General features: G+C 63.9%; 54 protein-coding genes (2 of these 54 cut by a window edge). 32 read left to right on the top strand and 22 right to left on the bottom strand.

Annotation, left to right across the window (positions count from 1 at the left end; translation table 11 throughout):
* From AC0L15_RS04765 to coaA, 4 genes are all read left to right on the top strand, one after another.
* On the top strand, window positions 1-364 hold the 3' portion of the coding sequence (locus tag AC0L15_RS04765) for an arginase family protein (protein ID WP_287246753.1). Its footprint begins 473 nt before the window's first position; only the last 364 of its 837 coding nucleotides appear in the window; the start codon falls outside the window, past its left edge; it ends in the stop codon at window positions 362-364.
* Window positions 361-1155 (top strand): imidazole glycerol phosphate synthase subunit HisF, encoded by a 795-nt coding sequence (gene hisF, locus AC0L15_RS04760; protein WP_287246961.1) that lies wholly within the window; start codon window positions 361-363, stop codon window positions 1153-1155. The genes AC0L15_RS04765 and hisF overlap by 4 nt, the downstream gene beginning before the upstream one ends.
* A gap of 92 nt (window positions 1156-1247) precedes the next feature.
* Entirely contained in the window at window positions 1248-1574 is a 327-nt protein-coding gene (locus tag AC0L15_RS04755; RefSeq protein WP_128244589.1) for a phosphoribosyl-ATP diphosphatase, read from the top strand.
* Between the two features lie 24 nt (window positions 1575-1598).
* Window positions 1599-2558 (top strand): type I pantothenate kinase, encoded by a 960-nt coding sequence (coaA, locus tag AC0L15_RS04750; protein WP_128244588.1) that lies wholly within the window; start codon window positions 1599-1601, stop codon window positions 2556-2558.
* Window positions 2559-2655: 97 nt separating this feature from the next.
* Here coaA and AC0L15_RS04745 read toward each other — a convergent pair whose 3' ends face one another.
* The 4 genes from AC0L15_RS04745 to AC0L15_RS04730 all read right to left on the bottom strand — a co-directional run bounded on the left by AC0L15_RS04745 (window position 2656) and on the right by AC0L15_RS04730 (window position 6356).
* Window positions 2656-3273, bottom strand: a complete 618-nt coding sequence (locus tag AC0L15_RS04745) for an alpha-ketoglutarate-dependent dioxygenase AlkB (protein WP_473495955.1) — start codon at window positions 3271-3273, stop codon at window positions 2656-2658.
* A gap of 246 nt (window positions 3274-3519) precedes the next feature.
* Entirely contained in the window at window positions 3520-3993 is a 474-nt protein-coding gene (lysM, locus tag AC0L15_RS04740) for a peptidoglycan-binding protein LysM (RefSeq protein ID WP_023796912.1), read from the bottom strand.
* Between the two features lie 180 nt (window positions 3994-4173).
* On the bottom strand, window positions 4174-4611 hold the full coding sequence (arfB, locus tag AC0L15_RS04735) for an alternative ribosome rescue aminoacyl-tRNA hydrolase ArfB (protein ID WP_091592566.1): 438 nt from the start codon (window positions 4609-4611) through the stop codon (window positions 4174-4176).
* Window positions 4612-4745: 134 nt separating this feature from the next.
* On the bottom strand, window positions 4746-6356 hold the full coding sequence (locus AC0L15_RS04730; RefSeq protein WP_287246750.1) for a phosphoenolpyruvate carboxykinase: 1611 nt from the start codon (window positions 6354-6356) through the stop codon (window positions 4746-4748).
* Between the two features lie 344 nt (window positions 6357-6700).
* Here AC0L15_RS04730 and AC0L15_RS04725 point away from each other — a divergent pair, with 344 nt between their 5' ends.
* The 13 genes from AC0L15_RS04725 (at window position 6701) to AC0L15_RS04665 (ending at window position 24899) form a co-directional block, all read left to right on the top strand.
* Window positions 6701-7402 (top strand): response regulator transcription factor, encoded by a 702-nt coding sequence (locus AC0L15_RS04725; protein ID WP_023796909.1) that lies wholly within the window; start codon window positions 6701-6703, stop codon window positions 7400-7402.
* A gap of 141 nt (window positions 7403-7543) precedes the next feature.
* Window positions 7544-9325 carry a sensor histidine kinase gene (locus tag AC0L15_RS04720; RefSeq protein ID WP_023796908.1) on the top strand — a complete coding sequence of 594 codons (1782 nt, stop codon included), beginning with the start codon at window positions 7544-7546 and terminating at the stop codon, window positions 9323-9325.
* An 81-nt stretch (window positions 9326-9406) separates the two neighbouring features.
* Window positions 9407-9868: an HPr kinase/phosphorylase gene (locus AC0L15_RS04715; protein ID WP_027152038.1), complete on the top strand. Its 462-nt coding sequence runs from the start codon at window positions 9407-9409 to the stop codon at window positions 9866-9868.
* Window positions 9869-10030: 162 nt separating this feature from the next.
* Window positions 10031-10432 carry a PTS sugar transporter subunit IIA gene (locus AC0L15_RS04710; RefSeq protein ID WP_027152037.1) on the top strand — a complete coding sequence of 134 codons (402 nt, stop codon included), beginning with the start codon at window positions 10031-10033 and terminating at the stop codon, window positions 10430-10432.
* Window positions 10429-10725, top strand: a complete 297-nt coding sequence (locus AC0L15_RS04705; protein ID WP_128244583.1) for an HPr family phosphocarrier protein — start codon at window positions 10429-10431, stop codon at window positions 10723-10725. Before AC0L15_RS04710 ends, AC0L15_RS04705 begins: the two co-directional genes overlap by 4 nt.
* 190 nt (window positions 10726-10915) lie before the next feature.
* Window positions 10916-12316 carry an adenosylhomocysteinase gene (gene ahcY / locus AC0L15_RS04700; RefSeq protein ID WP_287246749.1) on the top strand — a complete coding sequence of 467 codons (1401 nt, stop codon included), beginning with the start codon at window positions 10916-10918 and terminating at the stop codon, window positions 12314-12316.
* A gap of 188 nt (window positions 12317-12504) precedes the next feature.
* Window positions 12505-15084, top strand: a complete 2580-nt coding sequence (locus tag AC0L15_RS04695) for a sensor histidine kinase (RefSeq protein WP_287246748.1) — start codon at window positions 12505-12507, stop codon at window positions 15082-15084.
* 8 nt (window positions 15085-15092) lie between these two features.
* Window positions 15093-16604 carry a tRNA (adenosine(37)-N6)-threonylcarbamoyltransferase complex ATPase subunit type 1 TsaE gene (tsaE, locus tag AC0L15_RS04690; RefSeq protein ID WP_473495954.1) on the top strand — a complete coding sequence of 504 codons (1512 nt, stop codon included), beginning with the start codon at window positions 15093-15095 and terminating at the stop codon, window positions 16602-16604.
* Window positions 16601-17371: a nucleotidyltransferase family protein gene (locus AC0L15_RS04685; protein ID WP_473495953.1), complete on the top strand. Its 771-nt coding sequence runs from the start codon at window positions 16601-16603 to the stop codon at window positions 17369-17371. The genes tsaE and AC0L15_RS04685 overlap by 4 nt, the downstream gene beginning before the upstream one ends.
* On the top strand, window positions 17368-20496 hold the full coding sequence (addB, locus tag AC0L15_RS04680) for a double-strand break repair protein AddB (RefSeq protein ID WP_473495952.1): 3129 nt from the start codon (window positions 17368-17370) through the stop codon (window positions 20494-20496). Before AC0L15_RS04685 ends, addB begins: the two co-directional genes overlap by 4 nt.
* Window positions 20493-24002: a double-strand break repair helicase AddA gene (addA, locus tag AC0L15_RS04675; RefSeq protein WP_287246744.1), complete on the top strand. Its 3510-nt coding sequence runs from the start codon at window positions 20493-20495 to the stop codon at window positions 24000-24002. Before addB ends, addA begins: the two co-directional genes overlap by 4 nt.
* A 74-nt stretch (window positions 24003-24076) precedes the next feature.
* Window positions 24077-24400 (top strand): thioredoxin, encoded by a 324-nt coding sequence (trxA, locus tag AC0L15_RS04670; protein ID WP_091592579.1) that lies wholly within the window; start codon window positions 24077-24079, stop codon window positions 24398-24400.
* Window positions 24401-24617: 217 nt separating this feature from the next.
* Window positions 24618-24899, top strand: coding sequence for a cupin domain-containing protein (locus AC0L15_RS04665; protein WP_287246743.1), 282 nt, complete (start codon window positions 24618-24620; stop codon window positions 24897-24899).
* Between the two features lie 38 nt (window positions 24900-24937).
* Here AC0L15_RS04665 and AC0L15_RS04660 read toward each other — a convergent pair whose 3' ends face one another.
* From AC0L15_RS04660 to AC0L15_RS04635, 6 genes are all read right to left on the bottom strand, one after another.
* Window positions 24938-25357 (bottom strand): VOC family protein, encoded by a 420-nt coding sequence (locus tag AC0L15_RS04660; protein ID WP_287246742.1) that lies wholly within the window; start codon window positions 25355-25357, stop codon window positions 24938-24940.
* A gap of 59 nt (window positions 25358-25416) precedes the next feature.
* The gene (locus AC0L15_RS04655; RefSeq protein ID WP_287246741.1) at window positions 25417-26742 is read right to left on the bottom strand and encodes a bifunctional folylpolyglutamate synthase/dihydrofolate synthase; all 1326 of its coding nucleotides are present in this window, start codon (window positions 26740-26742) and stop codon (window positions 25417-25419) included.
* 126 nt (window positions 26743-26868) lie between these two features.
* Complete coding sequence (accD, locus tag AC0L15_RS04650) at window positions 26869-27795, bottom strand: acetyl-CoA carboxylase, carboxyltransferase subunit beta (protein WP_287246740.1); 927 nt, start codon at window positions 27793-27795, stop codon at window positions 26869-26871.
* A 95-nt stretch (window positions 27796-27890) separates the two neighbouring features.
* Window positions 27891-28730, bottom strand: a complete 840-nt coding sequence (gene trpA / locus AC0L15_RS04645) for a tryptophan synthase subunit alpha (protein ID WP_287246739.1) — start codon at window positions 28728-28730, stop codon at window positions 27891-27893.
* 2 nt (window positions 28731-28732) lie between these two features.
* A complete protein-coding gene (trpB, locus tag AC0L15_RS04640) occupies window positions 28733-29983 on the bottom strand; it encodes a tryptophan synthase subunit beta (protein WP_287246738.1) in 1251 nt (416 codons plus the stop codon).
* 33 nt (window positions 29984-30016) lie between these two features.
* Complete coding sequence (locus AC0L15_RS04635) at window positions 30017-30676, bottom strand: phosphoribosylanthranilate isomerase (RefSeq protein ID WP_287246960.1); 660 nt, start codon at window positions 30674-30676, stop codon at window positions 30017-30019.
* 140 nt (window positions 30677-30816) lie between these two features.
* On the opposite strand from AC0L15_RS04635, the gene AC0L15_RS04630 reads away from it, so the two are divergent.
* Window positions 30817-31035 carry a hypothetical protein gene (locus tag AC0L15_RS04630; protein WP_023796889.1) on the top strand — a complete coding sequence of 73 codons (219 nt, stop codon included), beginning with the start codon at window positions 30817-30819 and terminating at the stop codon, window positions 31033-31035.
* Window positions 31036-31044: 9 nt separating this feature from the next.
* Here the strand turns inward: AC0L15_RS04630 and AC0L15_RS04625 are convergent, their stop codons facing one another.
* The 4 genes from AC0L15_RS04625 to AC0L15_RS04610 form a co-directional block, all read right to left on the bottom strand.
* Complete coding sequence (locus AC0L15_RS04625; protein WP_027152023.1) at window positions 31045-31803, bottom strand: M48 family metallopeptidase; 759 nt, start codon at window positions 31801-31803, stop codon at window positions 31045-31047.
* Window positions 31804-31907: 104 nt separating this feature from the next.
* Window positions 31908-32378, bottom strand: a complete 471-nt coding sequence (locus AC0L15_RS04620; protein WP_287246737.1) for a DUF2852 domain-containing protein — start codon at window positions 32376-32378, stop codon at window positions 31908-31910.
* A gap of 117 nt (window positions 32379-32495) precedes the next feature.
* Window positions 32496-33638 (bottom strand): benzoate/H(+) symporter BenE family transporter, encoded by a 1143-nt coding sequence (locus AC0L15_RS04615; protein WP_287246736.1) that lies wholly within the window; start codon window positions 33636-33638, stop codon window positions 32496-32498.
* Window positions 33639-33641: 3 nt separating this feature from the next.
* Window positions 33642-34418, bottom strand: a complete 777-nt coding sequence (locus AC0L15_RS04610) for an alpha/beta hydrolase (RefSeq protein WP_287246735.1) — start codon at window positions 34416-34418, stop codon at window positions 33642-33644.
* Between the two features lie 212 nt (window positions 34419-34630).
* Here AC0L15_RS04610 and infC point away from each other — a divergent pair, with 212 nt between their 5' ends.
* The 8 genes from infC to pheT all read left to right on the top strand — a co-directional run bounded on the left by infC (window position 34631) and on the right by pheT (window position 41481).
* Window positions 34631-35167, top strand: coding sequence for a translation initiation factor IF-3 (infC, locus tag AC0L15_RS04605; RefSeq protein ID WP_077374810.1), 537 nt, complete (start codon window positions 34631-34633; stop codon window positions 35165-35167).
* A gap of 139 nt (window positions 35168-35306) precedes the next feature.
* Window positions 35307-35951: a methyltransferase family protein gene (locus tag AC0L15_RS04600; RefSeq protein WP_023796884.1), complete on the top strand. Its 645-nt coding sequence runs from the start codon at window positions 35307-35309 to the stop codon at window positions 35949-35951.
* Window positions 35952-36001: 50 nt separating this feature from the next.
* Window positions 36002-36658, top strand: coding sequence for a methyltransferase family protein (locus AC0L15_RS04595; protein WP_287246734.1), 657 nt, complete (start codon window positions 36002-36004; stop codon window positions 36656-36658).
* 175 nt (window positions 36659-36833) lie between these two features.
* A complete protein-coding gene (gene rpmI / locus AC0L15_RS04590) occupies window positions 36834-37037 on the top strand; it encodes a 50S ribosomal protein L35 (RefSeq protein WP_006201248.1) in 204 nt (67 codons plus the stop codon).
* Between the two features lie 37 nt (window positions 37038-37074).
* On the top strand, window positions 37075-37476 hold the full coding sequence (gene rplT, locus AC0L15_RS04585) for a 50S ribosomal protein L20 (protein WP_023796882.1): 402 nt from the start codon (window positions 37075-37077) through the stop codon (window positions 37474-37476).
* A 95-nt stretch (window positions 37477-37571) separates the two neighbouring features.
* Window positions 37572-38657, top strand: coding sequence for a phenylalanine--tRNA ligase subunit alpha (gene pheS / locus AC0L15_RS04580; protein ID WP_287070983.1), 1086 nt, complete (start codon window positions 37572-37574; stop codon window positions 38655-38657).
* Entirely contained in the window at window positions 38654-39076 is a 423-nt protein-coding gene (locus tag AC0L15_RS04575) for a GFA family protein (RefSeq protein WP_027152017.1), read from the top strand. The genes pheS and AC0L15_RS04575 overlap by 4 nt, the downstream gene beginning before the upstream one ends.
* Window positions 39073-41481: a phenylalanine--tRNA ligase subunit beta gene (gene pheT / locus AC0L15_RS04570; protein ID WP_473495951.1), complete on the top strand. Its 2409-nt coding sequence runs from the start codon at window positions 39073-39075 to the stop codon at window positions 41479-41481. The genes AC0L15_RS04575 and pheT overlap by 4 nt, the downstream gene beginning before the upstream one ends.
* Before the next feature lie 248 nt (window positions 41482-41729).
* Here pheT and AC0L15_RS04565 read toward each other — a convergent pair whose 3' ends face one another.
* Window positions 41730-42725, bottom strand: a complete 996-nt coding sequence (locus tag AC0L15_RS04565) for an aldo/keto reductase (RefSeq protein ID WP_287246732.1) — start codon at window positions 42723-42725, stop codon at window positions 41730-41732.
* Window positions 42726-42819: 94 nt separating this feature from the next.
* Here AC0L15_RS04565 and AC0L15_RS04560 point away from each other — a divergent pair, with 94 nt between their 5' ends.
* From AC0L15_RS04560 to AC0L15_RS04540, 5 genes are all read left to right on the top strand, one after another.
* Window positions 42820-43710: a LysR family transcriptional regulator gene (locus tag AC0L15_RS04560; RefSeq protein ID WP_287246731.1), complete on the top strand. Its 891-nt coding sequence runs from the start codon at window positions 42820-42822 to the stop codon at window positions 43708-43710.
* A gap of 187 nt (window positions 43711-43897) precedes the next feature.
* Window positions 43898-44476, top strand: coding sequence for a cytochrome b (locus AC0L15_RS04555; protein ID WP_287246730.1), 579 nt, complete (start codon window positions 43898-43900; stop codon window positions 44474-44476).
* Window positions 44477-44546: 70 nt separating this feature from the next.
* Complete coding sequence (locus AC0L15_RS04550) at window positions 44547-45122, top strand: YceI family protein (RefSeq protein WP_473495950.1); 576 nt, start codon at window positions 44547-44549, stop codon at window positions 45120-45122.
* Between the two features lie 198 nt (window positions 45123-45320).
* Entirely contained in the window at window positions 45321-46307 is a 987-nt protein-coding gene (locus AC0L15_RS04545) for a Gfo/Idh/MocA family protein (protein ID WP_287246728.1), read from the top strand.
* Window positions 46308-46341: 34 nt separating this feature from the next.
* Window positions 46342-48000: an FAD-binding dehydrogenase gene (locus AC0L15_RS04540; protein ID WP_287246727.1), complete on the top strand. Its 1659-nt coding sequence runs from the start codon at window positions 46342-46344 to the stop codon at window positions 47998-48000.
* A gap of 5 nt (window positions 48001-48005) precedes the next feature.
* Here AC0L15_RS04540 and AC0L15_RS04535 read toward each other — a convergent pair whose 3' ends face one another.
* From AC0L15_RS04535 to bcoG, 7 genes are all read right to left on the bottom strand, one after another.
* Window positions 48006-48947: an alpha/beta hydrolase gene (locus AC0L15_RS04535; RefSeq protein ID WP_287246726.1), complete on the bottom strand. Its 942-nt coding sequence runs from the start codon at window positions 48945-48947 to the stop codon at window positions 48006-48008.
* A 222-nt stretch (window positions 48948-49169) separates the two neighbouring features.
* Window positions 49170-49952, bottom strand: a complete 783-nt coding sequence (locus tag AC0L15_RS04530) for a carnitinyl-CoA dehydratase (RefSeq protein WP_091592612.1) — start codon at window positions 49950-49952, stop codon at window positions 49170-49172.
* A 1-nt stretch (window position 49953) separates the two neighbouring features.
* A complete protein-coding gene (locus tag AC0L15_RS04525) occupies window positions 49954-52023 on the bottom strand; it encodes an acetate--CoA ligase family protein (RefSeq protein WP_287246725.1) in 2070 nt (689 codons plus the stop codon).
* 3 nt (window positions 52024-52026) lie between these two features.
* Window positions 52027-53190, bottom strand: coding sequence for an acyl-CoA dehydrogenase family protein (locus AC0L15_RS04520; RefSeq protein ID WP_287246724.1), 1164 nt, complete (start codon window positions 53188-53190; stop codon window positions 52027-52029).
* Between the two features lie 4 nt (window positions 53191-53194).
* Window positions 53195-54268 carry a 3-hydroxyacyl-CoA dehydrogenase NAD-binding domain-containing protein gene (locus AC0L15_RS04515; RefSeq protein ID WP_287246723.1) on the bottom strand — a complete coding sequence of 358 codons (1074 nt, stop codon included), beginning with the start codon at window positions 54266-54268 and terminating at the stop codon, window positions 53195-53197.
* Entirely contained in the window at window positions 54265-54894 is a 630-nt protein-coding gene (locus AC0L15_RS04510; protein WP_287246722.1) for an HD domain-containing protein, read from the bottom strand. Before AC0L15_RS04510 ends, AC0L15_RS04515 begins: the two co-directional genes overlap by 4 nt.
* A 28-nt stretch (window positions 54895-54922) precedes the next feature.
* Window positions 54923-55834 carry a 3-dehydrocarnitine:acetyl-CoA trimethylamine transferase BcoG gene (gene bcoG / locus AC0L15_RS04505; protein WP_287051513.1) on the bottom strand — a complete coding sequence of 304 codons (912 nt, stop codon included), beginning with the start codon at window positions 55832-55834 and terminating at the stop codon, window positions 54923-54925.
* 111 nt (window positions 55835-55945) lie between these two features.
* Between bcoG and AC0L15_RS04500 the strand changes: the two genes are divergently transcribed.
* Window positions 55946-56797, top strand: the 5' portion of a protein-coding gene (locus AC0L15_RS04500; protein ID WP_473495949.1) for a GlxA family transcriptional regulator. Its footprint extends 129 nt past the window's final position; only the first 852 of its 981 coding nucleotides appear in the window; it begins with the start codon at window positions 55946-55948; the stop codon falls past the right edge of the window.

Raw genomic sequence — 56797 nt, 5'->3', positions numbered from 1 at the left:
CGACGCGCGCGACCTCGATCCAGATGAAAGGCGGCTTCTCGAAACATTGCCGATCATTCGCGCCCAGTGGACCGATGCACTCGACAATGTCGGAAAGCTCAAGGCGGCCGGCGCGGCCCAAGCGCATTTGCATCTTGATCTGGATGTTCACGATCCGGATGTGCTGCAAGTGAACCGCTATGCGCTGCCGGGAGGTCCAAATCCGGAGCAGCTGCGGCAACTGGTTTGCGGGCTGGCCAAGTCGATCCCGATCGTCGGCATTACCCTGTCCGCCTACGATCCTGCCTTTGACGCCAAAGGCGAGGTTCCGCCTGTCGTTGGGCAATTGCTTGGCGATTTTCTTGCCGCGCATGCGAGGATCTGATGCTGAAAGCCCGCGTCATCCCCTGTCTCGACGTCAAGAACGGCCGCGTCGTCAAAGGCGTCAATTTCGTCGATCTGATCGATGCCGGCGATCCGGTCGAGGCGGCCAAGGCCTATGATGCCGCCGGCGCCGACGAGCTCTGCTTCCTCGACATCACCGCCTCGTTCGAAAATCGCGAAACCATCTTCGACATCGTCGCCCGCACAGCCGAGCAATGCTTCATGCCGCTGACCGTCGGCGGCGGCGTGCGCCAGGTCGCCGACATAAGAAAGCTGCTTTTGGCCGGCGCCGACAAAGTGTCGATCAACACGGCGGCGGTGAGGAATCCCGATTTCATCGCCGAGGCGGCCGACAAGTTCGGCAACCAATGCATCGTCGTCGCCATCGACGCCAAGATAGTGTCGGGCGAAGGCGAGGCCGACCGCTGGGAGATTTTCACCCATGGCGGCCGCGAGAAGACCGGCATCGACGCGGTCGAATTCGCTCAGCAGATGGTCGATCGCGGCGCCGGCGAGATCCTGCTGACGTCGATGGACCGCGACGGCACCAAGGCCGGCTACGACATCGCGCTCACCCGCGCGGTCGCCGACGCGGTGCGTGCGCCGGTCATTGCCTCCGGCGGCGTCGGCACGCTCGATCACCTGGTCGAGGGCATTCGCGACGGCCATGCCGGCGCGGTGCTGGCGGCATCGATCTTCCATTTCGGCACGTACAGCATTGCTGAAGCCAAGTCGCACATGGCCCGCGCCGGCCTGCCGATGCGACTGGACTCGTCAGGGGATCGGCTCTAAAGCATGATCCCGAACCGAAGGTCCGCGCCAGCCAAAAAAGGGGGAACCGGTTTCGGAAAAGATCATGCTTAAACAAGCAGATAGATGGCGCCATGGCTGAGTTTTCGCTCTCCGATCTGGAGACAATCATCAGGGAACGCGCGCATTCCGGCGATCCGGATTCGTGGACGGCAAAGCTGTTCGCGCGCGGCATCGACAAGGCGGCGCAGAAGCTCGGCGAAGAGGCGGTCGAAACGGTGATCGCGGCCGTTGGCGGTGACAGGCAAGCCCTCGTTTCGGAAAGCGCCGATCTCATCTATCATTGGCTCGTCGTTCTGGGCGTCGCCGGCGTTCCGCTTGCCGATGTCCTGACCGAACTCGAGCGCCGCACCGGTCGTTCGGGCGTCGCCGAAAAGGCGTCTCGGCAGGACCGGGGCTGATCGCTGCGGAGGGCAGGAAACTCGATGGACCAGCTCGCCCCCACCGAGAAATATTCGCCCTTCCGTTTTTTCTCGGCGGAAGAATGGTCGCAGTTCCGCGCCGACACGCCAATGACGCTCGGCGAGGACGAGATCCGTCGCCTGCGTTCGCTCAACGATCCGGTCGACCTCGAAGAGGTCAAGCGCATCTATCTTTCGCTATCTCGGCTGTTGTCGGCCCATGTCGAGGCCAGCCAACTGCTGTTCAGGCAGCGCCAGGCCTTCTTCAACGCGGGGGATGTCGTCAAGACGCCCTTCATCATCGGGATTGCCGGCTCCGTCGCGGTCGGTAAATCGACCACGGCGCGCGTCCTCAAGGAATTGCTGGCGCGCTGGCCGTCGAGCCCCAAGGTCGATCTGATCACCACCGACGGCTTCCTGCTTCCCAACGAAATCCTGCGCCGCAACAATTTGATGGAGCGCAAGGGCTTTCCCGACAGCTACGATGTCGGCGCCCTGCTGCGTTTCCTGTCGGGCATCAAATCGGGGCAGCGCAATGTCCGCGCGCCAGTCTATTCGCACCTGACCTACGACGTCGTTCCCGGCGCGTTCCAGACCATCGACCGGCCGGACATATTGATCTTCGAAGGCATCAACGTCCTGCAGCCGGGCAAGCTGCCAAAGGACGGCAAGATCGTGCCTTTCCTGTCGGATTTCTTCGACTTCGCCATCTATATCGATGCCGAAGAGGAGCTGATCCATCAATGGTACATCGCCCGCTTCATGCGGCTGCGCGAGACGGCCTTCCGCGATCCGGACTCCTTCTTCCACCGCTATTCGCAACTTTCGCAAGCAGCGGCCCGCGCCATCGCCGAAGGCCTGTGGGCCAACATCAACCTGAAGAATCTGCGCGAGAACATCCTGCCGACTAGAGCCCGCGCCGATCTCATCCTGCGCAAGGGCGCCAATCATCTGGTCGAGGAAGTGGCGCTCAGGAAGCTGTAACGAAGCGGTTAACAGCGCTTTAGGCAATGCCCCGCTACCGTTCGATTGCAGCGGCGATACGACTCGACTTGAAAGTCCGCGCTTTTGCGCGACAGCATTAGCCAGGATAGGTCACCCGCCGCAGCGTCAGATTGATCCGCCCGCCATTCCTGAGCAGTGCCGAGGTCGACGGATAGATACGGTCGACGCCGTGGAAACAGAGGCGGCCTTCGCCGCCAAGCACGACGACGTCGCCGCTTTTCAGCCTAAACGATTTGGTGCCGCCTTCGCGCCTGCTCTGGCCGACCCTGAACAGGCAATCGTCGCCCAGTGAAACGGAGACGACCGGCGCGGAGAAATCGATCTCGTCGCGGTCCTGATGAAGGCCCATCTTCGCGTCGGGCGAATAGAAATTGACCAGGCAGGCCTCCGGCGGATGGGGATAGGCAGACACCTCGCGCCACAGCTCCAGCAGCACGTCCGGGATCGGCGGCCAGGGCGTCCCGGTCACCGGGTGCGTCGGCTGGTAGCGATAGCCGTGCTGCTTGTCGGTGACCCAGCCAAGCGAACCGCAATTGGTCATGCGCACGCTCATCTCCTTGCCGGTGCGCGGCATCGCCGGCACGAACAGAGGCGCTTCCTGCACGACCTGCCTCACATCCTCGACCAGCGCTTCCTGCACCGCGCGGGATAGGTAGCCGGGCATGTGGCGGACGCCTCTGGGCAGAACGAGCATCAGCTTGGTCGCTTCATCGGGTTCATCTGGCGGACAATGCCACCAACAAACAAGAACGGCGACCCGAAAGCCGCCGTTCTTGTCCTTGGATGGCAATCGCCAGCTTAAGGTGTGGTGAGATTCGGGTCAGGCCGAGCCGAAAATGGTGGTTTCAGAGAACCGGAGCGGAGCGTACTTAAGTACGTGAGCACCGGAAGCGCAGGAAACCGCCGTTTGCAGGCGGCATCACCTGAATATCAACATACCTTAGTCGAGATCCGGGATGCGCAGAACCTGCCCCGGATAGATCCTGTCCGGGTCGGTCAGCATCGGCTTGTTGGCCTCGAAAATGATCGTGTTCTTCGCACCCTTGCCCTTGCCATAGCTCTTTTCAGCGATCTTCCAGAGATTGTCGCCTTTCTTGACCGTGTAGAAGGTCGGTTGCTTGGCCGGGGCTGCGGGCGTGCCGGCCTCGGGTGCGGCGACCTGCAATTCATCCGCCTGCACCTTGGACACGCCGAGCGTGTTGCCGACGGCGATGATGGCTTTTTCGAAGATCGACTGATCCTTGACCACGCCTTTCAGCACAGCCGTGTCGCCCTTGACGTCGACTTCCACATTGTCGGTGCCGAGCGCGTGCGAATCGAGTTCCTTCTTCAGCGTATCGGCGGTCGGCTCCGGCTCATCGTCGCCGAAGCCGAGCTTCTTGCCGACGTCCTTGACGAAATCAAACATGCCCATCTGCGGTCTCCTTCCTGTGACGAATGCCGAACTTGCAACCTGCAACCTCGAATTGGAAGCGGTCTCGACCGCGATCGATGTCGTGCCCGCCGCATCGGCCCAAAACTCGGAATCGATTTTTGGAAAAGCACCGTGCGTGACTGCCCGAGCGCGCACCCTTTGCGTCCGGGTCGACGCGTGTCAATCGTCGTCCACGCGACCGCGCAGCTTCTTGATCGTGCCGCGCCCAGCCTTGGTCTTCAGCCGCCTTTCGACCGCGCCTTTCGAAGGCCTCGTCTTCTTGCGCGGCGGCGGCGGCGGTTCGGCGGCCCTGGCGACCAGTTCCGCAAGCCGCGCCCGGGCGTCCGCCCGGTTCTGCTCTTGCGTGCGGAAGCGACCGGCCTCGATGACGATGACGCCGTCCTTGGTGGCGCGCTGGCCGGCCAGCCTTATGGTTCGCTCGCGGACGCGCTCCGACAGGCCCGGCGCATTCGCTGCATCGAAGCGCAATTGCACCGCCGTCGCCACCTTGTTGACGTTCTGGCCGCCGGGGCCGGACGAGCGGATGAAGTCCTCGTGCAGGTCATCCGGATGGATCACCGCATCGTCGGCAATGATGATCTTGTCGTCGGCGTTCATGCCGCAGTCATGGCGCGGCCAACGAAAAAAGAAAAGGCCCAGGTCGGGCCTTCCCCCCGGGTCGGGCCTTCCCGATCCCGGTCCCGGGTCGGGCGTTCCCGACCCCGGTCCGGCGCCTCGAGATGCAGCGGCGACTATTCCGCGGCTTCGCGCATGCGCGGCGCGGCGCCGAGCACGATGGCGTCGACATGCGGTTCGAATTTTTCGAAATTGACGGCGAACATGCCGACCAGCCTCGCCGCCTGCAGGTCATAGGCTGAGGTATCGGCCCATGTCGATCTTGGATCGAGAATGGCACGGTCGACGCCCGCGACCGCCACCGGCACCTCGAAACCAAAATTGGCGTCGGTCCGGTAATCGGCCCCTTTCAGCGAGCCGTCGAGCGCCGCGGCGAGCAGCGCCCGCGTTGCCTTGATCGGCATCCGCTTGCCGGTGCCGTAGGCACCGCCGGTCCAGCCGGTGTTGACCAGCCAGCAATCGACACTGTGATGGGCGATCAGCTCGCGCAGCAGATTGCCGTATTCCGACGGATGGCGCGGCATGAACGGTGCGCCGAAACAGGTCGAAAACGTCGCTTCGGGTTCGGTGACGCCCTTTTCGGTCCCTGCCACCTTGGCGGTGTAGCCGGAGAGGAAATGATACATCGCCTGCGCCGGGGTCAGCCGGGCGATCGGCGGCATCACGCCGAATGCGTCGGCGGTCAGCATGATGATGTTTTTCGGGTGACCGGCGCGGCCGGTCTTGCTGGCGTTGGGGATGAAGTGGAGCGGATAGGCGCAGCGCGTGTTTTCAGTGAGATTGCCGTCGTTGAAATCCGGCACGCGGCCGGCGTCGAGCACCACATTCTCCAGCACCGTGCCGAAGCGCTGGGTGGTGGCGAAGATCTCCGGCTCGGCTTCGGCCGAGAGCTTTATCGTCTTGGCATAGCAGCCGCCTTCGAAGTTGAAGATGCCATGCGGACCCCAGCCGTGCTCGTCGTCGCCGACCAGCGTGCGCGACGGATCGGCCGACAGCGTCGTCTTGCCGGTTCCCGAGAGGCCGAAGAAGATGGCCGCGTCTCCGCCGGCGCCTTCATTGGCCGAGCAGTGCATCGGCATCACGCCCTTCGCCGGCAACTGATAGTTGAGCACCGTGAACACCGATTTTTTCATTTCGCCGGCATAGGAGGTGCCGCCGATCAGCACGATCATGCGCGTCAGATCGACGGCGATCACCGTTCCGGTTCGGGTGCCGTGGCGGACGGGATCGGCGCGGAACGACGGCAGGTCGATGATCGTCAACTCGGGCACGAAATGCTCGAGCTCGGCGGCTTGCGGGCGAATGAGCAGATTGCGGATGAACAAGGAGTGCCAGGCAAGCTCCGTGACGACCCGGGTCGTCAGCTTCAAGTCCTCATCAGCGCCGCCGACCAGGTCCTGCACATAAAGATCCTTGTCCGCCGCGTGGGCGCGAAAATCGGCGAGCAGCGTGTCGAACTGGGCCGGCGAAATCGACTTGTTGTTGTCCCACCAGACATGCGGCCCGGTGGTCTCGTCGCGCACGACGAATTTGTCCTTGGGCGAGCGGCCGGTGTGCTGCCCGGTCTCGGCGACCAGCGCGCCATGCGCGGTAAGCCGGGCCTCGCCGCGGCGGATCGCCTCCTCGTAAAGGACGGCCTCGCCGAAATTATAGCGCACCGCGCCGGTGGTTTTCAGGCCGATCCGGTCGATCGCCCATGCGGGATTGCGTTTGCCGGCTTCCGACATGAGGGGTTCCTTCTTCGATTGCAGCATCCTGGCCGGCGAACTTCCGGAGCCTCCAACGATGGAGACTGTAACGGTCAGAACCAGAAAAGCCAAATGATATCAAATATTTAATCGATTTAAATAATTTGAAAGTTGTTTAAATCGTTTATATGTGCGAAAAATCAGGCGGGTGCCCAAAGGATTGGCGGTCTGTATCGGTCCAATCCATGTTGAGGTGAGATTGTGGCCGCCGGCATGCCGCTCGTGACAGCGGACGAAGCCTGTGCCACATTTTGTACCTAATTTGTCCTGCAAAAGCCCCTTCTCGACCAAAGAAGGGACAGCTCATGAGGGAGCCACTTGAAATGGCAACAATCGCGCTTGTCGACGACGACCGCAACATTCTGACTTCGGTGTCGATCGCCCTCGAATCGGAGGGGTATCGCGTCGAAACCTATACGGATGGGGCGTCGGCGCTGGAAGGTCTGGCGGCGCGCCCGCCGAATCTCGCCATTCTCGACATCAAGATGCCGCGTATGGACGGCATGGAGCTTCTGCGCCGGATGCGCCAGAAATCCGACCTGCCGGTGATCTTCCTGACGTCCAAGGACGACGAGATCGATGAGCTTTTCGGCCTCAAGATGGGCGCCGACGACTTTATCCGCAAACCCTTCTCGCAGCGTCTTCTGGTCGAGCGGGTTCGCGCCGTGCTGCGCCGTGCCAGCGCCCGCGAGGCGTCGGCCAAGACGCCCAACCAGCAGGCCCGTTCGCTTGAGCGCGGCCAACTTGTCATGGACCAGGAGCGCCACACCTGCACCTGGAAAGGCGAGCCGGTGACGCTTACCGTCACCGAATTCCTGATCCTGCATTCTCTGGCCCAACGCCCCGGTGTGGTAAAAAGCCGTGATGCGCTGATGGATTCGGCCTATGATGAGCAGGTCTATGTCGATGACCGCACCATCGACAGTCACATCAAGCGGCTTCGCAAGAAGTTCAAGGCCGTCGATGATGACTTCGAGATGATCGAAACCCTTTACGGAGTCGGATATCGGTTCCGCGAAGCGTAAATAGGCAATAGGCAGTAGGGAATAGTCGGTAGTCAGTTTTGAATGGTGCGAACGGCCACTCAGCATCGCCGCGACCTCAGCCAACCATTTCTCTATTCCCTACTGCCTACTCACTAATTACTAAGCGGGGGCTGCTATTCGATGGCAGTGGACGTAGAGCGAGTGAGACGGACGGGCGCCCGGCGCCCGTCGCGGATTCTGCCCGCATTCCTGTCGAGGATCACGGTGCCGATGCGCCGCTTCCTCGGCCACCATATCTTTTCCAGCCTGACGCGGCGCATTCTCTTCCTCAACCTCGCAGGCTTGGCCGTCCTGGTCACCGGCATCCTCTACCTCAACACGTTTCGCGACGGGCTGATCGATGCCCGCGTCGAGAGCCTGATGACCCAGGGCGAGATCATCGCCGGCGCGATCGCCGCATCGGCGACGGTCGAGACCGATTCGATCAGCATCGATCCGGAAAAGCTGCTTGAACTGCAGGCCGGCGAAAGCCTGGGCCCCGGCTCCGATCAGCTCGACAATCTGGACTTTCCGATCAATCCGGAGCGCGTCGCGCCGGTGCTCAGGCGCTTGATTTCGCCGACGCGGACGCGCGCCCGGATCTATGACCGCGACGCCAATCTGCTGCTCGATTCGCGCCACCTCTATTCGCGCGGCCAGATCCTTCGCTACGATCTGCCGCCGACCGACAAGGAAGAGCCCGATCTTCTCGAGCGAATCCAGAAATTCGTCTTCGACTTCTTCCGCAACACCGCGCTGCCGGTCTATCATGAGCAGCCGGGTGGCAACGGCGCTGCATTTCCGGAGGTGGTCAAGGCGCTTACCGGCAGCCCGTCGACCATCGTGCGGATCTCCGAACAGGGCGAGCAGATTGTTTCGGTCGCCGTGCCGATCCAGCGCTTCCGCGCCGTCCTCGGCGTGCTGATGCTGTCGACGGAAGGCGGCGACATCGACAAGATCGTCGCGGCCGAGCGCAAGGCGATCCTGCGCGTCTTCGGCATTGCCGCACTTGTCACTGCCATCCTGTCGATGCTGCTTGCCTCGACCATCGCCAACCCGCTGCGCCGGCTGTCGGCGGCGGCGGTCAGGGTGCGGCGCGGCGTCAAGAATCGCGAGGAAATCCCGGACTTCTCCGATCGGCAGGACGAGATCGGCAATCTGTCGATCGCCGTGCGCGACATGACCAATGCGCTCTACGCCCGCATCGAGGCGATCGAAAGTTTCGCGGCCGACGTCTCGCACGAATTGAAGAACCCGCTGACCTCGCTGCGCAGCGCGGTAGAGACCCTGCCTCTGGCCAAGAACGAGGCGTCGCGCGCCCGGCTGATGGAGATCATCCAGCACGACGTCCGGCGGCTGGACCGTCTCATCACCGACATTTCCGATGCCTCCCGTCTTGACGCCGAGCTCGCGCGCGAAGACGCAGGAACCGTGGATCTCAAGAAATTCATCACCGATCTGGTCGACGTTTCGCGCACGGCCACGCGCAACAAGAAAACGGTCGACATCGAGTTCAAGGTCGCCAAACTGCCGCAGGGCGTCAAAGGCTATTTCGTCGCCGGCCATGATCTGAGGATCGGCCAGGTCATCACCAACCTGATCGAGAATGCCCGCTCCTTCGTTCCTGAGGAGCGCGGCCACATCGCCATATCGCTGGCGCGCGCCGGCAAGGTCAACATCATCACCGTCGACGACAATGGTCCCGGCATAAGGGCCGACAACATCGACCGCATCTTCGAGCGCTTCTACACCGACCGGCCGGCCGGCGAGGCGTTCGGCCAGAACTCGGGTCTTGGCCTGTCGATCAGCAGGCAGATCGTCGAAGCCCATGGCGGCACGCTGACCGCCGAGAACATCCCGGGCACCAAACCCGGCGAGATCAAGGGCGCGCGTTTCGTCGTGACACTGCCGGCGGAAGGCTGACGCATGATCCGAAAAGTGGGAACCGGTTTTCGGACAAGAGCATGATCCCGAAAAGTGGCGACCGGTTTCCGGACAAGAATCATGCCTGAGCCGACTGTGAAGGCTGAGAACATTCACGGCACGGCGATCCTGATCGGCGAGCGTGGTGTCCTCATCACGGGACCGTCCGGCTCGGGCAAGACGACGCTGGCGTTCGCCCTCATCGATCATTGCCGCCAACGTGGATTGTTTTCGCGGCTGATCGGTGACGACAGGCTCCTCGCGGCCGATCACGCGGGGCGGCTGGTCTGCCGGGTGCCCGCTCCCATCGCCGGCCTCGCCGAGGTGCCCGGATTCGGCCCGCGGCCATTGTCGTTCGAGCCCGGCGGCGTCATCGACCTTTGCGTCCGGCTGGTCCCGGCAAGCGAAATGGACCGCTTCCAGGAAGATGCCAGCGAGCCCATCGCGGGCTGTCCGCTGCCGCGTATTGATCTTGCCGAACGCAATGTTCCAGCGGCCTTGCCGGCCGTGATGGCGCGGCTGCCAATTGCGCCTTTCGTATGATGCGATTTCGAATTGTTGCTGCAATGCGTCAAAATGGCCTGTGCCTGTGCAATTTTGGACTTGTCAACGCGCCTCGCGTCGACAAGATAGCGCTCCCGCCGCCTGAAAAGGCCGGCGAGCATGAAACGCCTGTGAAGCGGCGATGACGGGAGCCACCAAAGAATGATCGGACTCGTGCTTGTAACGCACGGTCAACTGGCCGCCGAATTCCGCCATGCCGTGGAACATGTCGTCGGGCCACAAGACAGTTTCGAGACCGTCGCGATCGGCGCCGATGACGATATGGAGCAGCGCCGCAGCGACATCATCGACGCCGTTGCCCGTGTCGACACGGGAGCGGGCGTCATCGTTTTGACAGACATGTTCGGCGGCACGCCTTCCAATCTTGCAATTTCGGTGATGGAATCCGGTCGTACCGAGGTCATTGCCGGCATGAACCTGCCGATGCTGATCAAGCTGTCCAGCATTCGCAAGGGCGACAATATGAGCGCAGCGCTGGACGAGGCGCAGGCGGCCGGCCGCAAATACATCAATGTCGCCAGCCAGCTTCTGAGCAGCAAATGAGCGCGCTGTCGGCCAACAAGGGTGACATCGTCCGGGAATTTCCAATCGTCAACCAGCGTGGCCTGCATGCCCGCGCCTCGGCAAAGTTCGTTCAGGTCGCCAGCGGCTTCAACGCCTCCGTCCAGGTCGAGAAGGACGGCGTCACGGTTGGTGGCACCTCGATCATGGGCCTCATGATGCTGGCGGCAAGCCCCGGCTATTCGATCCGCGTCACCGCCAGCGGCCCGGAGGCCGAGCAGGTGATCGACGCGCTGGAGCAGCTGGTCGCCTCCCGCTTCGGCGAAGAGTCCTGACGCCTGGAGCGCGTCGCGGCTGAACCCGATCTCGCGCCGGTGCGCCTGCGAAGACATGCACGGATAAGGATTTCTTTATATCCCATTGTCGTCCGACCGACGATCTGCTAGTCAGGCCGGCAACTCGCGCCCTTCGACCGCCTTCCGGCGCGGGCGCATCCCGAAGACAATTCTTGATCGGAGCACTGCCATGACGGGTAGCAATGACTATGTGGTCGCCGACATCTCGCTTGCCGGCTGGGGCCGCAAGGAGATCGAGATCGCCGAAACCGAAATGCCGGGCCTGATGGCCTGCCGCGAAGAATTTGGCAAGGCGCAGCCGCTCAAGGGCGCGCGCATCACCGGCTCGCTGCACATGACCATCCAGACGGCGGTGCTGATCGAAACGCTGAAGGCGCTCGGCGCCGAGATCCGCTGGGCCTCCTGCAACATCTTCTCGACCCAGGACCATGCGGCCGCGGCCATCGCCGTGGCCGGCATTCCGGTCTTCGCGGTCAAGGGCGAGTCGCTCGAGGACTACTGGGTCTACACCGACAAGATATTCCAGTGGGCCGATGGCGGCACCTCCAACATGATCCTCGACGATGGCGGCGATGCAACCATGTACATCCTGATCGGCGCGCGCGCCGAAGCCGGCGAGGATGTGCTCTCCAATCCAGGCAGCGAGGAGGAAGAAATCCTGTTTGCCCAGATCAAAAAGCGTATGGCGGCATCGCCCGGTTTCTTCGCCAAGCAGAAGGAAGCGATCCGCGGCGTCACCGAAGAGACCACCACCGGCGTCAACCGGCTCTATCAGTTGCAGAAGAAGGGCCTGCTGCCGTTCCCGGCGATCAACGTCAACGATAGCGTGACCAAGTCGAAATTCGACAATAAATATGGCTGCAAGGAATCGCTGGTCGACGGCATTCGCCGCGGCACCGACACGATGATGGCCGGCAAGGTTGCGGTCGTCTGCGGCTATGGCGACGTCGGCAAGGGCTCTTCGGCGTCGCTCAAGGGCGCCGGCGCCCGCGTCAAGGTCACCGAGGTCGATCCGATCTGCGCATTGCAGGCGGCAATGGATGGCTTCGAAGTCGTCACCCTCGAAGATGCCGCCCCGACCGCCGACATCATCATCACCACCACCGGCAACAAGGATGTCGTCACCATCGACCATATGCGGGCGATGAAGGACATGGTGATCGTCGGCAATATCGGCCACTTCGACAACGAGATCCAGGTGGCGTCGCTGCGCAATCTGAAGTGGACCAACATCAAGCCGCAGGTCGACATGATCACCTTCCCGGACGGCAAGCGGATGATCCTTTTGTCGGAAGGCCGCCTGCTCAATCTCGGCAACGCCACCGGCCACCCGAGCTTTGTCATGTCGGCGTCCTTCACCAACCAGGTGCTGGCCCAGATCGAGTTGTACAGCAAGCCTGGCCAGTATCAGAACCAGGTCTATGTCCTGCCGAAGCATCTCGATGAAAAGGTCGCGCGCCTGCATCTCGACAAGCTCGGCGCCCGGCTTACCGAACTGTCCGGCGAACAGGCCGCCTATATCGGCGTGACTCCGCAGGGACCGTTCAAGCCGGAACACTACCGCTATTAACCACAGCGGAAATTACCACTAGATATTGAGGCCGGGCGATTGACTTTTCGCCCGGCTTTATTTTTGCGCTGATTGATTCTTCACGCCGATTCGCGCAAGCGCTATGGTGCTGATTCGCGGGCCCGGGGACGAGGGCCGAGGCCCGCATCAGGGCGGTCTTGCATTCAGGCGGCGAAGAGGACCAGGACATGCCGGGGGATTACCCGCCTTGCGCGGGACAGGCCGTTTCCGGCGGCCACAACGATATGGTGACCACGGGTTCCGCTGCCAGAGGCGGAAGCCTCTTATGGCGCGCTGGCGCCCGCGTCGGAAAATTGCTTGCTTCTTCCGCGCTCGCCGGCCCGCTGCTTGGCCTTTCGGCACATGCTGGACCGGCTGCTGCGTCCCCCGCGGCTGCATCCAAAGCCGGGCTGTCGGTCAGCACGGTCGAGGTCATGCAACTCGCCATGTTTGTCGGCGTCATGGGCGCGGCACTTGTCTCGGCCATTTTCCTGATCCGCGAACGGGCGCGCACCTCGGCCCAGAATGGCGAACTCAGAGCCCGCCTGGCCGACGTCAACGCTGCGCTGCAGCGCTCCGAGGCGCTGCTCAACCTGCGCGACCAGCGTGTCGTCGTATGGGCATCGGAAAACAAAAAGCCCGAGCTCGTCGGGACATTGCCGGTTGAAAGCGGGGCTCCGGAAGACCGTGCCGCCTTCCTCGCCTTTGGCCGTTGGCTGATGCCGCGCTCGGCGGCGGCGCTCGAGAATGCCGTGGCGGGACTGCGGGAAAAGGCGAAGCCGTTCGATCTCGTCATCGAATCGCAGGCCGGGGCGCCGCTCGAAGTGCACGGCCGCAAGAGCGCAGCACACGTGCTCGTCCGCTTCGTCTCGCTTTCTGAAACGCAGCGAAGCGAGGCCAGGCTAAGAATCGAGAACCAGCGCCTTGCCGCCGACTACGACACCATGCTCGGTCTTTTCAACGCACTCAGCATGCCAGCCTGGCTGCGCTCGGCGGACGGGCGGCTGAAATGGGTCAACCGCGCCTATGCCAGGGCGGTCGAGGCGGAAAACGCCGAAGCTGCGGTTCGCGACGCGAAGGAGTTCCTCGGCGGCCAAGCGCGCGATGCGATCGCTGCGCAGCACAAGTCGCATCCCGTCTTCGAGCAGGCCCTTTCCACCGTGATCGAAGGCGACCGCCGCATGTTCGCCGTGACCGACTTCGCCGGCGCGGACGGCTCAGCGGGTCTCGCCTGCGACACCAGCGCCATCGAAACGATCCGTAGCGAATATGAGCGGACCGTGCGCAGCCATGCCGACACGCTCGACCAGCTCAACACCGCTGTGGCGATTTTCGATACCGACGAAAAACTGCGGTTTTTCAACCAGGCGTTTCAGAAACTATGGGGTCTCGACAGCGGCTTCCTGCACAGCGCTCCGGACAACGCCTTGTTGCTCGACCGGCTGCGCAGCGAAGGCAAGATCGCCGAGCAGCCCGAATGGCGGCGCTGGAAGGAAAGCCTGCTTGGCGCCTATCGCGCGGTCGAGTCGCAGGAACATTGGTGGCATTTGCCGGACGGCAAGACCATCCGCGTCGTCGCCAATCCGCAGCCCAAAGGTGGCGTCACCTGGGTGTTCGAGAACCTGACCGAGAAGATGGACCTTGAAAGCCGCTACCAGACCGCGGTGCGGGTCCAGGGCGAGACGCTCGACAATCTTGCCGAAGGCGTGGCCGTGTTCGGCCCCGACGGCAGGCTCAGATTGTCGAACCCTGCATTCGCAGCACTTTGGGGGCTCGACGCCGATGCCGCCAAGCCCAACGTTCACGTCTCCACGATCCGCGATCTGTGCGACCGGCGCGCCGCCGACAGCCCCTGGCGCGGGTTCGTTGCCGCCGTCACCGGTTTTGACGACGAGCGCCGCGACCGCCACGGCCAGACCGAGCTGAACAACGGCACCGTGCTGCGCTACGCGATGATCCCGCTGCCCAACGGGCAGGTGATGATGACCTTCGTCGACGTCACCGACAGCGTCAATGTCGAGCGGGCGCTGAAGGACAAGAATGAGGCACTGGAAAAATCCGACCAGCTCAAGAACGAGTTTGTGCAGCACGTCTCCTACGAGCTGCGCTCGCCGCTGACCAACATCATCGGCTTCACCGAGCTGCTTTCGCTGCCCTCGACAGGGCCATTGAACCAGAAGCAGAGCGAATATGTCGAGCATGTCAGCTCGTCTTCCTCGGTCCTGCTCACCATCGTCAACGACATCCTCGACCTGGCGACCGTGGATGCCGGCATCATGGAACTCGATATCTCCGAAGTTCACGTCGACCGGACCATCGCTGCCGCTGCCGAGCTTGTTGCCGACCGGCTGGAGGAGCATGCGATCAGGCTCAAGATCGATGCGGCCACTGCGCCAAAGACGTTCCACGGCGACGAAATCCGCATCCGCCAGATCCTCTACAACCTGCTGAGCAATGCCGCGAACTACGCACCGGAGGCAAGCACCATCACGCTCGCCTGCCGCTCGCTTGCCGAAGGCGTGGAATTCTCCGTTCACGACGATGGTCCCGGCATGCCGCCGGACCTGCTCGATTCGGTGTTCCGCCGTTTCGAACCGCGCACCAATGGCGGCCGCCGGCGCGGCCCCGGCCTCGGCCTGTCGATCGTCAAGAGCTTTGTCGAACTGCATGGCGGCAGTGTCCGCATCGAAACCGGCAAGGACATGGGCACCACCGTCATTTGTGCCTTTCCCGACACGCCGTCCGGCATCCGCGCGGCGGCCGAGTAGCGCGTTCGATGGCAGGCATGGTGCTGGAGCGTTTTCTCGCCAACGAGGCTGCGACCGCAAGGCTGGGCGAGGATCTGGCCATGTCGCTGCGCCCCGGCGACGTGCTGGCACTCAGAGGCGATCTCGGCGCCGGCAAGTCGAGTTTGGCGCGGGCGCTGATCAGGGCAATGACCGACGATGCCGGTCTCGACGTGCCGAGCCCGACCTTCACGCTCGTCCAGAGCTATGAGGCGCGCGTCCCCGTCCATCATTTCGACCTCTATCGCCTGTCCGCGGCGTCCGAACTGGACGAACTGGGTTTCGACGAGGCGCTGGCGCAAGGCGCTGCCCTGGTCGAATGGCCGGAGCGGGCAGAGGCCTATCTGCCAAAGACTTCGGTGCTGATCGACCTCGTCCACCAGGACGACGGACGCCTGGCGAGATTGTCGGGACAAGGCGCTGCCTTCGAGCGCGCGGCGCGCTCGCTGGCCATGCGCAATTTTCTCGAAACAGCCGGCTGGGGTGAAGCGCAGAGACGCTATTTTATCGGCGACGCCTCGGCACGCTCCTATGAGGTCGTCTCGTTGGCCGGCCTGCCGCGGCGCGTGTTGATGAACTCGCCGCGGCTGGTGCTCGGGCCGCCGGTCCGCGACGGCAAGCCCTATGCGGTGATCGCCCACACCGCACAATCCGTCGCGGCCTTCGTCGCCATCGATCGGGCATTGCGGGCCGGCGGCGTCAGCGCCCCGGAAATCCACGCGCAGGACCTGGACCAGGGCTTTCTTCTCATGGAGCATCTCGGCTCGGAGGGATTTCTCGGCCAGCACGGTCAGCCGCTGGCGGAGCGCTACGCGGCGGCGGCCGAACTGCTTGCCATGATGCACGGCAAGACGTGGCCCGATCGCATCGAGGCCGCGTCCGGCGTCTTTCACGATGTGCCGCCTTTCGACCGCGACGCCATGATGATCGAAGCCGAATTGCTGCTCGACTGGTATGTGCCGGCGATATCAGGCGGCCCGGCAAGCGATGCCTTGCGCGCCGGCTATACCAAGGAATGGAACGCGGCCCTCGACCGGCTGGAGGGGCGCGAATACACGCTCATGCTGCGCGACTTTCATTCGCCCAACATCATCTGGCGCGGCGAGCGCACCGGTCACGATCGCCTTGGCATCGTCGATGTCCAGGACGCGCTGATCGGCCCTTCCGCCTACGATCTCGCCTCTCTCGCCATGGATGCGCGGGTTACGATCTCGCCTGAGATCGAGCGACGAACGCTCGATGCCTATATCGCCGCGCGCCATAAGGCCGGTGCTTTTAACGAACACGAATTCGTCGAGACCTATGCGATCATGGCGGCGCAGCGCAATTCGAAGATCCTCGGCATTTTCGTCAGGCTCGAAAAGCGGGACGGCAAGCCCTATTATCTGAAACACCTGCCGCGCATTCGCGATTATCTCCGGCGGGCGCTGGCGCATCCGGCACTGGCCGGCCTGCGGGATTTCTATACCGCCCAAGGGCTGCTGGAGGAACGGCCGCTGTGACGACACGCCCCAAAACCGCAATGGTGCTTGCCGCCGGGCTGGGAAAGCGCATGCGGCCAATCACCGACACAATGCCGAAACCGCTGGTCAGGATATCAGGCAAGACGTTGCTCGACTGGAGCCTGGACAGCCTGGCCCGTGCCGGCGTCGACAAGGCCATCGTCAACGTCCATTATTTTCCCGAGCAGATCGTCGCCCACGTCGCCGCGCGCCGCGCGCCGCGCGTCGTCATTTCCGACGAAAGCCAAAGACTGCTCGATTCCGCCGGCGGTATCGTCCATGCTTTGCCGGAACTGGGAGGGGCTCCCTTTTACATCGTCAACGCCGACACCTTCTGGATCGACAGCGGCGTGCCCAACCTTGCCCGCCTCGCCCTTGCATGGGACGCGGCGAAAATGGATATTCTGCTGATGCTCGCGGATTCCCAGTCAGCAACCGGACACAGCGGCGGCACCGATTTCCTGCTGGCGCCGGACGGCGCCTTGCGGCGTTCGAAAGGCGACCCGACAGGCCTGATCTATGCCGGCGCGGCGATCGTCCATCCCAGGCTTTTCAAGGATGCGCCGGCCGGCCCACACTCGCTCAACGCCTATTTCGATGCGGCCATCGCAGCCGGCCGCATGTACGGCATGATGATGCACGGCCATTGGATCACCGTTGGCACGCCCGACGCCATTCCGCTTGCGGAAGCGGTCGTTGCCACCGCTCTTGCTGGGTCGTCCGGCACTCTTGCCGAGTTGACCAGCGCTCTCACCGAGTTGAAATGAGCGGCTCCCGCCGCGTTTTCTCGATCCCGCCCGGAGCGCCGTTTCTGCCGACGCTGGCCGAGGCCCTGCTATCAGGGCGGCTCGTTCCCGGTTTCCGCTTCGACGGCGACCCGCTGGCGCTGGCCGACGCCACCATCTACGTGCCGACGCGCCGCGCCGCGCGGGCGCTGCGCGGCGTCTTCGTCGACCGTCTGGGTGGCCGCTCGGCGATCCTGCCGGTCGTCCGCCCGCTCGGCGAGTTCGACGAGGACGAGGCCGCGTTCGAGGCCGATGCATCGGCCGCCATCGACCTCGCGCCGCCGATCGCCGCGATCGAGCGCCTGCTGCTGCTGGCGCCGCTGGTGCGCGCCTGGAAACGCCGCCTGCCGGCGCATGTCGCGGCACTTTTCGACGAGGAGATCGTTGTGCCGGCGTCGGCCGCCGATGCCATCTGGCTGGCGCGCGACCTGGCCCGGCTGATGGACGAGATCGAGACGGAAGGCACGGACTGGACCAGGCTCGCCGATCTGGTGACCGGCAACCTCGCCGGCTGGTGGCAAGTGACGCTCGATTTCCTGAGCATCGTCACCGAAAACTGGCCGCTCCTCCTCGAAGAACGCAATCGCTCCAACCCGGCTGCGCATCGCAACGCGCTGATAAGGCTGGAAGCAGCGCGGCTGAAGCGCAATCCGCCGATCGGGCCGGTGATCGCCGCCGGCTCCACCGGGTCCATTCCCGCCACCGCTGAATTGCTTGCGGTGATCGCCGGCCTGCCCAGCGGCGCGGTCGTGCTGCCCGGCCTCGACCTGATGCTGGATGAGCCGTCATTCCAGGCAATTGCGGTGCCCGGCGCGCGGCCGGCCTTGCTTGGCCACCCGCAATACGGCCTGGCAAAACTGATCGGCAAGATCGGCGTGTTGCGCGGCGATGTCGAGGAGATCGCCTTTGCCGAAAGGTCGCTCGCGCTGCGCGCCGCACTTGTCGGCGAGGCGCTGCGGCCGGCGGAGACCACCGAGCTGTGGGTCGAGACGCGCGCCCGCTTTACGGCCGGCGATATCACCGAGGCCTTCGCCGACGTGACGCTGCTCGAAGCCGCCGGCGAGCGCGACGAAGCAGTGGCGATCGCCGTCGCGCTGAAACGCGCCGTCGAACAGCCCGGCCAGCGCGCCGCGCTCGTCACCGGCGACCGCGCCCTGGCGCGGCGCGTCTCGGTCGAGCTGTTGCGCTTTGGTGTCGTCGCCGACGATTCGGGCGGCACACCGCTCATCAACACGCCAGCCGCCGGCCTGCTCAGGCTGGCGCTTCAGGCGGCGTTCCGCCCCGGCGATCCCGTGGCCCTGCTGTCGCTGCTCAAGCACCCGCTGCTTGGCCTCGGTCTGGAACGCACAAGCGTCCGTCACGCGGTGGAGATCGTCGAACTGGTGGCGCTGCGCGGCGGCACCGGCCGCCCCGACGTCGCATCGCTGCCGGAGCTCTTCGATGCCCGGCTCCTCGAATTCGACGATCGCTGCAATCGCCGCCCGCCCTTCTGGCGATCGCGGCTTTCGGTCAGGCGCATCGAAGAAGCCCGAGACCTGCTGATCCGGTTAACCGCCGCGCTTGCGCCGCTGGTTGCCTATCGCGACGAGGAGAATGCCGATCTTGCCACGCTTGTGCGGGCCAGCGTCGTCGCGCTCGAAGGTCTCGGCCGCTCCGCGGGTGGCAGTCTGAGCGAACTCTATGCCGACGACGCCGGTGAAAAGCTCGCCGAGCTCTTGCGCGGGCTGGTCGCTGCCTCGGCGTCGTTCTCCTTCGCGGCCCACGAATGGCCCGACGTGATGGAGGCGCTGATCGCACCCGAGACGGTCAAGCCGGCACAAGGCACCGACAGGAACATCGCCATCTGGGGTGCGCTGGAAGCCCGGTTGCAGAACGTCGACACGCTGGTCATTGGCGGGCTCAACGAAGGCGTGTGGCCGCGCAAACCGGAAAGCGACCGTTTCATGTCCCGGCTGATGAAGACCGGCATCGATCTCGAGCCGCCCGAACGGCGCGTCGGCCTGGCCGCCCATGATTTCCAGATGGCGATGGGGGCGAAGCAAGTGGTGCTGGCGCGCTCCGCCCGCTCCGGCGACGCGCCGGCGGTGCCGTCGCGCTGGCTGCAGCGCCTCCTGACCTTCATAGGCAAGGACCATGCGGCGGTGCTTCGCCGGCGTGGTGATGAATTCCTGTCCTGGGCCCGTGCGCTGGATGCCGGCGAACGAAGAGACTTCGCGCCGCGGCCGCAGCCGAAGCCACCGCTGGATGTGCGGCCGCGACATTTCTCGGTCACCGAGATCGAAACGCTGCGCCGCGACCCTTACGCGATCTATGCCAGGAGGATCCTCCGCCTGATGCCGCTCGACCCGGTCATCCGCGACCCGGGTGCTGCCGAACGCGGCACGCTGTTTCACGCCATCCTGCATCTTTTTTCGCGGACCGTGGCCGATCCGCTTGTGCCGGAGGCGCTGGACGGTCTCATTGCCGCCGGCCGCGCATGCTTTGCCGAGGCGGCCCTTCCTCCCGATGTCGAGGCGGTGTGGTGGCCGCGCTTCGAAAAGCTCGCCGCCGGCATCATCGAATGGGAGCGCGGCCGCGCCTTCGCCGTGACAATGCGGCATGCCGAGGAGCACGCCGAGAAAACAGGCGTCGGCCAGTCCGGCGTGACGCTGTCCGGCTATGCTGATCGTGTAGATCTCCTGGCTGGCGGCATGGCCGACATCCTGGATTACAAGACCGGCTCCTCGCCGTCGAAGGCGCAGGCCCATACGCTGCTTTCGCCGCAACTGGCGCTCGAGGGCGCGCTGCTCAGGCGCGGCGCCTTCAAGGGGCTTGGCGCGCGCGAGCCGTCGCAGCTGGCCTTCATCAGGCTGAAGCCGAATGGCGAGGTGTTCGAGGAATCCATCCTCGAATACAACCGCCAGCCGCGAACCGCCACCGATCTTGCCGAGGAGGCCTGGGCGCGGCTCGAAAAACTGCTGATCCACTATGCCAACCCGTCGACCGGATATTTGTCGCGGGCGTTGCCGTTCCGCGAAGGCGAGACCGACGGCGACTACGACCATCTCGCCCGCGTGCTCGAATGGTCTGCCGGCGGCGACGCCGACGACGAGGGAGGGGAGGCATGAAGAAGGCCTATCCCATCCCGACCGATACCGCCGTCAGCCAGGCAAGCGCGTCTGACCCGCAAAATTCCGCCTGGGTGTCGGCGAATGCCGGATCGGGCAAGACCCATGTGCTGGCTCAGCGCGTCATCCGTCTTCTGCTGCGTGGCACCGATCCGTCGAAGATCCTGTGCCTGACCTACACCCGCGCCGCCGCTGCCAACATGTCGAACCGGGTGTTTTCGACATTGTCGGAATGGACGGCGCTTGGCGACGCAGAACTGGCGACAAGGATAGAGACGCTGGACGGTCGCCAGCCCGATCGCGAAACCATGCGCCGCGCCCGCCGGCTGTTCTCCGAGGCGCTGGAGACGCCCGGCGGGCTGAAGATCCAGACCATCCACGCCTTCTGCGAATCGGTGCTGCACCAGTTCCCGCTGGAGGCCAACATACCGGCCCATTTCGAAATGCTCGATCCGCAGATGGAGGCGTCGCTCTTCTCGGCCGCTCGCCGTGACATGATCTCGGGGACGGCCGCCGGCGATGCGGGGCTGGCCGAGGCTTTCGCCACCATTCTGGAACGCGGCGGCGAACATGGGCTCGATGCCTTGCTGGCCGAGATCGTGCGCAAGCGCGATGGTCTGCGCGCCTTCATTAGCGCGGCCGGCGGCGATGGTTTTCAGGCGCTGTTCGACGAGTTCAGGTTTCGCGCCGGCCAGACCGCCGAAGGCCTGGCGGCGTCCGTCTGGCCGCTGCCGGGCTTCCTGCCGGACTATTTCATCACCTTTGCCCGCGCTGCCGAAGACGCCGATGCCCGCTTCGTGCTCAACAACGTTCTGCCCTATGCGCGTCTTGCCTTCGCCGAGGATGATCCGGCTCGCCGGCTGCATCTGCTGGCAAAAGCCTTCCTGCGAACCGATGGCAAGCCTTACGAGCCGGCAAAGACGTTCAAGGCGTTGCTCGACCGGCTGCCGGATCTTGCCGAGCGCTATCTGTCAGCGGTCGATGCTATTCTCGAAATCTCTGACCGACTGGCCTTGTTCAGGATGCTGGAGGGCACACGTGCGGCGCTGATCATCGCCGACTGGCTGATCGCCCGCTACGAGCACCTGAAGCGCGCCCGCGGCTTCCTCGATTTCAACGACCTCATCACCCGAACGGTCAATCTCCTAGCGCGGCCCGACGCCGGCCCCTGGGTGCAGTACAAGCTCGACCAGGGCATCGACCATATCCTGCTCGACGAGGCGCAGGACACCAGTCCCGACCAGTGGGAGGTGGTGAAGCGGCTGGCCGAGGAATTCTTTGCCGGGCTCGGCGCACGCGACAATGTTCACCGCACGGTGTTCGCCGTCGGCGACGAAAAACAGTCGATCTATTCCTTTCAAGGAGCGGCGCCCGACTCCTTCGCCGACTCAAGGCTGCTGTTTTCCGCAAAAGTGCGCGACGCCAAAGCCGCCTTCGCCGATCTCAAGCTGACCTGGTCGTTCCGCTCGACCGAAGACGTGCTTGCGGCGGTGGACCGTGTCTTTGCCGACCCGCTCGTGCGGCGCGGCATCAGCCACGATCCCAACCCGCTAACCCACAAGGCGATCCGCAGCGATGCGCCGGGCTATGTCGAGGTCTGGCCGTCGATCGGCGCCGACGTCGTCGATGAACCCGACGACTGGACGCAAGCCGTCGACCACGCCCATGCACCGGCAGTGCGTATTGCCGATAACGTGGCGGCAACCATTGCCGGCTGGATCGGCGCCGGCGAGATCATCGAAGGCCGCGGCAAGAAGCTTCGGCCCGGCGACGTGCTGGTGCTGGTGCGCAAGCGCGATCGTTTCGTCCATGCGCTGACGCGCGCACTGAAGCGCCGCGACATCCCGGTCGCCGGCGCCGACCGCCTCAGCCTGCCCGGTCATATCGCGGTCAAGGACCTGATCGCGCTCGGCCACTTTCTTGTCCAGCCCGAGGACGATCTGTCGCTCGCCGCCGTGCTGCGCAGCCCGATTTTCGACGTTTCGGAAGAGATGCTTTTCGCGCTTGCCGGCGCGCGGCCCTCCGGCCTCTCGTTGATCGCTTCGCTCAGGCAGCAAGCCGGCGAAAGCGCCGCCTTGGCCGCAATCGCTGCCCAGCTCGACACATGGTCTGATGAAGCCGCATTCAGGCCAGTGTTCGAATTCTATGCCGGGGCTCTCGCCCGCGACGGCTTGCGCAAGAAAATGATCGCGCGGCTCGGGCCGGAAGCCGGCGACATCCTCGACGAATTCCTGAGCTTCTGCCTGGCCGAGGAGCGGACCGGCCTGCCGGGGCTGGAATCCTTCCTGTCGACGCTGGAGAATGCCGGCCCCGAGATCAAGCGCGAAATGGACCAGACCCGCGACGAGGTTCGCGTCATGACCGTGCATGCCGCCAAGGGCCTCGAGGCGCCTGTCGTGTTCCTGGTCGATGGTGGCTCGGCGCCGTTCAGCGATCAGCATCTGCCGCGACTGATGCCGTTCGATGGCTCGGGCCAACGCTGGGACGGCAAGGGCTATCTCTGGCGTTCGGCCGGCGATGTCGCCAATGGCTTTTCGCGGGCCGCTTCGGTCCGCGCGCGCGAACTGGCCGACGACGAATACCGCCGGCTGCTCTATGTCGGCATGACCCGCGCCGAGGACCGGCTGATCGTCTGCGGCTATCACGGCAAGCGGGTGCCGAATGCCGGCACCTGGCATTCGATCGTCAGCCGCGCGCTGGTCGGCGCCCCCGAAAGCATCGAGCGGCAGCACCCCGCCACCGGCGAGACCGTGCATCGCTTTCACGTGACAAAATTGCCGCCCGTCGCACAGGCGGCCGCCGAACAGGCGCGGCAGGCGCAACAGTTCGAGCCGTTGCCAAAAAGCCTGTTCCAGCCCTTGCCGCCCTTCGAGGATCTGCCGCGGCCGCTGTCGCCGTCCGGCGCCTCGGCGCTGATCGACGAGGCCAGGCAAGCCGTAGTCGACACCGGCTCGCCGGTGCTGGGCACCGAGGCAGAACCTGGCTTTGCGGTGATGCGGGGGCTGGCGCTGCACAAATTGCTGCAGATGCTGCCCGGTAGTGCCGAGACCGAACGCCGCGATGCTGCGGAGCGCTACCTCAAGCGCGCTGGCGCGCAATGGCCTGAAACCGAGCGCGACAAGGCCTTGGCTTCGGTGGCGACGATCCTTGCCGACAGCCGCTTCGATCAGCTGTTTGCGCCGAATTCACGCGCTGAGGTCGCGGTCATGGGCAGCCTGGAGGTCAAGGGCAAGCTGCGCTCGATCTCCGGCAAGATCGACCGGCTGGCGGTTACATCAGGCAGGGTGTCGATCGTCGACTACAAGACCAACCGGCCGGCGCCTGCAGCGCTGGCGGACGTTCCACCGGCCTATGTCCTGCAACTCGCGCTCTATCGCGCACTCCTCCAGCCGCTTTATCCCGGACATGAGGTCTCGGCGGCGCTGCTGTTCACTGAAGCGCCACGATTGATCGAGCTGCCGCCGGCGGCGATGGATGACGCCCTTGCCCGACTCACGGGAGCGTGACACAACAGCTGCTTGAAGAAGGGCGCGATCACCACCACATTTGGTGCGACAATAACTCTCGAAAGGATTTTCGCATGGCCACCGTCAAGGTCGACAAGAGCAATTTCCAGACCGATGTGCTTGACGCCAAGGAACCGGTCGTCGTCGATTTCTGGGCGGAATGGTGCGGCCCGTGCAAGATGATCGCGCCGGCGCTGGAAGACATCGCCATCGAACTCGGCGGCAAGGTCAAGATCGCCAAGCTCAACATCGACGAGAATCCCGAGCTGGCCGCGCAGTTCGGCGTGCGCTCGATCCCGACGCTGATGATCTTCAAGGGCGGCGAAATGGCCGACATGAAGGTCGGCGCCGCGCCGAAGACGGCGCTGTCGCACTGGATCAACGGCAATCTCGCCTGATCCGGCGGAAATCCGCAGACAAGCCCGGCCCTCGCGCCGGGCTTTTTCGCGGCGTCATCTACAGTGCCGCGCGTCCTCCTGGACGCGCGAAGGACGTTGCAGCGCTTGATCTGACCCAGAAGATCGATTCGGATTTTCTGGGTCATGCGGCTGGTCCGCCGTGGCACTCGCCACTTGCCGGCCCATGTTCTTGTCTGGCTTAAAGCAGGAGAACGACATGACCGGATCCGCCAAGGCCACCGTCTTCATCGACAATGAGCGCGTCATCGTCACCAAATACCGCTTCGCGCCGGGCGACAATACCGGCTGGCACCGCCATGGCCATGATTATGTCGTCGTGCCGCTGATGGACGGCAAGCTCAAGCTCCTGACCAAGGACGGCGAATCCTTCGCCGAAATGAAGAAGGGGGCGCCCTATTTCCGCAAGGAGGGCGTGGAGCATGACGTCATCAATGCCAATGAGGGCGAGTATGCCTTCATCGAGATTGAGCTGAAGTAGTCCCCACCGAGGCCGTCTCCGCCATAGGCGTGAGGCGATCACCAATCCGCGATACGATCGCCTCCGACGAACTGCGCACTTTTCTCAGTGTATTCAAAGAGTTCTATCTTCACGTTGTTAGGATCGCGAATCCACGCCTGGTAGGTATCATCGCATGCGTGTTTCTTTGACGTGACATCAACGCCTTTCGCTCTTACGTGGGCGATCGCGGCGTCAAGGTTTTCCACTTCAAGGCAGAAGTGGTTGATCTGGTTCAAGTCGCTATAGATGGCCCCGTCTTTCAGGAACACCTCGACGTGGCTGCGGCTGCCGCAATTGAGGTAAAAACCGAAAATCTTGCCGTCGCGCAGGAAGTTGAACTGGGTGTCCATGCCGAGGACGTCCCGATAGAAGCTTCGCGTCACTTCGAGATCATCTGCGAAGATGCAAACGTGAGCGAGCTGCTTTACCTTGATCATGGCTGGATCCTCGTGGTGATTTGACGAAGTCCGTCATCATGGCCTAGTGAATCAGCGCCTCAAGCCGGCGGCGTGCCGTTTTCGGCCAGCACCGCGCCGGCCAGATAGAGCGAGCCGCCGATCAGGATGCGCGGCGGCGGTCCGTCCCACGTGTCGCGCAGCAGCATCAGCGCATTGGCGACGGAGCTCACCGGTTCGGCCGACAGGCCGGCTTCGACGGCGCGGATCGCCAGTTCGTCATTCGGCACACTGGCCTCGCTGAGGCTCACCGGCACCGTGTAGACATGCCGCACCAGGCCCTTGAAGGCGCGGAAATAGCCGCTCTGGTCCTTGGTGTTGATCATGCCGCAAATCAAGAACAGCGGCCGCGGGTTTTTTTCCTCCTGCTCGGCCAATGCCTCGGCGACGACCACGCCGGCGCCGGGATTGTGGCCGCCGTCGAGCCAGATGTCGGCGCCCTTTGGCGCCAGTTCCGTCAGCCTGCCTTGCGGCAATTTCTGCATCCGCCCCGGCCAGGTGACATTGGCCATCGCCTTGTCGGCGACGCGATGGCTGATCTCGAAGCCTGCCGCCTTGACCGCCGCAATCGCCGCCGCCGCATTGGCGAACTGGTGGCGCCCTGGCAGCCGCGGCGGCGACAGGTCCATCAGCCCGTCTTCGTCCTGATAGACCATCCGGCCGTTTTCCTCGAAGGCGAGGAAATCCTGGCCATAGACGAAGGCGGGACAGTCGAGCCGCTCGGCGGTTTCGATAAGCACCTGAAGCGCCGTTTCGCTTTCTTGCGCGCCGATGACCACCGGGCAATCGCTCTTGATGATGCCGGCCTTTTCGGCTGCGATCAGTTCGACACGGTCACCGAGAAAGGATTCGTGGTCGAGCGAGACCGGCATGATCACCGACACCGCCGGCTCGGTGATGACATTGGTGGCATCAAAGCGGCCGCCAAGGCCGACCTCGATGATGACGGCATCTGCCGGATGTTCGGAAAACAGCAGGAAGGTGACGGCGGTGAGGATCTCGAAGACGGTGATCTTCTGGCCTTCATTGGTCTTGGCGACGCGGGCGATGGCATCGGCGAAGACCTCGTCCTCGACCAGCCTGCCGCCGCCATCGGCGGCCAGCCGATAGCGCTCATGCCAGTTCACCAGATGTGGCGATGTGTGGACATGGACGCGGTGGCCGGCCGCTTCGAGCAGCGCCCGCGAAAACGCGGCGCAGGAGCCCTTGCCGTTGGTGCCGGCGATGTGGATGACCGGCGGCAGATGGTCCTGCGGATTGCCAAGCCGCTCCAGCAGCCGCGAAATGCGGTCGAGCGAAAGATCGAAGCCCTTCGGATGAAGCGACATCAGGCTTTCGATTTCGCGGTCGGCGGCAAGCGTGCTCATGGGAGAATCCTAGCGCATGACCCCGAAAAATCGAAATCGATTTTCGGAAAGGAATCATGCGTGAAATCAAGATGCTACAGCGCCACAGATGGCGCGCAATCGCGGTTCGCGACGACGGATGTCGCGTCAGGCTTGCGGGCGTGCTTCCGCCGGGACCGCCACCGGCGGCAGGATTTCCGGTTCCAGCGGCTTTTCTTCTTGCGGCAGCTTGAGCAGCATTTTCAGGAGTCGTGCGATCGTCTGGCGCATCTCCAGCCGCGACACCACCATGTCGACCATGCCGTGCTCCATCAGATACTCGGAGCGCTGGAAGCCGTCGGGCAGCTTTTCCCTGATCGTCTGCTCGATGACGCGCGGCCCGGCAAAGCCGATCAGCGCGCCGGGCTCGGCGATGTGCACGTCGCCCAGCATGGCGTAGGAGGCAGTGACACCGCCGGTAGTCGGGTTGGTCAGAACGACGATATAGGGAAGACCGGCTTCCTTCAGCCGATCGACGCCGATCGTGGTTCTCGGCAATTGCATGAGCGACAGGATGCCCTCCTGCATGCGGGCGCCGCCGGAGGCCGCGAACAGGATCAGCGGCCGCTTGCGTTGCACTGCGACCTCGAAGCCACGAACGATGGCGTCGCCGGCGGCCATGCCGAGCGAGCCGCCCATGAAGGCGAAGTCCTGCACGGTCACCACCACCGGCAGGCCTTCGACGGTGCCCAGCGCATTGATGATCGCGTCCTCCAGCCCGGTCTTGGCCTTGGCGTCCTTCAGCCGGTCGGTGTAGCGCTTCTCGTCGCGGAATTTCAGCGGATCCTGCACCACCTTGGGGTTTTCGAGCATCTCGTACTTGCCGTCGTCCATGAAGAATCTCAGCCGCTCCCTGGCCGAGATCTTCATGTGATGGCCGGAGGACGGGATGACGAACTGGTTCTGCTCCAGATCCTTGTGGAAGACCATCTCGCCGGTCTCCGGATCCTTGATCCAGAGGTTTTCAGGCATGTCGGTGCGCCGGCCGAGCATCGAATTGATCTTCGGTCGAACGTAGTTGGTGATCCAGTTCATCGCTTCGGCTCCTGTCCTGACGAAGAGTTAGACCATGATCCCGAAAAGTGGAAACCGGTTTTCGGTGGAGATCACGGTCAACCAGAAGATCAAGACTATTCGGCGGCAGCAAGGCGGGCCGCACGCACGCCTTGCGAGAGCCCGCTGACCAGCGTGGCGACCGCCTCGGCCGGATCGGCGGTCTGTTCGCCCTTCGGCCCAAGAACATTGGCGACCGCATTGACGATCGCGGTGCCGACGACGACGCCGTCGGCTGACGCTCCGATGATGCGTGCCTGCTCGGCGGTCTTGACGCCGAAGCCGACGCAGACCGGCAGATCGGTATGGCCCTTGATGCGCCCGACCGCCGCCGCCACCTTGCCGGTGTCGGCAAGTGCTGAGCCGGTGATGCCGGTCATTGACACGTAATAGACGAAGCCGGAGGTGTTCTGCAGCACCTTGGGCAGGCGCTTGTCGTCGGTGGTCGGCGTCGCCAGCCGGATGAAATTGATGCCGGCCTTCAGCGCCGGAATGCACAGCTCCTCATCCATTTCCGGCGGCAGGTCGACGACGATCAGCCCGTCTATGCCGCTGGCCAGCGCATCCCCGAGGAAGCGGTCGACTCCGTGGATGTAGATCGGATTGTAGTAGCCCATCAAAACGATCGGCGTTTCATTGTCGGCGGCACGGAATTCCGAAGCCATCTTCAGCGTCTTGACCAGCGTCTGCCCGCCTTTCAGCGCGCGCAGGCCGGCCGCCTGGATCGCCGGGCCGTCGGCCATCGGATCGGAAAACGGCATGCCGAGTTCGATGATGTCGCTGCCGGCGCCGGGCAATGCCTTCATGATCGACAGCGAGGTGTCGTAGTCCGGGTCGCCACCCATGAAATAGGTGACGAGTGCCGGGCGCCCTTCGGCCTTCAGCTTGGCCATGCGACGGTCGATGCGGGTGGTCATGATCAGATCTCCATGCCCAGCATATTGGCCACCGTATGCACGTCCTTGTCGCCGCGGCCGGACAGGTTGACAATGACGATCTGGTCCTTGTCCATGGCCGGCACGATCTTCACCGCATGCGCGATGGCATGGGCGGATTCGAGCGCCGGAATGATGCCTTCGACGCGTGTCGTCAACTGGAACGCCTCCAGCGCCTCGTCGTCGAGAACAGGCACATAGTCGACGCGGCCACTGTCGCGCAGCCAGGAATGCTCCGGCCCGACGCCAGGATAGTCGAGGCCGGCCGAAATCGAATGCCCGTCCATGATCTGCCCGTCAGCGTTCTGCAGGAGATAGGTGCGGTTGCCGTGCAGCACCCCGGGCGCGCCGGCGTTCATTGAGGCGCAATGCTCGATGCCGTCGAGGCCGTGGCCACCGGCTTCGATGCCGATGATCTTTACGCTGCGGTCGTCGAGGAACGGGTGAAAAAGGCCGATGGCGTTGGAGCCGCCGCCGACGGCGGCGATGATGGTGTCCGGCAGCCGGCCTTCCTGCTCGAGGACCTGGGCGCGCGCCTCGATGCCGATCACCGACTGGAAGTCGCGCACCAGCTCTGGATAGGGATGCGGGCCGGCGGCGGTGCCGATCAGGTAGTAGGTGTCCTCGACATTGGTCACCCAATCCCGAAGAGCTTCGTTCATGGCGTCCTTCAACGTGCCGTGGCCGGCAGTCACCGGCCGCACCTCGGCGCCGAGCAGCTTCATGCGGAAGACGTTCGGGCTTTGCCGGGCGACGTCGGTGGCGCCCATATAGACGACGCACGGAAAGCCGAAACGCGCCGCCACGGTGGCCGACGCGACGCCGTGCTGGCCGGCGCCGGTCTCGGCGATGATGCGCTTCTTGCCCATGCGCTTGGCCAGCAGGATCTGGCCGAGGCAGTTGTTGATCTTGTGCGAGCCGGTGTGGTTCAGATCCTCGCGCTTGAAATAAACCTTTGCGCCGCCCCCGAGGCCCTTAGCCGCGGAAACCTCGCGAAGATGCCTGGTCAGGCCTTCGGCGAAATAAAGCTTCGACGGCCGCCCGGCATAGTGGGTCGAAAGGTCAGTCAGTTCGGCCTTGAAATCCGCATCGTCCTTGACCTCGTTCCAGTGCCGCTCGAGGTCGAGGATCAGCGGCATCAATGTTTCGGCAACGAAACGACCGCCGAAGATGCCGAACATGCCCTGCTCGTCGGGTCCGGTGCGGAAGGAATTGGGTATCGCCGGCTTGTTCATCGCCGATCTCCTAGCTTGTGGTTTGAAGCACGGTCAGGCGGCGCGGCTGTCGCGTGCTGCCTTGACGGCCCGGAAAAACTGTTCGATCAGCGCCGGATCCTTGACGCCCGGCGCGCTTTCCACGCCTGAGGAAATGTCTAGTCCGGGCGGGTTGGCAAGCCGAAAGGCATCGCCGATGTTGGCGGCGTTGAGCCCACCGGAAAGCATGTAATCGACGCCTGCGTCAAGGCCGGCCAGAAGGCGCCAGTCGAAAGCAATGCCGTTGCCGCCCGGCAGTTCCGAACCTTTCGGCGGCTTGGCGTCGAACAGGAAACGGTCGGCAATGCCGACGAAGGGTCTTGTCCGCTCCAGGTCGGCAGTATCGCTGACCGGCAGCGTCTTCATCACCGGCAGGCCATAGCGGGCCTTGATCTCGGCCACCCGCTCCGGCGTTTCCGAGCCATGCAGCTGCAGCATGTCGGGCTGCATTTTTTCGACGATTTCATCCAGAAACGCGTCGCCGGCGTCGACCGTCACGGCAACCGCCTTGGCCTTGCCGATTGCCGCTTCGCGCAAGCGGCCGGCTTCCGCCGGCTCGACATAGCGCGGGCTTTTGGCAAAGAAAATAAAGCCGACATGACTGGCGCCGCCGGCCAATGCCGCGGCCAATGCCTTGTCGGTCTTCAGTCCGCATATCTTGATGTCGAGCGCCATGACGCGGGGATTGGCACGAAACGGCAAAAGAGTCGAGAAAAAGCGCATGTTTGCCACCGGCGCGGAACGCGCTACCTTCCTAAGACAAGAGAGCGGAACGGGCTACTTACTTCAGATAATACCGACGGGAGCAAACAAGCATGGCAGACGATACCGTCGCCCAACTCAGGCAAAAAGTCGCGCAGGCTCGCGAGGTCATCGCTCATCTGATGGACAAGGCCGCCTTCAACGGCGCCGAGGCACACCGCGCGCTCGACTATTTCGGCAGCAATGCGTTCAAGAAGGACTTCCTGCCATGGCCGCGCCATACCGACGAGGGGCTGCGCCCAGAGGAGTTGAACGCGGCGAATGATGATTGACCGGGCGATCTATTCGAACATGATCGCTTGCAGCGCGCCGCCATTGCGCTTGAGCCAGTCCTTGCAGCGCTCGGTGTCGGGGCAGAGCTGCTCGCACAGCTTCCAGAATTTCGGGCCGTGGTTCATCTCCTTGAGATGCGCCACCTCATGCGCGACGAGATAGTTTATGACCGGTCGCGGCGCCATCATGATCCGCCAGGAAAACGACAAATTGCCGTCCGACGTGCATGACCCCCAGCGGCTCGACGTGTCCTTGAAGCGGATTGCCTTGGCGCGCTTGCCGATCGTCCCGGTGTGCCTGACCACCAACCGCTCGATCTCGCGCTTGGCCTCGCGCTTGAGGAAATCGGCGATGCGGCGCGGCAGGTGCACGCGCTCGCCATGCACGATCATCAGCGGACCGCGTTCGTCGCACGACAGCGTGACGGTACCGCGTTTCGAGGGTTCATGAACGATGCGATGCGGCACGCCGCGCACCGGTATTTTGATACCGGGCCGCACCTGCGGCCGGTTAGGCACTTTGGCCAGCCGCTGCTCCAGCCAGTCCTGATGGCGGTCAAGGAATTTTTCCACCTCGCCTCGCCGCAGGCCCGGTGGCACGGTGATGCGCAGGCCCCGGCCACCGGAATCGATGCGCAGCGTTAATCGCCGCGCCCGGTCGCTCTCGACGATCTTGAGCGGGAGCGTGCGGCCGGCAACACAATGCTCCCGCTCCACGACGGGGGCGGGCCTGGGTTTGGTCAGGTTGCGGAAGAAGCCGAATGACATGGCCGGAACGATACGTGATTCGAGGAAAACGAATAGAACAAAAAAGAAACGGCGCCGCTGACGCGACGCCGTTTTTGATTATAATTTATGTCGAGGCAAGTGACTTACTTGTCAAGCAGGCCTGGCGTGGATTTGCCACCGCCGGTTGTGGGCCCGCCGGTTGTGGGTGACGTCGACTTGTTGCGGTTCGCCATGAAGCGGTCGAACTCTTCCTGGTCCTTGGCGCGACGCAGTTCCCTGGCGTATTCGTCGAACTCGCTCAGCATCTCGTCGAGCTTGCGGCGCTCTTCATTGAGCCGCTCGAGTTCTTTTTCGCGCCAGTCGTCGAAAGCGACGTTGCCGGTGCGGGCGGAGCCGTGGCCCCAGCGCGCCGCTTTGTCGGAACCGCGGCGGCAGCCGGCGAAGATGCCGTCGGTCGCGCGGTTGACGTCGCGCTTGAAGCCGTCAAGCCGGTCGCCCCAGATGATGTAGGCGAGCATGGCGAGGCCGAGCGGCCAGAACACCATAAAACCGATCACCATCAGAGCGATGGTCGCCGGCGTCCAGGCCGGACGGATCAATGCAGATGTGTTCATTTTCTCCCAATCCTTCAGTTGGAGACAGCCAATCCCGGCTGCGTGGAATCGAAATGGGATGAGAAAAACGGCGATTCAAGACAGTGTCGGCCAAAACCGGACAAGCGTTTGAAATGATTATCGCTTTTTGAGTGTTTCAAGGAAAAGGACGACCAGGCCCGCAATCAGGCCCCAGAACGCCGCACCGACGCCGAACAGCGTCAGCCCCGAGGCGGTGACGGCAAAGGTGACGCTAGCGGCCATGCGTTCGCCGTCTTCCTTCAAGGCGATCGACAGCGCGTTGGCGAGCGGCGCCATCAGCGCCAGTCCAGCGACAAGCACGATCAGGCTCTGCGGCAGCACGGCGAAGATCGCCACCAGCGAGGCGCCGAAAATGGCGAAGACGAGGTAGGCAAGCGCGTAGAAGGGACCGGTCTTCCAGCGCTCGCCCGGATCGGGATGCACGTCGGGGCCGGTGCAGATCGCCGCCGAGATCGCCGCCAGGTTGGTGGTCGAGGCCCCGAATGGTGCCGACAGCAGCGAAAGCAGGCCGGTCACGCCGATCAGCGGGCCGGGTTCCGGGTGGTAGCCCGCCGCCCTCAGCACGGCGAGGCCGGACAGGTTCTGCGACGCCATGGTGACGAGATAAAGCGGCAGCCCCAGGCCGATGATCACCGTGACGGTGAACTGCGGCGCAATCAGCGTCAATGTCGAAAGTTCCGGGGTCGGCAGACCACCGACCCGGCCGGTGAGGAAGGCGGCAGCGCCGCCGCCGATCAGCACTGCCAGCACCGAGAGCGCCGGATTGAACAGGCGGATGACAAAGAAGGCGGCGATCAGCGGCAGGATCAGCCACGGATCGACGGGAATCGCCTTCACCGCATTGATGGCGAAGGTGACAACGATGCCGGCGAGCATCCCCGATGCGACCGAGGCCGGTATCCTGGCGATCAGCTTGGTCAAGGGCCTGAACAGGCCGGTGGCAATCAGCAAAATCCCGGTGACGATGAAGGCGCCGACGGCCTCGTTGATCGAAAAGCCGCTCGATGCCGCGATCAGCGCAACTCCCGGCGTCGACCATGCGGCGATGACCGGCATCCTGGTGCGCCACGACAGCCACAGGCTCTCGATCGCCATCGCGAGGCAGATCGCCGTCACCCAGCTCGCGGTTTCGACTTGCGTCGCGCCGACTGCCTTGGCGGCGGCGATGACGATGGCCAACGTGCCGCCGAAGCCGACGATCGCTGCGACGAAGGCGGATACCGGAATGGAAATGCGCATGTCCTAGCCTGCCTGCCGCACGATGGCATCGACCGCCCGCACCAGCATGTCGAGATCCTGAGGCCGCGACAGGCGGTGGTCGCCGTCGGGGATCAGCGACAGCGTGACGTCGTCGGCCGGCAGCAGGCCGACCAGTTTCAGCGCATGGCTCGGCGGCACGTCGGCATCGGCCAGCCCTTGCAATATGTGGACGGGGCAGTGGGTGTCGATCGGCCCGGTCAGCACCCGGTTGTTGCGGCCGTCCTCGATCAGCGCTCGGGTGTAGACGTAAGGCTCGGCCGAATAGTCCGACGGCTCCTCGAAAAAACCTTTTTTGGCGAGATCGCGCTTCTGCGCTTTGGTCAGCGCCGGCTCGACCAGCTCGGCGGTGAAATCCGGCGCCGGCGCCAGAAGCACCAGGCCGGCGATGCGGTTCTCGCCTAGGTTGTGCAATTCCTGGCGCAATTCCTGGACCATGCGCAGCGCGATCCATGCGCCCATCGAGGAGCCGACCAGGATTTGCCTGCCTTGCGTGAAATGATTGAAGACGGCGAGACTTTGCGAAAGCCAATTCGAGACGGTGCCGTCGGCAAAGGCGCCGCCCGATTCGCCGTGACCGGAATAGTCGTGGCGCAGGAAAGCCCGGCCTTGCCCGCTCGCCCATTCCGCCAGCTTCTCGGCCTTGGTGCCCAGCATGTCCGACTTGTAGCCGCCGAGCCAGACAATGCCTGGCGCGGCACCCGCAGCGCGCCTGACAGCGATGCTGGTTCCGTCGACGTCGAGAAAAACCGGTGCGGTCATGGCTCACTCCTCACGCAGGTCTTTTGACACAGCGGACGGTTCCACGAAAAGTGCTCGGCAACTTTCTTCGTTTGGTGCAGGCAGAAGTCAGGGAACAGGTGATTTCCTGTGAGCGCTGTGCTATTGACTCCGGCCGCGCGCTCACCACATTGGCGCGTTCGCAATTCTGAATTGAAAACCCCTTAACGAAACGGCTCAAGGAGACCACGACCATTCGCAGACCTTTCAAAGCAACGGCGCCCACCAAGGAGGGCCCGCGCTCCAACCGTGACATCCGGGTTCCCCGGGTCCAGCTTATCGACGCCGAAGGCCACAACCATGGCGATGTCTCCATCAACGACGCATTGCTGCTCGCCGAAGAGGCTGGGCTCGATCTGGTCGAGATATCGCCCAACGCAGTGCCGCCCGTCGTAAAAATTCTCGATCTCGGCAAGCTGAAATACGCCAACCAGAAGAAGGCGGCCGAGGCGCGCAAGAACCAGAAGGTCATCGAGATCAAAGAGATCAAGATGCGCCCGAACATCGACAGCCATGACTACGAGACCAAGATGAAAGCGGTCCGGCGGTTTTTCGAGGAAGGTGACAAGGTCAAGCTGACATTGCGCTTTCGCGGCCGCGAGATGGCGCATATGGAGCTCGGCATGCAGCTTTTGAACAAGGTTCGCGAGGAAGTTGCACCGATCGCCAAAGTTGAAGCTGAACCGAAGCTCGAAGGCCGCCAGATGATGATGGTGCTGGCGCCCCGCTAAGCGATTCCGCTAAAGCGGTCCCGTCCAAGCAAAGGCCGCTTCGGCGGCCTTTTGTTTGTTTTTGTCTTCGCCATGATTTCTCCGCAAGTTGCATCGACAAGGATTCCGGTTGCCGGTCCTCGCGGCGAAAGGATTGTCCATGGCCGCTGCGGCACGTTCTCCGATTGAAAGATCGTTCGACGAAATGGGCCGCTATCAGCGGCGCCGGCGCGTCCTGCTGGCGCTGCTGATCGGTGCTTTTTGCGCTTTGCTGATCTTCGGCGGCTCCACGCACGATGAACTAGGCCACGAACGCATAGAGGGGCAGTATGGCATAGCTCTGATACTGATCGGGATCGGCGGCCGGCTCTGGTCGATCCTCTATATCGGCGGCCGTAAGTCGGCCGAACTGGTTGCTACCGGCCCATATTCGGTGATGCGCAACCCGCTGTATTTTTTCTCCACCATAGGGGCCGCCGGCATCGGCGCCCAGACCGGCAGCGTGATCGTCTCGGTGGCGTCGGCGGTTTTGTGCGCGGCCGCGTTCTACATCGTCACGCTGCGCGAGGAACGGCATTTGACGACCGTGCTCGGGGCGCCGTACAAGGACTACATCGCACGGGTGCCGCGGTTTTTTCCCAATCCCCGGCTTTATCGCGATCAGGCCGAGGTCACCTTCACACCGCGCATTTTTAATCACACGCTGCGCGACGGCTTGATGTTCGTGGCTTCCGTACCGTTTTTCGAACTCATCGAGTCCGGACAGGAAAGCGGCGTAATTCCCGTCCTCTTCTGGCTGTATTGAGCGCGGATGCCGCGATCGCCGGCAAGTTCCTCGACGATTGGATTCCCGACATGCTCAATGAAGTTAAATCTGCGCGGGCCGAACAAGCGCAGGCCAGGCGTGCGCTGGGCAGGTATCAGCACGCGCGCAGGATGGTGCTTGCCGCCCTCGTTGTCGTCATGTTCGCAGCACTGCTGTTTGGCCAGTCTGCTTTTCCTCCCGAAAGCGTGCCGCACGAAACGATCGAAATGGTCGGCGTCCTGCTGATCTTTCTCGGCATTGTCGGGCGCTTGTGGTCGACGCTCTATATCGGCGGACGCAAATCCTCCGAGGTGGTTATCGGCGGACCCTATTCGATCACCCGCAATCCGCTCTATGTCTTCTCCTCGATAGCTGCCGCCGGCGTCGGCGCACAGATGGGCTCGATCACTGCGGCGATCGGCTTCGCGGTGATTTGCGCCGCCGCCTTTCATGTCGTCATCCTGCGCGAAGAGACGTTCCTGAAAGAGGCCTTCGGAACGCCGTTCCAAGCCTATATGGCGCGAGTGCCGCGCTTTTTCCCGAAGCTTTCGCTGTATCAGGAAGGCGACACCGGCGGCTTCAAGCCGCGCCTGCTGCGGACGACGCTGCTCGACGGACTGGTGTTCCTCGTCGCCATGCCGTTTTTCGAATCGATCGACGCCGCCCAGCAATCGGGCATACTGCCGGTGCTGTTCCGTTTCCCATAGGCCCATTGTGTGTCGGCACAGGGTGTTGCACGCCGGCCCGCTTTGACGTATAGCACCGCCGTTCCCAAAAACCGCCCGGCAGGGCATGCCGTGGCGGTTTCATTTGCTTTTCGGGCTTTGGTCGGCCTGAAGCGAACAAAAAGCGCGATGATGCGCACATAAACGGAGTAGCAAAATGCCCAAGATGAAGACCAAGTCAGCCGCCAAGAAGCGGTTCAAGATCACAGGTACGGGTAAAGTCCTGTCGGCTGCGGCCGGCAAGCGTCACGGCATGATCAAGCGTTCCAACAAGTTCATTCGAAATGCCCGCGGCACGATGGTTCTGGCTGAACCGGATGGCAAGAAGGTCATCAAGAATTTTCTGCCGAACGGCCTCTAAGGCATTCGGTCTGGACAAGTTTTAAGGAGATCATGACATGGCACGCGTAAAAAGAGGCGTCACCTCGCACGCCAAGCACAAAAAGGTCCTGAAAGCCGCCAAGGGTTTCTACGGCCGCCGCAAGAACACCATTCGCATCGCCAAGCAGGCGGTGGAAAAGTCGCTGCAGTATGCCTACCGCGACCGCAAGAACCGTAAGCGTTCGTTCCGCGCTCTGTGGATCCAGCGCATCAATGCCGCGACCCACGAGCATGGCCTGACCTATGGCCGGTTCATCGACGGTCTCAACAAGGCCGGCATCGAGATCGATCGCAAGGTCCTGTCGGACATGGCCATCCACGAGCCGCAGGCATTTGCCGCCCTTGTGGCCAAGGCCAAGGTCGCGCTCGAGTACCTCAAGAACACCACGCCGAACGCTTTTGAAAGCGCTGTAGCCTAACCAGCGCCTTCCCAAGCACATCGACACTTGATTTGGGAAACCCGCGCTGGCAGGGCTGGCGCGGGTTTTTCTTTGCCTTCAATCGAGTCTGAAACATGAGTGACATGGAAACTCTCGAAAATTCCCTGATGAGCGACATTGCGTCGGCCGCCGACGAGCAGGCGATCGAAGCCGTGCGTGTTTCAGCGCTCGGCAAGAAGGGCTCGGTCTCCGAAATGCTGAAGACGCTCGGCTCGATGAGCGCAGAAGAGCGCCAGATAAAAGGCCCGGCGATCAACGGTCTCAAGAACCGCATCACCGAGGCGCTTACCGCGCGCCGCGCCGAACTCAAGGACGCAGCGATCGCGGCACGGCTCGCGGCGGAAAAGGTCGACGTCACACTGCCGGTGCGGCAATCGCCGGCCGAGCGCGGCCGCATCCATCCGATCAGCCAGGTCAGCGACGAGATTGCCGCGATCTTCGGCGACCTCGGCTTTGCCATCGCCGAAGGTCCCGATATCGAGACCGATTACTACAATTTCACCGCGCTGAACTTCCCGGAAGGCCATCCGGCGCGCGAGATGCATGACACCTTCTTTTTCCAGCCGGACGAGAAGGGCGAGCGCAAGCTTTTGCGCACCCACACCTCGCCGGTGCAGATCCGCACCATGGAGGTGCAGAAGCCGCCGATCCGAATCGTCATTCCCGGAAAAACCTACCGCCAGGATTCCGATGCCACGCACTCGCCGATGTTCCATCAGGTCGAAGGGCTGGTGATCGACAGATCAGCCAACGTCGCCAACATGAAATGGGTGCTGGAGGAGTTCTGCAAGGCCTTCTTTGAGGTACGCCAGGTCAAGATGCGCTTCCGGCCGAGCTTCTTCCCGTTCACCGAACCCAGCATGGAGGTCGACATCCAGTGCGACCGTTCGCGGCCGGGCGAGGTGCGCTTCGGCGAAGGCTCCGACTGGATGGAGATCCTCGGCTGCGGCATGGTCCACCCCAATGTGCTGAGATATGGCGGGCTCGATCCCGACGAATATCAGGGCTTTGCCTGGGGCATGGGCATCGATCGCATCGCCATGCTGAAATACGGCATGCCGGACCTGCGCGCCTTCTTCGACGCCGATGTGCGCTGGCTGTCGCATTACGGCTTCCGGCCGCTCGACATGCCGACGCTGTTCGCAGGCTTGAGCACATGACAGCGGCCCACACCGGCGGCTGCCGCTGCGGCGCCGTGCGGTTCGAGGCTTCGGCCGAACCGCACCATGTCAGCTATTGCCATTGCGGCGATTGCCGGCGGGCCAGCGGCGCGCCGGTATCGGCCTTCGTCGGCTTCATCACCGAGCAGGTCGCCTTCACGGGCAAGGCGCTGAAGATGTTCGAGAACGGGCCGGTGACGCGCTCGTTTTGCGGCATCTGCGGCTCGCCGATCGCCTATGTCGATGAGCGGCTGGCCGACCACATCTATTTCATGCTCGGCGCCATGGACATGCCGGCCTATTTCAAGCCGACGCACCACGCCCATGTGCGCGAGCAGCTTCCCTTCGTGCACATGCCGGATGACTTGCCGAGACATCTGAAGACCAGCGTGCCCAGACCAGACGGAACACAGTCATGAAATTCACCCTCTCCTGGCTCAAGGACCACCTCGAGACCGACGCCTCGCTTAACGAGATCGTCGAGCGGCTGACCTCGATCGGCCTCGAAGTCGAGCATGTCGACGACAGATCGAGCCTAAAACCCTTCGTCATCGCCAAGGTGCTGGCGGCGGTGCAGCACCCCGATGCCGATCGGTTGCGCGTGCTGACGGTCGATACCGGCGACGGCAAGGCACCCGTGCAGGTTGTGTGTGGAGCGCCGAACGCCCGCGCGGGGCTGATAGGCGCCTTTGCAGCACCCGGAACCTATATTCCCGGCATCGACTTGACGCTGACGGTCGGCAAGATCAGGGGCGTCGAAAGTCACGGCATGATGTGCTCCGAGCGCGAGCTCGAGCTTTCCGAAGAGCATGACGGCATCATCGATCTGCCGGCCGATGCGCCGGTCGGCACCAGCTTCGCCGCCTATGCGCATCTCGACGATCCGGTCATAGAGATCAATTTGACGCCGAACCGTCCGGACGCGACCAGCGTCTACGGCATTGCCCGCGATCTGGCGGCGAGCGGGCTCGGCCGCCTCGTCGGCGGCGCGATCATGCCGCATGCCGGCAGCGGCATGTGCCCGGTGAAGGTGACGATCGAAGCCCCGGAGCTCTGCCCCGGCTTCGCCCTGAGATTGGTGAAAGGCGTGAACAACGGTCCGTCGCCGAAATGGCTGCAGCAGCGGCTGATCGCCATTGGGCTTCGGCCGATCAGCGCGCTGGTCGACATCACCAATTTCGTCACCTTCGATCGCGGCCGGCCGCTGCATGTGTTCGACGCGAACAAGGTCGCCGGCAACCTTACCGTGCGCCGGGCGCGTGACGGTGAAAAGGTGCTGGCGCTTGACGGCCGCGAATACACGCTGACGCCTGACATGTGCGTGATAGCAGACCAGGACGGCGTCGAATCGATCGCCGGCGTCATGGGCGGCGAACATTCCGGCTGCGACGAGAACACCACCGAAGTGCTGATCGAATCGGCGCTTTGGGATCCGATCACCACCGCTCGCACCGGCAGGACGCTCGGCATCATCAGCGATGCGCGCTACCGGTTCGAGCGCGGCGTCGACCCGGAATTCATGGTGTCCGGCGTGGAACTGGCGACCAAGCTGGTGCTGGACTTCTGCGGCGGCACGCCGACCGAAACCGAAGTCGTCGGCTATGCCGGTCACGCGCCGAAGATCGTTTCCTTCCCGCTGTCGGAAGTGAGTCGGCTGACCGGCATAGAGGTGCCCATGGAGGAGAGCCTCGCCATTCTTTCGCGCCTCGGCTTCAAGCCGGAAGGCGCGGGCGATGTCGTCAATGTGGCGGTGCCGTCCTGGCGGCCGGATGTCGACGGCAAGGCCGATCTGGTCGAGGAGGTCATGCGCATCCATGGCGTCGACAACATCGCGCCGCAGCCGCTCGGCGCGCACGATGCCGTCAACGCCAAGATCCTGACTGTCCTGCAGGTCCGCACCCGCGCCGTCAAGCGGGCGCTGGCGGTGCGCGGCATGATGGAGGCGGTCACCTGGTCGTTCATTCCGGCAAAACATGCCGAACTGTTCGGCGGCGGCCAGAGCGCACTGAAGCTCGCCAACCCGATCGCTGCCGACATGTCCGATATGAGGCCGTCGCTGCTGCCGGGCCTGATCGCCGCCGCGCAGCGCAATGCCGACAAGGGCATCGGCGATGTCGCGCTGTTCGAAGTGTCGGGCACCTATGAGGGCGATGCGGCCGACCAGCAGCGGCGCGTCGCCGCCGGCGTGCGGCGCGGCACCGCCAAGCTCGAAGGCTCCGGCCGCCACTGGGGCGGCAATGCCGGTCCGGTCGGCGTGTTCGACGCCAAGGCCGACGCGGTCGCAGCACTTGAAGCCTGCGGCGCGCCTGTCGAGCGGCTGCAGATCGAGGCCGGCGGCCCGGCCTGGTATCATCCCGGCCGCTCCGGCACGATCAAGCTCGGGCCGAAGGTCATTTTGGGAACATTCGGCGAATTCCACCCGAAGACGCTGGAGGAACTCGACGTCTCAGGGCCGCTCTGCGGCTTCGACGTTTTCATCGATGCCGTGCCCGAGCCGAAGGCCAAGCCGACGCGGACAAAACCGAGACTGGAACTGTCCGCCTTCCAGGCGGTCAAGCGCGATTTCGCCTTCGTCGTCGACAAGGCGGTCGAAGCCGGCACGCTGACCCGCGCAGCGCTTGCCGCCGACAGGAAGCTGATCACCAACGTCTCGGTCTTCGACGTGTTCGAAGGTGCGTCACTCGGCGCGGCCAAAAAATCGATCGCCATCGAAGTGTCGATCCAGCCGGTCGAAAAGACGCTGACCGACGAGGATTTCGAGGCGCTGGCAAAGCGCATCGTCGAGAATGTGCACAAGCAGACCGGCGGCGTGCTGCGGGCCTAAGTTGCAAACCAAGAAGGGGCACCGCGCCATCTTGCCTTCTCCCCTTGTGGGAGAAGGTGGATTGGCGCGTGGCGCCAAGACGGAAGAGAGGTGTTGGACGGAGCGCGGCTTTTGCCAAGCTGGAACACCCCTCATCCGTCGCCTTCGGCGACACCTTCTCCCACAAGGGGAGAAGGCAGAGCCGCGCGAGACCTCACGCTGGCGCTCGCCCCCCGGAACTCAAGCCTGAAGGGATTTCATAGCCGCTGTTATCCATTGACCAGCGCCAGCAGCTCTTCGGTGTAGCGCTTGCCGGTGACCTTCTCCGGCGACAGGGCGTCGCCAATGGTCGCCACTTCCGCCTGGCTCAGCGCGATCTGTGCTGCTGCCGCATTCTGCTCGAGATGGCTGATTTTTCGCGCCCCGGGGATCGGCACAATGAAATCGCCCTGGTGCAGCACCCAGGCGAGCGCCAGCTGCGCCGGCGTCACGCCCTTGTCCGCCGCCATTGTCTCCAGCGTCGCGACAACGGCCGCATTGGCGGCCATGGCGTCGGCCTGGAAGCGCGGTAGTCCACGCCGCCAGTCATCGGCACCGAGCACCTCTGGCTTGGCGATCGTTCCGGTCAGCAGGCCGCGGCCGAGCGGGCTGTAGGGGACAAAGCCGATGCCGAGCTCGCGGCAGGCGGCGAACACCTCCTCCTCCGGATCGCGGCTCCACAGCGAATATTCGCTCTGCACGGCTGAAATCGGATGCACCGCATGCGCCCGGCGGATGGTCGCGGCACTCGCCTCCGACAGACCGAGCCCGCGCACCTTGCCCTCGCGCACCAGCTCGGCCATGGCGCCGACCGTATCCTCGATCGGCACATTGGGATCGACGCGATGCTGGTAGTACAGGTCGATCACCTCGACGCCTAGCCGCTTCAGCGACGCTTCGGCCACCGCCTTGACGTGTTCGGGGCGGCTGTCGACGCCGGCCATGCGCTCGACGCCGTTACCTTCTTCAAGGATTTTGAAGCCGAATTTCGTCGCGATCGTCACCTGGTCACGCACCGGCTTCAGCGCCTTGCCGAGCAGGATCTCATTCTCGTACGGGCCATAGACCTCGGCCGTGTCGAAGAAATTGACGCCGATATCGACGGCGCGGCGCAGCGTGGCGATCGCGTCCACCTCCGGCTGGCCGCCATAGCCGAAGCTCATCCCCATGCAGCCGAGACCGACCGGATAGACGTCAAGTTCATTTCCAAGCTTGCGGGTTTGCATCACGCGTCTCCTTGTTGTGAAGGCAGAGATAGCGCCTTGCACCGCGTTCGATAATCGGCTCTCATTTGCACGGGCCGTTCCAAGAAATAGATCAATGAAGCGAACGCATCTTTCCCAACTCGCAGTGCTGGCTACCGTCGCCCAGTGCGGCAGCTTTCGCGGCGCGGCCAAGGAGCTCGCCATCGCGCCATCGGCAGTCAGCCACGCGGTTTCCAGCCTGGAGGCGCGTCTTGGCGTGCGGCTCCTGGCGCGCAGCACGCGCAGCGTCGCCCCGACCGAGGAAGGCGCGCAGCTGCTCGAGCGGCTGAGGCCGGCGCTGTCGGAAATCGATCTGGCGCTGGAATCGGCGGTCGAGGCGCGCGACCGGCCGGCTGGCAATCTCCGGCTGACCGTGCCGCGCACCGCCGCCCACCTAGCGCTGACGCCGCGGCTCGGTGCCTTTGCATCGGCCTATCCCGACATCGTGCTGGAGATCGTCATCGAAGACCGCTTCACCGATATGGTTGAAGGCGGCTTCGACGCCGGCATCCGGCTCGGCGAGAGCCTGCAGCGCGACATGATCGCTGTGCGCATCGGTCCAAACCTTCGCGGCTCCGTCGTCGGCGCGCCATCCTATTTCGCGACCATGCCCAAGCCGCGCCATCCCCACGATCTCGTCGGTCACCGTTGCATCCGCTTCCGTTTCTCCAGCGGCATCGTCTACCGCTGGGAATTCGAGAAGGACGGCGAGGAGATCGAGCTGGCGGTGCAAGGGCCGCTGATCCTCGACGAGGACCATCTTATCGCCAATGCGGCGGTCGACGGCGCTGGGCTTGCCTTCCTGTTCGAGGATTATGTTCGCGATGCCATTGCCGCCGGCAAACTCATTCGCGTGCTGGAGGACTGGTGCCCGCCCTTCGACGGTTTCTTCGTCTACTATCCGAGCCGCCGCCAGATGCGGCCGGCGCTGCGAGCCTTCGTCGATTTCTTCAAGATGAGCGGGTAACCCGCCCTCCCCCTTGTGGGGAGGGTCGGCTCGCAATCGGAGCGAAGCGGAGGCTGCGAGCCGGGGTGGGGTAGCGCCCTACGAGACCCCCACCCCGCTTCGCAAAAGCCGCTTGGCGGCATTTGCTGCGCGACCCTCCCACAACGTGAGGGTGGAAGAAGGCGGCCCCGGCCATCGTTCACCGACTATGCCCGCATTAATCACAAACGACACCACCCGCCATGGCTGGGCGGCAATCGTCCTTCACTGGCTGATCGCCGCGATCTTTATCGGCCAGTTCGTGCTCGGCTTCGTCATGGTGCGGGTGTCCAGCCAGCGCACCGCCTTCGAGCTGATCCAGCTGCACAAATCCTTCGGCTTCCTGTTGCTCGGGCTGGTGATCCTGCGCATTGCCTGGCGTCTCGGCAACGCAGCGCCGGCGCTGCCGCGCTCGGTTGGGCCTTTAGAGCGCCGCGTGGCGCCGCTCGTCCATTTTGCGCTCTACGTGTCTCAGCTTGCGCTACCTCTGTCGGGCTGGGCGCTGGTGTCGGCGTCGATGCTGGAGATCCCGAGCGTGCCGTTCAACCTGTTCGTCATGCCGGACCTGCCACTCGCGGAATCGGACCCGGCGGAAAGCTTCTGGACCTCGGCGCATTGGTATCTCGCCTATGCTGGCATCGGACTTGTCGCCTTGCATATCGCCGCGGCGCTGCGCCATCATTTCTGGCTGAAGGACACGGTGCTGACGCGCATGATCACGCCTTCGTCGGATCACAGCGCGGAATAGAGCAGGCGGCTCATTCGTTGATGGGGCGAGGGCGCTAGAGAAGCGTTGCCTCCAAAAAAGGATCACGCCCATGGTTGCGCGCATCTTCGGATTTGCAGCGGTCGCCACGTGCCTTGCCATGCCTGTTTTCGCGGCGGTAGCACTCAGCGAGGCTGCCGGCAGCTACACGATCAGCCCGGCCGGCTCCAGCATCCGTTTCTCCGTCGGCAAAGCCGGCGGCGGCGGGCTTGCCGGCGCCTTCGCCCGCTTCAAGGGCAGCATCCGCATCGACAACAGCAATGTCGGGCGCTCCCAGGTCAATATCACCATCTTTCCCGAAAGCGTCGGCACCGGTCAGGGCCGCGTCGACGCCTTCCTTCGCTCCGACGCGGTGTTCGACGCCACCAACAACCCGGAAATCCAGTTCCGCTCGACCAGCGTGAGACGCATCGGCGACACGTCAGCCCTCGTCACCGGTCGGCTGACGGCGCGCGGCAAGACTTTTTCGGAAAAGTTCACGGCCGAGCTCGCCGGTCTCAAGGCAGGCACGATAAAATTCCATGTCACCGGCAAGGTGCTGCGGTCGCGCTACGGCATGGATGTCGGCACGCCGATCTATTCGAACGTCGTCGACTTCGACATGACGCTTACATGTAGAAGGGGATAGGCTTTGCAGGACCTGGTTTCCTCGCCCCCGCAAAGCGGCCCACTTCGTGGGGACGAGGAACCCAAGCTCTGCGGAGGGCAGCGCCGGCATCCGAACAAGCCGCAGACGATCGCCTTGCTCGCTGCCATGCTTCGCATTGGCTTTTTTGCCGATTTCAGGCAAACCTCCACGCCTGCAATTTGAAGAGGGAGAAGCCTGATGTTCCGATGGGGTGTTTTGTCGACGGCCAAGATCGGCCGCGAGCATCTTTTGCCTGCAATGGTCGAGGCGGAGAACGGCGTGCTGTCGGCGATCGCCAGCCGCGACCTGTCGAAAGCCCGTGCCCTAGCCGATCGGTTCGGCGCCCCCCATGCCTTCGGCTCCTATGACGAGCTGCTCGCATCCAGGGACGTCGACGGCGTCTACATCCCGCTGCCGACCGCGCAGCATGTCGAATGGACGGCCAAGGCGATCGAGGCCGGCAAGCATGTTCTGGTCGAAAAGCCGCTGGCGCTCGACGCCAGGGACATTCCGCCGCTGATCAAGCTGCGCGACGCCAAGAACGTGCTGGTTTGCGAAGCCTTCATGGTCGTCTACCACCCGCAATGGATCAAGGTGCGCGAGCTGATCGCCAGCGGCGCCATTGGCCGGCTGCGCCATGTCCAGGGCGCGTTCTCCTACTACAATGTCGATCCCAAGAACATGCGCAACCAGCTCGACCTCGGCGGCGGCGCGCTGCCCGACATCGGCGTCTACCCGACGGTGTCGACGCGCTTTTCGACCGGCAAGGAGCCGCTGCGCGTCCAGGCGACGATCGAGCGCGACAAGACATTCGGCACCGACATCTACTCCTCCATCCGCGCCGATTTCGGCGAATTCGAATTGTCGTTCTATCTGTCGACGCAGATGGCGGCGCGGCAGGTTATGGTGTTCCACGGCGAGAAGGGCTTGATCGAGGTGCTTTCGCCGTTCAACGCCGGAATCTACGACCACCATCGCATCGAGCTGCACAACCAGAACCACAGCGAGGCGCAAGTGTTTCGCTTCCCCGGCATGCAGCAGTACCGGCTGGAGGTCCAGGCCTTCGCGCGGGCGGCACAGGGCGGCACCGACCGCGTCTTCACGCTGGAAGAGTCCGTGCTCAACCAGAAGGTCATCGACGCCATCTTCCGCGCCGGCGAGAAGGAAGGCTGGGAGACGGTCTGACAATCGTCAGCCGGGGAGGAGAGCCGGGGGGAAAGTGGCTGACGATGCGGATGTGATCATTGTAGGCGCCGGCCTTGCCGGGCTCGTCGCGGCGGCCGAGCTGGCCGAGGCCGGCAAGAAGACCATCGTTGTCGACCAGGAGCCAGAACAGTCGCTCGGCGGCCAGGCGTTCTGGTCGCTTGGCGGCATCTTCCTCGTCGATTCGCCCGAGCAGCGGCGCATGCGCATCCGCGATTCGCAGGATCTGGCGCTCGAGGACTGGCTTGGCACCGCCGCCTTCGACCGTGCGGAAGATTTTTGGCCGCGCCGCTGGGCCGAGGCCTATGTCGGCTTCGCCGCCGGCGAGAAGCGCTCCTGGCTGACGCAGCGCGGCATGAAGTTCTTCCCAATCGTCGGCTGGGCCGAGCGCGGCGGCGGCAACGCCGTCGGCCACGGCAATTCGGTGCCGCGCTTTCACGTCACCTGGGGCACCGGGCCGGGCGTGCTCGACCCGTTCGTACGGCGCGTGCGCGAGGCCGAGAATAGCGGGCTGATCCGCTTCAAATTCCGCCACCGGGTCAACGAACTGGCGCGGACAGGCGCCGTCGTGAATGGCGTGCGCGGCGACATGCTTGAGCCGAGCGATGTCGAGCGCGGCCGCAGGAGTTCGCGCGACATCGCCGGCGACTTCGAGTTCAAGGCGCAAGCGGTCATCGTCGCCTCCGGCGGCATCGGCGGCAATCCCGAGCTTGTCCGCAAAAACTGGCCGCAGCGGCTCGGCACGCCGCCCAAGTGCATGATCTCTGGCGTTCCCGACCATGTCGACGGCCGCATGCTGGCGATCACCGAACAGGCCGGCGGCAGCATCATCAACCGCGACCGCATGTGGCACTATGTCGAAGGCATCAGGAACTGGGCGCCGCTCTGGACCGACCATGCAATCCGCATCCTGCCCGGTCCGTCGTCGCTGTGGCTCGACGCCCGCGGCAAGCGCCTGCCGGTCCCGCTCTATCCCGGCTTCGACACGCTGGGCACGCTCAGCCACATCATGAGCACCGGCTTCGACTATTCCTGGTTCGTCCTGACCAAAAAGATCATCCAGAAGGAGTTCGCGCTGTCGGGCTCCGAGCAGAACCCCGACCTCACCGGAAAAAGCTGGCGCCAGGTGCTTGGCCGCGCCACATCGGGCGTTCCCGGTCCGGTGAAGGCGTTCATGGAGAAGGGCGAGGATTTCATCGTCGAGCCCGATTTGCCGGCGCTGATCGCCCGCATGAACGCGCTTGTCGGCGGCGAGCCGCTGCTCGAACTGGGGCAGGTCGAGCGCGAGATCCGCGCCCGCGACCGGCAGCTCGACAATCCGTTCTCCAAGGATATGCAGATCACCGCCTTGCGCGGCGCCCGCGCCTATCTCGGCGACCGGCTGATCCGCACGGCCAAGCCGCACAAGATACTCGATCCTGCCAATGGGCCGCTGATCGCGGTCAGGCTCAACATCCTGACCCGCAAGACGCTGGGCGGCTTGCAGACCGATCTCGACAGCCGCGTCCTGGGTACCGATGGCCAGCCGGTCGAGGGACTGTACGCGGTCGGCGAAGCCGCCGGTTTCGGCGGCGGCGGCATGCATGGCTATGCGGCGCTGGAAGGGACGTTTCTTGGCGGCTGCATTTTTTCAGGCCGCAGCGCCGGCCGGGCGGCGTCGCGGGCAGTGGGGTAGGACCCTCACCAGATCCATTCGCCGCGTCCCAGAGCCGATACCGCGTCAACGATCCGGGTAAAGCTCGAGCGCGCACGACCGACCGTGTGCCGGCCTCTGAGATAGCCATGCACCAGCCCCGGCTCTTCGAACCAGTAGGCGTGACCCTCCTCCGCGACGACGCGGTCGCGATAGGCCTCGCCGTCTGACGACAGCGGGTCGCATTGGGCGGTGATCAGCACAGTCGGCGGCAGATTGGCAAAATCGGCATCGGCCAGCGGCGACAGCGTGAGATCGCCGGTGCGGTCTTCGCCGCCGGTCCTGATATTCATGTAGAAATCGAGGTCGCGGACCGTCAGCATCGGCGCCTCGGCATGGGTCACGTAAGAGCCTTGCGAGCGGTCGCCGCCAAGGCCGGGATAGATCAGCACCTGGCCGATCGGCCTTCGTGCATGGCCGCGCGTCGCATGGCTGACCGCGGCGGCAAGATTGCCGCCGGCGCTGTCGCCGCAAAGCAGGATCGGGCGCTTGTAGGTCGTCGCCGCCCATTCGAAGGCGCTGATGGCATCGTCGAAGCCGGCCGGATGCAGATGTTCCGGCGCCAGCCGGTAGTCGACCGAAACCAGCTCATAGCCGGTGCGGCTGCAAAGCTCGGCACATAGGTCGTCATGGCTGTCGAGCCCGCCGAGGATATAACCGCCGCCATGGAAATAAAGCACCATCGCCGCCGCTTCCGGCGCGGGTGTGCGGTAGATGCGGATCGGGATGGGATGCGAAGGCGTGGCAATGGCGGTGGTCTCCGCCGTAACGTTGTCTGGGTGGCCGGCAGAGAATTCACGGCACATGCGGTCGTAGATGTCGCGCTGCTGATCGATGGTGTAGTCGATCGCATCAGGCGGAAAATAGGAATTGGTCCGCTCGATGAAGGCCCAGGTCTCGGCGTCGATGAGTTTTTTGTAGTCGGTCATGGACGCTGAACGCGTTTTGACGACAGCGCCTGAGCACCCCCCTCTGCCCTGCCGGGCATCTCCCCCTCAAGGGGGGAGATCGGATGTCGCTTCGGTTTTCGCCAATCTCCAACGCTGCAAGACGGGCTGCAAGGCCGAAGCTGCCAATCTCCCCCCTTGAGGGGGAGATGGCCGGCAGGCCAGAGGGGGGTGTGACGGAGTGGCGTCATTTCAACAATACCTTCACTTCCCCTTCCACACTGGGTCGCGCTTTTCGGCAAAGGCGCGAAAACCCTCGAGATTGTCCTCCGAGCCGTACAGTGCGTCAACCGTCGGCAATTGGCGGCGCGTCACCCGGTTCATCGCGTCCTGGAAGGTGAGTGCTTCGGCGACCCGCGCCGTCTCCTTGATCGCGGCAAAGACCAGCGGCGGACCGCCGGCGAGCAGTCGTGCGATCTCCCAGACGCGATCCTCGAGCTTCTCCTTGGGCAGAACCTCGTTGACCAGACCCCAGCGATGCGCTTCGGCGACATCCATCCAGCGGCCGGTGAACAAAAGGTCCATGGCGACATGATAGGGAATGCGCTTCGGCAGCTTGATCGTCGCTGCATCGGCCAGCGTGCCGGCGCGAATTTCCGGCAGCGCAAAGGAGGAGTGATCCGACGCGTAGATGAGGTCGCAGGACAGCGCCAGCTCGAAGCCGCCGCCGACCGCCATGCCGTTGACGCAGGCGATGACCGGCTTGTTGAGATCGCGCAGCTCCTGCAGCCCGCCGAACCCGCCGACGCCATAGTCGCCGTCGACAGCATCGCCGCCGGCCGCGGCTTTCAGGTCCCAGCCGGCGCAGAAGAACTTGTCGCCGGCGGTCTTGACGATGGCGACCCGCAGATCCGGATCGTCGCGGAACGCCTTGAAGGTCTCGCCCATCAGCCGCGAGGTGTTGAGGTCGATAGCGTTGGCCTTGGGCCGATCGAGCGTGACTTCGAGGATCGTGCCCTCGCGGCGGGTGGTGATGACGTCAGACATTCTAGTTCTCTCCAAGCACCAGCAGCGCGTCGGCGATCCAGGCGCCTTTGCCTTGCGCGCAGACGATCAGCGGGTTGATGTCGAGCTCCTCGATCTCGCCGGCATTTTTCTGCACGAAGGCGGCGATGCCTGATATCGCCTCGATGGCCGCCGCGAGATCGGCCTTGGGCCGGCCGCGATAGCCTTCGAGCAGCGGGAACAATTTGAGCCGGCGCAATGCCGCCTCGATGTCGTCGCGGGTCGCCGGCAGCATCAGCGTGACGCTGTCGCGCAGCAGCTCGACCAGCACACCACCGGTGCCCAGCGTCATCACCGCGCCGAACATCGGGTCACGGGTGAAGCCGACGAGCAGTTCGGCGACGCCGTCGCGCACCATGCGCTCGACATAGAGCCCGGTGCCGAGCGCATCGAGATCATGGGCGGCCGTGCTGACGGATTCGGCGTCCCTGAGGTTGAGCCGAACCGCGTCAAGCTCGGATTTGTGGGTGACGCCCAAAGCCTTCAGCGCAACCGGAAAACCGAGCGCCATCGAGGAGATGACCGCCTCGACCGCATTGCCGGCGCGTTCACCGCTCGGCACGGGGAGCCCGGCCTCGATCAGCCGCGCTTTCGCCTCGGCCTCATCAGGCGTGACATGGTCGCCGGCCGGCGCCCCGGAAGCGGAGGTGTCGATCGGCTGCGCCTGCGGCTCGCGCCAGGCCCAGCCGATGAAGGCGGCCGCCTGGGCGGCGTCCATGGCTTCGGAAATGCCGAACAACGGCACCATGCCGCGTCCCATCAGCCCGGCGGTGTATTCCTCGGGCAGGTTTTCCGGCAGCGAGGAGACGATCGCGCCCTGCGCCTTGTTGGTCTTCAGCGCCGATTCGAAGGCGCGCAGCGTCGTCCACCAGTCGGTGTCGGAGCAGCGGTCGGGGCGCGGGAAATCGAGCACCAGCATGTTGAGGTCGAAGCCGCCCGACACCATGGCGGTGAAGGTGGCGGTCATCGCCGGCTCGTTGTTCCAGATGAAGGTGTGGTAGTCGAGCGGGTTGGCCACCGCAACCAGCGGCCCGAGCGTCGATTTGACGTGGGCGCGGTGGGTGTCGGTCAGCGCCGGGAAATTGACCCAGCGGCCTTCGGCGCTGTCGGCCATGACAGACGCTTCGCCGCCCGAACAGCTCATCGACGACAGCCGGTAGCCGGGGAGGGGGCCGGTGACGTGCAGCAGCTTGAGCGCCTCGATGAAGGCAGGGATGGAATCGACGCGGGCGATGCCGAGCCGCTTCAGGAAGGCGCCCGAGGCAGCGTCCGAGCCGGCCAGCGACGCGGTATGCGACACCGTTGCTTGCCGCGCCTGCTCGGAGCGGCCAACCTTCATGGCGATGATCGGTTTCTTCAGCTCTCGCGCCCGCGCGGCCAGCCTTTCGAAGCCGGCTACCGAATCGAACGCCTCGATATGCAGGCCGAGCGAAGTGACCCGATCGTCCTCGATCAGGCCGAGCGCCATTTCCGAAAGGCCGGTCTGTGCCTGGTTGCCGGCGGTCATCAGAAAGGCGATCGGCAGGCCGCGCTTCTGCATCGTCGTGTTGATGGCGATGTTCGACGACTGGGTGATGATGGCGACGCCGCGGCCGCCCTCGGCCAGCCTGATGCCGCCATGCTGGTCGGGCCATAAAAGCGCGCCGTCGGCATAATTGATCAGGCCGTAGCAGTTCGGCCCGATGATCGGCATCTGGCCCGCCGCAGCGACCAGTTCCGCCTGCAATCGCTCGCCATGCTTGTCATAAGCCTCGGTCTCGAGAAAGCCGGCGGCAAAGCAGACGGCGCCGCCGGCACCGCGCTCGGCCAGCGCCTTGACCACCTCGATGGTCGAATGCCGGTTGACGCCGACAAAGGCGGCGTCCGGGGCGCCGGGCAGGTCGGCCACCGAACGGTAGGCCTTGCGACCGGCGACTTCGTCCTTGGTCGGGTGCACCGGCCAGATCGCGCCGGCAAAGCCCATCTTGATCGACTGCGCGACGACGGCGGCGGCCTGTGCGCCGCCGAACACGGCAATCGTGCGCGGGCGCAAGAGGCGCTCAAGTTTGTGCATTTATCAGCCCCCGAACGGGCGCAGCAGCGCCCGTGAAATGATGTGGCGCTGGATTTCCGACGTGCCTTCCCAGATGCGCTCGACGCGGGCGTCGCGCCAGATGCGTTCCAGCGGCAGATCGTCCATCAGCCCCATGCCGCCATGGATCTGGATCGCCTCGTCGGCGACGAAGGCAAGCATCTCGGTGGCCTTCAGCTTGGCCATGGCCATGTCCTGATCGGTGACGGTGCCCTGATCGTACTTCCAGCCGGCTTCGAACACCATCAGGTCGGCCGCTTTCAGTTCTGTCGCCATATCGGCAAGCTTGAATGAAACGCCTTGGAACTTGCCGATCTGCTGGCCGAACTGCTGGCGCTGCGCGGCGTATTCGATCGCATGGCCAAGCGCCCGCTCGGCCCGGCCGAGACAGGTCGCGCCGACCTGCAGGCGGGTTGCGCCAAGCCACGAATTGGCGACGTCGAAACCCTTGTGGACCTCGCCCAGAACCTGGCCTCCGGGTAGCCGGCAATCGTCGAATTCGAGGATGGCGTTGGTGTAACCGCGGTGCGAGACGTTGCGGTAGCCGTCACGCACCGTAAAACCCTTGGTGCCCTTGTCGACGAAGAAGGCGGTGATCTTCTTGCGTTTTCCACGCGGCGTCTCCTCTTCGCCCGAAGCCATGAAGACGATGGCGAAATCGGCAAGATCGGCATGGCTGATGAAGTGTTTGGTGCCGTTCAGCACCCAGTCGTCGCCGTCCTGAACCGCGGTCGCCTTCATGCCGCGCAGATCGGAGCCGGCGCCCGGCTCGGTCATCGCCAGGCAATCCCATTTCTCGCCGCGAATGCAGGGATAAAGATACTTTTCGCGCTGCTCCGGCGTGCCGGCCAAGAGGATATTGGAAGGCCGCGCCACGCAGGTCCAGTGCAGCGCGTAATTGGCGCGGCCAAGTTCCTTTTCGTAAAGCAGCCAGGTCACCGTATCGAGGCCGGCGCCACCGACCTCCGCAGGCATGTTGGCTGCATAGAGCCCGGCTTCGATCGCCTTGGCCTTGATCTCATCGATCAGCTCGCGGCGCAGCACGCCGGTGCGCTCCACCTCGCGCTCATGCGGGTAAAGCTCGTTCTCGACGAAGGCGCGCGTCGTCTCGACGATCAGTTTCTGTTCCTCGGAGAGGCCAAAATCCATGGTCTCAGCCTTTCTTCTTTTTCTTCGGCTTTTCGGCCTTGGCCTTCTCGGCCGCCTTGGAGGCGGTGGGCTTCTTCGCCGCAAGCTTGGCGAGCTGCTTGGTATAGTCCTTGTGCAAGGCGCCGGCGCCCCAGCCTTTGCCTCTGTTCTGCTTCGACAGCGCATCCATGATGGCGACCAGATTGTCGTCGCGGATCTTTTCGAGCTCGCGGATCGACAGGCCATCCGCCTGATCGTCCGACTGCGTGGCGATCAGGTCGACCAGTTCGTCGTTGAACTCCGGCACATCCATCAGCTTGGTCCACGGCCATTTCAGGCACGGCCCGAACTGCGCCATGAAATGGCGCATGCCGGCCTCGCCGCCGGCGACGCGGTAGACCTGGAACATGCCCATCTGCGCCCAGCGCAGGCCGAAGCCATAGCGCATGATGTCGTCGAGTTCCTCGACCGTGCAGATGCCGTCCTTGATCAGCCACAGCGCCTCGCGCCATGCCGCCTCCAGCAGGCGGTCGCCGACGAACGCCTCGATCTCCTTGCGAATCACCACCGGTTTCATGCCGATCGAGGCGTACATCTCCTTGGCGACCTCGATCGCCTCGGGAAAGGTCTGCTCGCCGCCGACGATTTCGACCAGCGGCAGCAAATAGACCGGGTTGAATGGATGACCGACGACCAGCCGCTCCGGATGCTTCTTCATCGCCACCTGCATGTCGGTCGGCTTGATACCGGAAGTCGAGGAGCCGACGATGGCATTGGCCGGCGCATAGAGGTCGATCTCGGCCAGCACGCGGTGTTTCAGGTCGAGCCGTTCCGGCACACTTTCCTGGATGAAATCGGCATCGGCGACGGCATCGGCAATGGTCTTGGCAAAGGTCAGTTTGCCCCCTTTTGGCAGGCCGTCGGGCAGCATCTGCTTGTAGGCGCGGCGCGCGCCTTTCATCACTTCGCCGACCTTGCGCGCGGCTTCGGGGTCGGGATCGAAAATCGACACGTCGATGCCGTTCAAGAGCAGCCGCGCCACCCAGCCGGCGCCGATGACGCCGCCGCCGATTGCAGCTGCCTTGGTGATGATGCTCATGCGGAGGCTCCGGTTCTTGTCCTGGCTTTTTCCAGGTCGATGAGAGGCACGCGCTCGCCGGCGCGGATCACGGTGGGGTCATAGGCCCTGCGCGCAAACACCTCGAGCACGAAGGGCCGGAAGAAGTCGATCGGCAACGTCTCATAACCCGGATCGAAGCTCGACTGGTCCCAGCGCTCGCAGAACTGGTCGCAATCGTCGAAATAGTGATGGCCGGCGAAACGGTCGCGCGCATGCGGATTGCCGCCGAGATGGTGGGCGTAATAGAGGCGCTGGAAGTCACCGTGCTTTTCCACAGCCCAGGTGCACTGCTCGCGCACGAAAGGTTTTAGGACCGAAGCTGCATATTCGTCGTGGTTGTACGGTGCGTAGAGGTCGCCGATGTCGTGCAGTAGCGCGCAGACGATCCAGTCGGTGTCGGCGCCGTCGCGCCATGCGCGCGTCGCCGCCTGCAGCGAATGGCCGAGCCGGGTGATCTTGTAGCCGGACAGCCCCTCGTCGAGTTGGACAAGCGCCTCAAGCAGCCGTTCGCCGGTCTTCGCCGCATAGTCGATCTCGTGCTCGGTAAGAAACGCGTAATCGTCGCGGTCGCCATCCTTCATTGCGGTGAATTTCACGGTCTTCATCGGCGGCTCCTCCCTACCGATTGCTTGTTCAAAGTGGCGCGCGCTTTGTCAAATTGAGCTTCTTGCGCACCTCATCGGGGCCGATGACCCTTGCGCCCATGTTCGACACGATGCTGACCGCCCGCTCGACCAGCTGCGCATTGGTTGCCAGCACGCCCTTGTCGAGCCAGAGATTGTCCTCGAGTCCGACGCGGACATTGCCGCCCGCCAGCACCGCGGCGGCAGCATAGGCCATCTGGTTGCGGCCGATGGAGAACGCCGACCAGGTCCAACTCGACGGGACATTATTGACCATCGCCATAAAAGTGTTGAGATCGTCCGGCGCGCCCCATGGCACGCCCATGCACAATTGCACGAGAGCATCCGGGTCGAGCACCTTTTCCTCGACCAATTGCTTGGCAAACCACAGATGGCCGGTGTCGAAGGCCTCGATCTCCGGCTTGACGCCAAGCGCCGTCATCATGCCGCCCATGGTGCGCAGCATGCCTGGCGTGTTGGTCATGACATAGTCGGCCTCGGCGAAATTCATGGTGCCGCAGTCGAGCGTGCAGATCTCCGGCAGGCACTGGCGCACATGCTCCACGCGGTTGGTGGCGCCGCCCATATCGGTGGCTTTCTCGTTCAGCGGCAGCGGGTTTTCTGGCGAGCCGAACACCATGTCGCCGCCCATGCCGGCGGTCAGGTTCAGCACCACGTCGACGTCTGCCGCACGGATGCGCTCGGTCACTTCGCGATAAAGCTGCACGTCACGGCGCGGCCTGCCGGTTTCGGGGTCGCGCACATGGCAGTGGACGATCGCCGCACCGGCCTTTGCCGCGTCGATGGCCGAATCGGCGATCTGCTTGGGCGAGCGCGGCACATGCGGGCTGCGGTCTTGCGAGCTGCCGGACCCGGTTATGGCACAGGTAATGAAGACCTCACGGTTCATCGCAAGCGGCATCGACTTTTCTCCCAATCAGCACAGATGGTCCCGATCAAACATGGGCCCAATCGAACAGATGGCAACAATGCCTGACTTGCCGGAAACTGTTTTGCATTTTACGAAGTGCGTATGATGAAAAACGAAAAGTCGTCGATCTTTCGCGCCGAACGGTTGCCGCTCAAGGTGACGCTGCTGGTGTTTTCCGGGTCGTCGATCATGTGTGTGGCCTCGGCCGTCGATCCGCTGCGCGCCGCCAATCGTATTGCCGGCGAGACGCTGTTCGATTTCAGGCTGGTTTCGGTGGCCCGCGCAGCGCCCGGGCCCACCATGGGGCGGGCCGGTGTGGGGAGCGGCCGCGTGGATGGGGGGGATAAGACCGGTGTTGGTTTAGGAGTCGGCGGGTTCGGCACGCAGAACTATGCCACATCGGCTCTGCTTGCCGGCCTGCGCCGAGCGGGGCGCGCGGCACGCGCCTGCGGCGGCGTCGAAGCCGGTACCTGGCTGGTCGCCCGCGCCGGCCTGCTGGAGGGGCGAAGCGCCACCACCCATTGGGAGGACATGGAGGATTTTTCCTCGGCCTTTCCCGATGTCGACGTCCGCCCCGACCGCTATGTCATCGACGGGCCGGTCTTCACCTCCGGTGGCGCTTCGCCGACCTTCGACCTGATGCTGCATCTGATCCGCACGCGGCTCGGCATGGCCGTCGCGCTCGATGTGGCAAGCGTCTTCATCTACGACCAGGCACGCGCCGCGACCGACGCGCAGCCTTTGGTCTCGCTCGGCCGCCTCGACGGCTACGATCCGCGGCTGGCGCAAGCCATCCGGCTGATGGAAACCCACGTCGACCAGCCCTTGACCATCGCCGCGGTGGCAAAGCGTGCCGGGGTGACGACACGTACGCTGGAAAGCATCTTTCGCAAGTCGATCGGCGAGACGCCGGGCGCCTATTTTCTCAGGCTGCGGCTGGGTGCAGCGCGCCGG

It is taken from the genome of Mesorhizobium sp. WSM4846 (assembly GCF_055811415.1).
The sequence above is the reverse complement of the archived record's forward strand: the minus strand, read 5'-3'. Positions and strand labels throughout refer to the sequence as shown.

Coding starts and splice junctions, on each gene's coding strand:
- AC0L15_RS04755 (WP_128244589.1), top strand. CDS start 1,248: ATGGCTGAGTTTTCGCTCTCCGATCTGGAGACAATCATCAGGGAACGC.
- AC0L15_RS04745 (WP_473495955.1), bottom strand. CDS start 3,273: ATGCTCGTTCTGCCCAGAGGCGTCCGCCACATGCCCGGCTACCTATCC.
- AC0L15_RS04725 (WP_023796909.1), top strand. CDS start 6,701: ATGGCAACAATCGCGCTTGTCGACGACGACCGCAACATTCTGACTTCG.
- AC0L15_RS04665 (WP_287246743.1), top strand. CDS start 24,618: ATGACCGGATCCGCCAAGGCCACCGTCTTCATCGACAATGAGCGCGTC.
- tsaE (WP_473495954.1), top strand. CDS start 15,093: ATGGCAGGCATGGTGCTGGAGCGTTTTCTCGCCAACGAGGCTGCGACC.
- AC0L15_RS04715 (WP_027152038.1), top strand. CDS start 9,407: ATGCCTGAGCCGACTGTGAAGGCTGAGAACATTCACGGCACGGCGATC.
- pheT (WP_473495951.1), top strand. CDS start 39,073: ATGAAATTCACCCTCTCCTGGCTCAAGGACCACCTCGAGACCGACGCC.
- pheS (WP_287070983.1), top strand. CDS start 37,572: ATGAGTGACATGGAAACTCTCGAAAATTCCCTGATGAGCGACATTGCG.
- arfB (WP_091592566.1), bottom strand. CDS start 4,611: ATGAACGCCGACGACAAGATCATCATTGCCGACGATGCGGTGATCCAT.
- coaA (WP_128244588.1), top strand. CDS start 1,599: ATGGACCAGCTCGCCCCCACCGAGAAATATTCGCCCTTCCGTTTTTTC.
- AC0L15_RS04575 (WP_027152017.1), top strand. CDS start 38,654: ATGACAGCGGCCCACACCGGCGGCTGCCGCTGCGGCGCCGTGCGGTTC.
- trpA (WP_287246739.1), bottom strand. CDS start 28,730: ATGACCACCCGCATCGACCGTCGCATGGCCAAGCTGAAGGCCGAAGGG.
- ahcY (WP_287246749.1), top strand. CDS start 10,916: ATGACGGGTAGCAATGACTATGTGGTCGCCGACATCTCGCTTGCCGGC.
- AC0L15_RS04630 (WP_023796889.1), top strand. CDS start 30,817: ATGGCAGACGATACCGTCGCCCAACTCAGGCAAAAAGTCGCGCAGGCT.
- AC0L15_RS04620 (WP_287246737.1), bottom strand. CDS start 32,378: ATGAACACATCTGCATTGATCCGTCCGGCCTGGACGCCGGCGACCATC.
- rpmI (WP_006201248.1), top strand. CDS start 36,834: ATGCCCAAGATGAAGACCAAGTCAGCCGCCAAGAAGCGGTTCAAGATC.
- AC0L15_RS04565 (WP_287246732.1), bottom strand. CDS start 42,725: ATGCAAACCCGCAAGCTTGGAAATGAACTTGACGTCTATCCGGTCGGT.
- lysM (WP_023796912.1), bottom strand. CDS start 3,993: ATGGGCATGTTTGATTTCGTCAAGGACGTCGGCAAGAAGCTCGGCTTC.
- AC0L15_RS04635 (WP_287246960.1), bottom strand. CDS start 30,676: ATGGCGCTCGACATCAAGATATGCGGACTGAAGACCGACAAGGCATTG.
- addB (WP_473495952.1), top strand. CDS start 17,368: ATGAGCGGCTCCCGCCGCGTTTTCTCGATCCCGCCCGGAGCGCCGTTT.
- addA (WP_287246744.1), top strand. CDS start 20,493: ATGAAGAAGGCCTATCCCATCCCGACCGATACCGCCGTCAGCCAGGCA.
- AC0L15_RS04695 (WP_287246748.1), top strand. CDS start 12,505: ATGCCGGGGGATTACCCGCCTTGCGCGGGACAGGCCGTTTCCGGCGGC.
- AC0L15_RS04705 (WP_128244583.1), top strand. CDS start 10,429: ATGAGCGCGCTGTCGGCCAACAAGGGTGACATCGTCCGGGAATTTCCA.
- AC0L15_RS04595 (WP_287246734.1), top strand. CDS start 36,002: ATGCTCAATGAAGTTAAATCTGCGCGGGCCGAACAAGCGCAGGCCAGG.
- trpB (WP_287246738.1), bottom strand. CDS start 29,983: ATGAACAAGCCGGCGATACCCAATTCCTTCCGCACCGGACCCGACGAG.
- AC0L15_RS04510 (WP_287246722.1), bottom strand. CDS start 54,894: ATGAAGACCGTGAAATTCACCGCAATGAAGGATGGCGACCGCGACGAT.
- AC0L15_RS04615 (WP_287246736.1), bottom strand. CDS start 33,638: ATGCGCATTTCCATTCCGGTATCCGCCTTCGTCGCAGCGATCGTCGGC.
- AC0L15_RS04560 (WP_287246731.1), top strand. CDS start 42,820: ATGAAGCGAACGCATCTTTCCCAACTCGCAGTGCTGGCTACCGTCGCC.
- AC0L15_RS04730 (WP_287246750.1), bottom strand. CDS start 6,356: ATGTCGGAAGCCGGCAAACGCAATCCCGCATGGGCGATCGACCGGATC.
- bcoG (WP_287051513.1), bottom strand. CDS start 55,834: ATGCCGCTTGCGATGAACCGTGAGGTCTTCATTACCTGTGCCATAACC.
- AC0L15_RS04710 (WP_027152037.1), top strand. CDS start 10,031: ATGATCGGACTCGTGCTTGTAACGCACGGTCAACTGGCCGCCGAATTC.
- AC0L15_RS04660 (WP_287246742.1), bottom strand. CDS start 25,357: ATGATCAAGGTAAAGCAGCTCGCTCACGTTTGCATCTTCGCAGATGAT.
- AC0L15_RS04625 (WP_027152023.1), bottom strand. CDS start 31,803: ATGTCATTCGGCTTCTTCCGCAACCTGACCAAACCCAGGCCCGCCCCC.
- AC0L15_RS04610 (WP_287246735.1), bottom strand. CDS start 34,418: ATGACCGCACCGGTTTTTCTCGACGTCGACGGAACCAGCATCGCTGTC.
- AC0L15_RS04545 (WP_287246728.1), top strand. CDS start 45,321: ATGTTCCGATGGGGTGTTTTGTCGACGGCCAAGATCGGCCGCGAGCAT.
- accD (WP_287246740.1), bottom strand. CDS start 27,795: ATGAACTGGATCACCAACTACGTTCGACCGAAGATCAATTCGATGCTC.
- AC0L15_RS04535 (WP_287246726.1), bottom strand. CDS start 48,947: ATGACCGACTACAAAAAACTCATCGACGCCGAGACCTGGGCCTTCATC.
- AC0L15_RS04600 (WP_023796884.1), top strand. CDS start 35,307: ATGGCCGCTGCGGCACGTTCTCCGATTGAAAGATCGTTCGACGAAATG.
- AC0L15_RS04550 (WP_473495950.1), top strand. CDS start 44,547: ATGGTTGCGCGCATCTTCGGATTTGCAGCGGTCGCCACGTGCCTTGCC.
- trxA (WP_091592579.1), top strand. CDS start 24,077: ATGGCCACCGTCAAGGTCGACAAGAGCAATTTCCAGACCGATGTGCTT.
- AC0L15_RS04555 (WP_287246730.1), top strand. CDS start 43,898: ATGCCCGCATTAATCACAAACGACACCACCCGCCATGGCTGGGCGGCA.
- AC0L15_RS04655 (WP_287246741.1), bottom strand. CDS start 26,742: ATGAGCACGCTTGCCGCCGACCGCGAAATCGAAAGCCTGATGTCGCTT.
- rplT (WP_023796882.1), top strand. CDS start 37,075: ATGGCACGCGTAAAAAGAGGCGTCACCTCGCACGCCAAGCACAAAAAG.
- AC0L15_RS04520 (WP_287246724.1), bottom strand. CDS start 53,190: ATGGATTTTGGCCTCTCCGAGGAACAGAAACTGATCGTCGAGACGACG.
- AC0L15_RS04515 (WP_287246723.1), bottom strand. CDS start 54,268: ATGAGCATCATCACCAAGGCAGCTGCAATCGGCGGCGGCGTCATCGGC.
- AC0L15_RS04720 (WP_023796908.1), top strand. CDS start 7,544: ATGGCAGTGGACGTAGAGCGAGTGAGACGGACGGGCGCCCGGCGCCCG.
- AC0L15_RS04525 (WP_287246725.1), bottom strand. CDS start 52,023: ATGCACAAACTTGAGCGCCTCTTGCGCCCGCGCACGATTGCCGTGTTC.
- AC0L15_RS04530 (WP_091592612.1), bottom strand. CDS start 49,952: ATGTCTGACGTCATCACCACCCGCCGCGAGGGCACGATCCTCGAAGTC.